Annotated in this window: 49 protein-coding genes (2 of these 49 cut by a window edge); 29 read left to right on the forward strand and 20 right to left on the reverse strand. The window is 61.9% G+C overall.

The window, feature by feature from the left end:
• Positions 1 to 228 carry the start of an MFS transporter gene (locus tag FX984_RS18800; protein ID WP_027608244.1) on the reverse strand. It extends 1,062 nt beyond the left edge of the window, so 228 of the gene's 1,290 nt are visible here — the first part of the coding sequence; it begins with the start codon at positions 226 to 228; the stop codon falls past the left edge of the window.
• A 408-nt stretch (positions 229 to 636) separates the two neighbouring features.
• Between FX984_RS18800 and FX984_RS18805 the strand changes: the two genes are divergently transcribed.
• Both FX984_RS18805 and FX984_RS18810 read left to right on the forward strand, forming a co-directional pair.
• The gene (locus FX984_RS18805) at positions 637 to 1,041 is read left to right on the forward strand and encodes an acyl-CoA thioesterase (RefSeq protein ID WP_003176975.1); all 405 of its coding nucleotides are present in this window, start codon (positions 637 to 639) and stop codon (positions 1,039 to 1,041) included.
• Between the two features lie 57 nt (positions 1,042 to 1,098).
• Positions 1,099 to 1,998 (forward strand): D-hexose-6-phosphate mutarotase, encoded by a 900-nt coding sequence (locus FX984_RS18810; protein WP_146476945.1) that lies wholly within the window; start codon positions 1,099 to 1,101, stop codon positions 1,996 to 1,998.
• Between the two features lie 120 nt (positions 1,999 to 2,118).
• On the opposite strand, the gene FX984_RS18815 is transcribed toward FX984_RS18810, so the two are convergent.
• The 4 genes from FX984_RS18815 to purE all read right to left on the reverse strand — a co-directional run bounded on the left by FX984_RS18815 (position 2,119) and on the right by purE (position 4,671).
• Positions 2,119 to 2,655: a DUF3299 domain-containing protein gene (locus FX984_RS18815; protein WP_027608241.1), complete on the reverse strand. Its 537-nt coding sequence runs from the start codon at positions 2,653 to 2,655 to the stop codon at positions 2,119 to 2,121.
• Between the two features lie 77 nt (positions 2,656 to 2,732).
• Positions 2,733 to 2,978 carry a GlsB/YeaQ/YmgE family stress response membrane protein gene (locus FX984_RS18820; protein WP_016978642.1) on the reverse strand — a complete coding sequence of 82 codons (246 nt, stop codon included), beginning with the start codon at positions 2,976 to 2,978 and terminating at the stop codon, positions 2,733 to 2,735.
• Positions 2,979 to 3,082: 104 nt separating this feature from the next.
• On the reverse strand, positions 3,083 to 4,168 hold the full coding sequence (locus FX984_RS18825; RefSeq protein WP_027608240.1) for a 5-(carboxyamino)imidazole ribonucleotide synthase: 1,086 nt from the start codon (positions 4,166 to 4,168) through the stop codon (positions 3,083 to 3,085).
• Between the two features lie 11 nt (positions 4,169 to 4,179).
• Positions 4,180 to 4,671 carry a 5-(carboxyamino)imidazole ribonucleotide mutase gene (gene purE, locus FX984_RS18830; RefSeq protein WP_003176980.1) on the reverse strand — a complete coding sequence of 164 codons (492 nt, stop codon included), beginning with the start codon at positions 4,669 to 4,671 and terminating at the stop codon, positions 4,180 to 4,182.
• A gap of 167 nt (positions 4,672 to 4,838) precedes the next feature.
• On the opposite strand from purE, the gene FX984_RS18835 reads away from it, so the two are divergent.
• Positions 4,839 to 5,966 (forward strand): hypothetical protein, encoded by a 1,128-nt coding sequence (locus FX984_RS18835; RefSeq protein ID WP_139202105.1) that lies wholly within the window; start codon positions 4,839 to 4,841, stop codon positions 5,964 to 5,966.
• 51 nt (positions 5,967 to 6,017) lie between these two features.
• On the opposite strand, the gene FX984_RS18840 is transcribed toward FX984_RS18835, so the two are convergent.
• Positions 6,018 to 6,938, reverse strand: coding sequence for a LysR substrate-binding domain-containing protein (locus FX984_RS18840; RefSeq protein WP_092355923.1), 921 nt, complete (start codon positions 6,936 to 6,938; stop codon positions 6,018 to 6,020).
• 182 nt (positions 6,939 to 7,120) lie between these two features.
• On the opposite strand from FX984_RS18840, the gene aspA reads away from it, so the two are divergent.
• The 8 genes from aspA (at position 7,121) to FX984_RS18880 (ending at position 24,149) form a co-directional block, all read left to right on the forward strand.
• Positions 7,121 to 8,545 (forward strand): aspartate ammonia-lyase, encoded by a 1,425-nt coding sequence (aspA, locus tag FX984_RS18845; RefSeq protein WP_146476943.1) that lies wholly within the window; start codon positions 7,121 to 7,123, stop codon positions 8,543 to 8,545.
• Between the two features lie 391 nt (positions 8,546 to 8,936).
• Positions 8,937 to 10,382 (forward strand): alanine/glycine:cation symporter family protein, encoded by a 1,446-nt coding sequence (locus FX984_RS18850; RefSeq protein WP_027608238.1) that lies wholly within the window; start codon positions 8,937 to 8,939, stop codon positions 10,380 to 10,382.
• A gap of 77 nt (positions 10,383 to 10,459) precedes the next feature.
• Complete coding sequence (locus FX984_RS18855) at positions 10,460 to 11,437, forward strand: asparaginase (RefSeq protein ID WP_146476940.1); 978 nt, start codon at positions 10,460 to 10,462, stop codon at positions 11,435 to 11,437.
• A gap of 116 nt (positions 11,438 to 11,553) precedes the next feature.
• Entirely contained in the window at positions 11,554 to 16,116 is a 4,563-nt protein-coding gene (locus tag FX984_RS18860; protein WP_146476938.1) for a coiled-coil domain-containing protein, read from the forward strand.
• Positions 16,117 to 16,164: 48 nt separating this feature from the next.
• Positions 16,165 to 17,157: an AraC family transcriptional regulator gene (locus FX984_RS18865; protein WP_092355932.1), complete on the forward strand. Its 993-nt coding sequence runs from the start codon at positions 16,165 to 16,167 to the stop codon at positions 17,155 to 17,157.
• Positions 17,158 to 17,299: 142 nt separating this feature from the next.
• Entirely contained in the window at positions 17,300 to 18,331 is a 1,032-nt protein-coding gene (locus FX984_RS18870) for a histone deacetylase family protein (RefSeq protein ID WP_146476936.1), read from the forward strand.
• The gene (locus FX984_RS18875; RefSeq protein WP_146476934.1) at positions 18,331 to 19,422 is read left to right on the forward strand and encodes a polyamine ABC transporter substrate-binding protein; all 1,092 of its coding nucleotides are present in this window, start codon (positions 18,331 to 18,333) and stop codon (positions 19,420 to 19,422) included. Before FX984_RS18870 ends, FX984_RS18875 begins: the two co-directional genes overlap by 1 nt.
• Before the next feature lie 113 nt (positions 19,423 to 19,535).
• Positions 19,536 to 24,149 (forward strand): dermonecrotic toxin domain-containing protein, encoded by a 4,614-nt coding sequence (locus FX984_RS18880; RefSeq protein WP_146476931.1) that lies wholly within the window; start codon positions 19,536 to 19,538, stop codon positions 24,147 to 24,149.
• Positions 24,150 to 24,152: 3 nt separating this feature from the next.
• Here the strand turns inward: FX984_RS18880 and pdxR are convergent, their stop codons facing one another.
• Positions 24,153 to 25,694 (reverse strand): MocR-like pyridoxine biosynthesis transcription factor PdxR, encoded by a 1,542-nt coding sequence (pdxR, locus tag FX984_RS18885; protein ID WP_146476929.1) that lies wholly within the window; start codon positions 25,692 to 25,694, stop codon positions 24,153 to 24,155.
• Between the two features lie 90 nt (positions 25,695 to 25,784).
• On the opposite strand from pdxR, the gene FX984_RS18890 reads away from it, so the two are divergent.
• Genes FX984_RS18890 through FX984_RS18900 form a run of 3 tightly spaced genes read left to right on the forward strand, consistent with a single transcriptional unit; the run spans position 25,785 to position 27,557 of the window.
• Positions 25,785 to 26,423, forward strand: coding sequence for an FMN-binding negative transcriptional regulator (locus FX984_RS18890; RefSeq protein WP_092355938.1), 639 nt, complete (start codon positions 25,785 to 25,787; stop codon positions 26,421 to 26,423).
• A complete protein-coding gene (locus tag FX984_RS18895) occupies positions 26,420 to 26,866 on the forward strand; it encodes a GNAT family N-acetyltransferase (RefSeq protein WP_027608229.1) in 447 nt (148 codons plus the stop codon). Before FX984_RS18890 ends, FX984_RS18895 begins: the two co-directional genes overlap by 4 nt.
• Before the next feature lie 10 nt (positions 26,867 to 26,876).
• On the forward strand, positions 26,877 to 27,557 hold the full coding sequence (locus FX984_RS18900) for a GNAT family N-acetyltransferase (protein WP_146476927.1): 681 nt from the start codon (positions 26,877 to 26,879) through the stop codon (positions 27,555 to 27,557).
• Between the two features lie 3 nt (positions 27,558 to 27,560).
• On the opposite strand, the gene FX984_RS18905 is transcribed toward FX984_RS18900, so the two are convergent.
• A complete protein-coding gene (locus FX984_RS18905) occupies positions 27,561 to 28,460 on the reverse strand; it encodes a homocysteine S-methyltransferase family protein (protein WP_027608227.1) in 900 nt (299 codons plus the stop codon).
• A 112-nt stretch (positions 28,461 to 28,572) separates the two neighbouring features.
• Between FX984_RS18905 and FX984_RS18910 the strand changes: the two genes are divergently transcribed.
• The 4 genes from FX984_RS18910 to FX984_RS18925 all read left to right on the forward strand — a co-directional run bounded on the left by FX984_RS18910 (position 28,573) and on the right by FX984_RS18925 (position 32,949).
• Entirely contained in the window at positions 28,573 to 29,394 is an 822-nt protein-coding gene (locus FX984_RS18910; RefSeq protein WP_027608226.1) for an ABC transporter substrate-binding protein, read from the forward strand.
• 29 nt (positions 29,395 to 29,423) lie between these two features.
• Positions 29,424 to 30,194 carry an amino acid ABC transporter permease gene (locus FX984_RS18915; RefSeq protein ID WP_027608225.1) on the forward strand — a complete coding sequence of 257 codons (771 nt, stop codon included), beginning with the start codon at positions 29,424 to 29,426 and terminating at the stop codon, positions 30,192 to 30,194.
• 166 nt (positions 30,195 to 30,360) lie between these two features.
• Positions 30,361 to 31,671, forward strand: coding sequence for an autotransporter outer membrane beta-barrel domain-containing protein (locus tag FX984_RS18920; RefSeq protein WP_146476924.1), 1,311 nt, complete (start codon positions 30,361 to 30,363; stop codon positions 31,669 to 31,671).
• Between the two features lie 108 nt (positions 31,672 to 31,779).
• Positions 31,780 to 32,949, forward strand: a complete 1,170-nt coding sequence (locus FX984_RS18925; protein WP_146476921.1) for a hypothetical protein — start codon at positions 31,780 to 31,782, stop codon at positions 32,947 to 32,949.
• 66 nt (positions 32,950 to 33,015) lie between these two features.
• Here FX984_RS18925 and oadA read toward each other — a convergent pair whose 3' ends face one another.
• The gene (gene oadA / locus FX984_RS18930; protein WP_098480692.1) at positions 33,016 to 34,824 is read right to left on the reverse strand and encodes a sodium-extruding oxaloacetate decarboxylase subunit alpha; all 1,809 of its coding nucleotides are present in this window, start codon (positions 34,822 to 34,824) and stop codon (positions 33,016 to 33,018) included.
• An 11-nt stretch (positions 34,825 to 34,835) separates the two neighbouring features.
• Positions 34,836 to 36,251 carry an acetyl-CoA carboxylase biotin carboxylase subunit gene (locus FX984_RS18935; RefSeq protein WP_027608221.1) on the reverse strand — a complete coding sequence of 472 codons (1,416 nt, stop codon included), beginning with the start codon at positions 36,249 to 36,251 and terminating at the stop codon, positions 34,836 to 34,838.
• A 195-nt stretch (positions 36,252 to 36,446) separates the two neighbouring features.
• On the opposite strand from FX984_RS18935, the gene FX984_RS18940 reads away from it, so the two are divergent.
• Positions 36,447 to 37,421 (forward strand): LysR family transcriptional regulator, encoded by a 975-nt coding sequence (locus tag FX984_RS18940; RefSeq protein ID WP_027608220.1) that lies wholly within the window; start codon positions 36,447 to 36,449, stop codon positions 37,419 to 37,421.
• Here FX984_RS18940 and FX984_RS32780 read toward each other — a convergent pair.
• The 3 genes from FX984_RS32780 to FX984_RS18955 form a co-directional block, all read right to left on the reverse strand.
• Positions 37,351 to 37,548 (reverse strand): PA3496 family putative envelope integrity protein, encoded by a 198-nt coding sequence (locus tag FX984_RS32780; RefSeq protein ID WP_074848013.1) that lies wholly within the window; start codon positions 37,546 to 37,548, stop codon positions 37,351 to 37,353. The genes FX984_RS18940 and FX984_RS32780 overlap by 71 nt on opposite strands.
• Positions 37,549 to 37,772: 224 nt before the next feature.
• On the reverse strand, positions 37,773 to 38,639 hold the full coding sequence (hexR, locus tag FX984_RS18950; RefSeq protein ID WP_010168370.1) for a transcriptional regulator HexR: 867 nt from the start codon (positions 38,637 to 38,639) through the stop codon (positions 37,773 to 37,775).
• A gap of 161 nt (positions 38,640 to 38,800) precedes the next feature.
• Positions 38,801 to 41,674 carry an EAL domain-containing protein gene (locus FX984_RS18955; protein ID WP_146476919.1) on the reverse strand — a complete coding sequence of 958 codons (2,874 nt, stop codon included), beginning with the start codon at positions 41,672 to 41,674 and terminating at the stop codon, positions 38,801 to 38,803.
• Between the two features lie 279 nt (positions 41,675 to 41,953).
• On the opposite strand from FX984_RS18955, the gene uvrD reads away from it, so the two are divergent.
• The 3 genes from uvrD (at position 41,954) to FX984_RS18970 (ending at position 45,764) form a co-directional block, all read left to right on the forward strand.
• On the forward strand, positions 41,954 to 44,137 hold the full coding sequence (gene uvrD, locus FX984_RS18960) for a DNA helicase II (protein WP_027608218.1): 2,184 nt from the start codon (positions 41,954 to 41,956) through the stop codon (positions 44,135 to 44,137).
• 189 nt (positions 44,138 to 44,326) lie between these two features.
• A complete protein-coding gene (locus FX984_RS18965) occupies positions 44,327 to 45,223 on the forward strand; it encodes a Tim44 domain-containing protein (protein WP_146476916.1) in 897 nt (298 codons plus the stop codon).
• A gap of 133 nt (positions 45,224 to 45,356) precedes the next feature.
• Positions 45,357 to 45,764: an SMI1/KNR4 family protein gene (locus FX984_RS18970; RefSeq protein ID WP_017739032.1), complete on the forward strand. Its 408-nt coding sequence runs from the start codon at positions 45,357 to 45,359 to the stop codon at positions 45,762 to 45,764.
• A 75-nt stretch (positions 45,765 to 45,839) separates the two neighbouring features.
• On the opposite strand, the gene FX984_RS18975 is transcribed toward FX984_RS18970, so the two are convergent.
• Positions 45,840 to 47,603: a cation:proton antiporter gene (locus FX984_RS18975; RefSeq protein ID WP_027608216.1), complete on the reverse strand. Its 1,764-nt coding sequence runs from the start codon at positions 47,601 to 47,603 to the stop codon at positions 45,840 to 45,842.
• Between the two features lie 291 nt (positions 47,604 to 47,894).
• On the opposite strand from FX984_RS18975, the gene FX984_RS18980 reads away from it, so the two are divergent.
• Positions 47,895 to 48,380, forward strand: a complete 486-nt coding sequence (locus FX984_RS18980) for an acyl-CoA thioesterase (protein WP_003177014.1) — start codon at positions 47,895 to 47,897, stop codon at positions 48,378 to 48,380.
• 54 nt (positions 48,381 to 48,434) lie between these two features.
• On the opposite strand, the gene pdxY is transcribed toward FX984_RS18980, so the two are convergent.
• On the reverse strand, positions 48,435 to 49,307 hold the full coding sequence (pdxY, locus tag FX984_RS18985) for a pyridoxal kinase PdxY (protein WP_065926771.1): 873 nt from the start codon (positions 49,305 to 49,307) through the stop codon (positions 48,435 to 48,437).
• A gap of 117 nt (positions 49,308 to 49,424) precedes the next feature.
• On the opposite strand from pdxY, the gene FX984_RS18990 reads away from it, so the two are divergent.
• Entirely contained in the window at positions 49,425 to 49,820 is a 396-nt protein-coding gene (locus FX984_RS18990) for a DUF3301 domain-containing protein (protein ID WP_027608214.1), read from the forward strand.
• On the opposite strand, the gene FX984_RS18995 is transcribed toward FX984_RS18990, so the two are convergent.
• From FX984_RS18995 to dksA, 4 genes are read right to left on the reverse strand one after another with little or no spacing between them, the layout of a single operon-like run.
• Complete coding sequence (locus tag FX984_RS18995; protein WP_146476914.1) at positions 49,814 to 50,776, reverse strand: CobW family GTP-binding protein; 963 nt, start codon at positions 50,774 to 50,776, stop codon at positions 49,814 to 49,816. The genes FX984_RS18990 and FX984_RS18995 overlap by 7 nt on opposite strands.
• A gap of 44 nt (positions 50,777 to 50,820) precedes the next feature.
• Complete coding sequence (locus FX984_RS19000) at positions 50,821 to 51,465, reverse strand: DUF1826 domain-containing protein (RefSeq protein ID WP_092355953.1); 645 nt, start codon at positions 51,463 to 51,465, stop codon at positions 50,821 to 50,823.
• Positions 51,465 to 52,670: a zinc metallochaperone GTPase ZigA gene (gene zigA / locus FX984_RS19005; RefSeq protein WP_027608211.1), complete on the reverse strand. Its 1,206-nt coding sequence runs from the start codon at positions 52,668 to 52,670 to the stop codon at positions 51,465 to 51,467. Before zigA ends, FX984_RS19000 begins: the two co-directional genes overlap by 1 nt.
• A 27-nt stretch (positions 52,671 to 52,697) precedes the next feature.
• Complete coding sequence (gene dksA / locus FX984_RS19010) at positions 52,698 to 53,102, reverse strand: RNA polymerase-binding protein DksA (protein ID WP_065937939.1); 405 nt, start codon at positions 53,100 to 53,102, stop codon at positions 52,698 to 52,700.
• Positions 53,103 to 53,228: 126 nt separating this feature from the next.
• On the opposite strand from dksA, the gene FX984_RS19015 reads away from it, so the two are divergent.
• Entirely contained in the window at positions 53,229 to 53,597 is a 369-nt protein-coding gene (locus FX984_RS19015) for a hypothetical protein (RefSeq protein WP_027608209.1), read from the forward strand.
• On the opposite strand, the gene FX984_RS19020 is transcribed toward FX984_RS19015, so the two are convergent.
• Positions 53,594 to 54,805: an N-acetylmuramoyl-L-alanine amidase gene (locus tag FX984_RS19020; protein WP_092355956.1), complete on the reverse strand. Its 1,212-nt coding sequence runs from the start codon at positions 54,803 to 54,805 to the stop codon at positions 53,594 to 53,596. The genes FX984_RS19015 and FX984_RS19020 overlap by 4 nt on opposite strands.
• 128 nt (positions 54,806 to 54,933) lie before the next feature.
• On the opposite strand from FX984_RS19020, the gene folE2 reads away from it, so the two are divergent.
• The 4 genes in view from folE2 to FX984_RS19040 are tightly spaced (at most 11 nt apart) and all read left to right on the forward strand, a layout consistent with a single transcriptional unit that may run on beyond the window.
• A complete protein-coding gene (folE2, locus tag FX984_RS19025; RefSeq protein WP_027608207.1) occupies positions 54,934 to 55,824 on the forward strand; it encodes a GTP cyclohydrolase FolE2 in 891 nt (296 codons plus the stop codon).
• Positions 55,821 to 56,489 (forward strand): metal ABC transporter ATP-binding protein, encoded by a 669-nt coding sequence (locus FX984_RS19030; RefSeq protein ID WP_027608206.1) that lies wholly within the window; start codon positions 55,821 to 55,823, stop codon positions 56,487 to 56,489. Before folE2 ends, FX984_RS19030 begins: the two co-directional genes overlap by 4 nt.
• Complete coding sequence (locus tag FX984_RS19035) at positions 56,489 to 57,355, forward strand: metal ABC transporter permease (protein ID WP_027608205.1); 867 nt, start codon at positions 56,489 to 56,491, stop codon at positions 57,353 to 57,355. The genes FX984_RS19030 and FX984_RS19035 overlap by 1 nt, the downstream gene beginning before the upstream one ends.
• Positions 57,356 to 57,366: 11 nt before the next feature.
• Positions 57,367 to 57,671: the beginning of a metal ABC transporter substrate-binding protein gene (locus tag FX984_RS19040; protein WP_027608204.1), read on the forward strand. Its footprint extends 574 nt past the window's final position; 305 of the gene's 879 nt are visible here — the first part of the coding sequence; its start codon is at positions 57,367 to 57,369; its stop codon lies off the right edge, out of view.

Genomic DNA, 57,671 nt, shown 5'->3' on the forward strand with positions numbered 1-57,671 from the left:
GCGTGCCAGGTAACCGGCGGCGAAGATGCCGAAGGTCTGCATCATGCGCAGCCATTCGGGCATATCGACAGGGAAGAACAGTTTTCCGACCACGGTGGCGAAAAACACGAAAATGATGAAGTCATAAAACTCCAGCGCCCCGCCCAAGGCAGACAGCGACAGGGTTTTGTAGTCGTTGCGGGTCAGCGGGCGCGACGGTTGCGCACTGCTTGCAGGCACGGAGGACATGGCAAGGCTTCTCTTATAGTAGTCAGCTTGATAAGGACGACACGCCCGGGACCGGCGGCGGTCTGGCAAGATAGCAAATCGCTTGTAAAAGCACAGCGCCAGGAGAACAGTTGCGCGCAAAAGCCGCGATACAGCGGCTATTTACCGACCAAATGAGCGCCGGGAGGTCGTCGTGGCGCCAGGGTCTCGATATACTCGGCCCTTGCAAGCGCAAGAACCCCAGGCTTGAGGGGCTGCTGCGCCAAAACGTCGTTGGGTGCCATCCAGCCGATTTGGCAGAGTTTCCCTTTAGTACGCCTTACGAGAAACGTATCGAACGGAGTATGTTTGTGCTGAAACGTTTTTCTAACAGTCGGCTATCCACCTTGCTCCACCTATAAAAGCGTCACGGGTCAGAGGCCCCCCGGCATGATCGAACTCGAACAAGAAGATCCTATCCCGCAAGGCGATCTCGCCCTGCAAATCACCGCGCTCCCGCGTGAAACCAACGGTTTTGGCGATATCTTCGGCGGCTGGCTGGTCGCGCAGATGGACCTCGCCGGTACCGCCATGGCCAGCAAGGTCGCAGGCGGGCGTGTGGCCACCGTGGCCATTGACCGCATGGCGTTCCTGGTGCCGGTGGCAGTGGGCGCGCAACTGTCCTTCTATACCCAGGCCCTGGAAATCGGCCGCAGCTCGATCCAGATGATGGTCGAAGTGTGGAGCGACGACCCGCTGTCCAGCGAATGGCGCAAGGTCACCGAGGCGGTGTTTGTATTTGTCGCTATCGATGGCAGCGGCCGCACACGCTCGGTGCCATCGCGCGCGCGTTAAACCTCGCGGGGTTTTGACGGTCAATTGCCCCATTGCCTGCCATTGAGAGTGCCTGCTATGCCTACGCCCCACGTTGAGACCGTGAAAGTCGACGAACTGGACTGCTGGCGCATCCGCCATAACGGCGCCGAGCTGATGATTGCCCAGCAGGGCGCGCATATCTTCAGTTACGGCCGCGAAGGCGAGCAGCCGCTGATCTGGCCGAACCCTGAGGCGGTGTTCAAGAAGGGCAAGGGCATTCGTACTGGCGTACCAGTGTGCTGGCCCTGGTTTGGGGTGTTCGACCGCAACCCGCCCAGCGTAAAGGCGATGCGCCAAAGTGATCAGCCTGCGGGCGCTCACGGTTTCGTGCGTACCACGACCTGGGTATTGGCCGGGACCTCCCTTGAAGGTGAAGCGCTGCGAGTGGACCTTGAACTACCGGTTCCTGCAGGCGGCTTCCCCGGCTGGCCCCATCAGGTCGACCTGAGCCTGAGCCTGCTGCTGGACGATCAACTGCACATCCGCCTGACCAGCCACAACCGTGGCGACGGCACTGTCACGCTCAGCCAGGCGCTGCACACCTACTTCGCCGTGAGCGACGTACGCAACGTGCAGGTCGAAGGCCTGGACGGCTCGGCGTACATCGATACCGCCGATGGCTGGAGCGAGAAAACCCAGTCCGGCCTGCTGCACTTCACTGCCGAGACCGACCGCATCTACCTCGATACGCCCCCGTCGCTGAGCATCCTCGATCAGGACTGGCAGCGTCGCATCCAGCTCACCAGCCAAGGCTCGAAATCCACCGTGATCTGGAACCCCTGGACCGAACGCGCCAAGGCCTTCGACGACATGGCCGATGATGGCTGGCAGGGCATGCTGTGCATCGAGACGGCGAATGTGCTGGATGATGTGGTGACGCTGGCGCCGGGTGAAAGCCACACGCTGGGTGTGAGCATCACCGGTGTTACCCGGTAGATGGAGTTCCAAATGTGGGAGGGGGCTTGCCCCCGATAGCGGTGAATCAGTCACCAAAGACAGTGACTGGCACCCTGCTATCGGGGGCAAGCCCCCTCCCACATTGGGTTCAGCGGAAGCTTATAGATCGGATTCCTTTACGACCCGCACCTTGCCCGCATCCAGCGCATAGGCGGCGTCGGCCAAATCGTTGTTCACCGTCTCCACCTTCAACGTGCCGGTCACCCACAGCGGCGTGTAGATATCATCCAGCTTCAAACCCTTGGGATAACGCACCAGCACCAACTGGTTAGGCGGCGGTGGCGGCACGTGGATGCAGGCGCCCGGGTATGGCACCAGGAAGAACAGCGTGCTGCGCCCCTTGGCGTCGGTTTCCAACGGCACCGGGTAGCCGCCGATCCGGATGTTCCTGCCGTTCATGGCGGCCACGGTCTTGGTCGAATACATCACCGCCGGCAAGCCTTTGCTCTGCTTCAGGCCACCTTTGTCGGTGAACGTGCCTTGGGCTTCGGGGGAGTTGTGATCGATCTCGGGCATGGCCTCGAGGGCCTTCTGGTCCGACAGCGGCATCAGGTCGAGCCAGTCGGTTTCCGGCAATTCACCGGCATGGGCCAGGCCAGAGCCCAGCAGAAGAAGAGTCAACAGGAGACGGCGCATGGAGAGGCTCGGCAAGTACAAGTGGCGAGCATTCTAGCCCTCTGCGCCTGCGCAGCGCAGAGGACTTTGTCGGCTGATTACTTCTTTTTGATCAGGCCGTAGATCACCAGCAGGATGATTGCGCCGACCAGTGCGCCGATAAAGCCTGCGCCTTGACCCGCCTGGTAGATGCCCAGCGCCTGGCCACCGTAGGTCGCGGCCAGGGAACCGGCGATACCCAGCAGGATGGTCATGATCCAGCCCATGCTGTCGTCGCCGGGCTTGAGGAAACGCGCCAACAGGCCGACGATCAAGCCGATAAAGATGGTTCCGATGATACCCATGGCATTTCCCTCTGAATGAAGTGAGCTATGCCAAAGCCTAGACAGGCTTTGGCATCCTGCAATCAGAGGACGGCGATAACCAATGGTTCCCGCCGATCCCCGGGTTATTGCTCGGCGATCAGCGCTTCGACCTTGAGGATCTGCGCTTGCAGCGTTGCGCGGTCCTTGCAGCGCAGGTTGGCGTGGCCGACCTTGCGCCCGGCCTTGAAGGCCTTGCCGTAGTGATGCAGATGGCAGTCTTCGATGGCGATCACGCGCTCCACCGGCGGTACCACGCCGATAAAGTTGAGCATCGCGCTCTCACCGACCTTGGCCGTGGAGCCCAATGGCAAGCCCGCGACAGCGCGCAGGTGGTTTTCGAACTGGCTGCACTCGGCGCCTTCGGTGGTCCAGTGCCCGGAGTTATGCACACGCGGGGCGATTTCGTTGGCCTTGAGGCCGCCGTCGACTTCAAAGAACTCGAACGCCATCACACCGACGTAATCCAGCTGCTTGAGCACGCGGCTGGAATAGTCTTCGGCCAGGGCCTGCAACGGGTGATCGGTGCTGGCCACGGACAGCTTGAGGATGCCGCTGTCGTGGGTGTTGTGCACCAACGGGTAGAAGCGGGTCTCACCATCCCGGGCACGCACGGCGATCAACGAGACTTCGCCGGTGAACGGCACGAAGCCTTCCAGCAGGCAGGCCACGCTGCCCAGTTCGGCGAAGGTGCCGACCACATCGGCGGCGGTGCGCAGGACTTTCTGGCCCTTGCCGTCGTAACCCAGGGTGCGGGTTTTCAGCACGGCCGGCAGGCCGATGCTGGCGACGGCGGCGTCCAGGTCCGCCTGGGACTGGATATCGGCGAAGGCTGGGGTCGGAATGCCCAGGTCCTTGAACATGCTCTTCTCGAACCAGCGGTCACGGGCAATACGCAAGGCTTCGGCGCTCGGGTACACCGGTACGAACTGCGACAGGAAGGCCACGGTTTCGGCCGGTACGCTTTCAAACTCGAACGTCACCAAATCGACTTCGTCGGCCAGTTGGCGCAGGTGGTCCGGGTCGCTGTAGTCAGCGCGCAGGTGTTCACCCAAGGCTGCCGCACAGGCGTCCGGCGCCGGGTCCAGGAAAGCGAAGTTCATCCCCAGCGGGGTACCCGCCAGGGCCAGCATGCGGCCCAGTTGGCCGCCACCGATTACACCGATTTTCATCGTCAACACCCTCAGGCGATACGTGGGTCTGGATTGTCCAGCACGCTGTCTGTCTGCTCGGCACGGAATTTCTTCAGCACCGCGTGGAACTGCGGGTGCTTGGCGCCCAGGATACTGGCGGACAGCAAGGCGGCGTTGATCGCACCGGCCTTGCCGATCGCCAGGGTGGCCACCGGGATACCGGCCGGCATCTGCACGATGGACAACAGCGAATCCACGCCCGAGAGCATTGCCGACTGCACCGGTACGCCAAGCACCGGCAGGTGGGTCTTGGCCGCACACATGCCCGGCAGGTGTGCGGCACCGCCGGCACCGGCGATGATCACCTCGATGCCACGGGATTCTGCTTCATCGGCATACTGGAACAGCAAATCCGGGGTGCGGTGGGCAGAGACCACTTTCACTTCATACGGAATGCCGAGTTTTTCCAGCATATCGGCGGTGTGGCTAAGGGTGGACCAATCGGACTTGGAGCCCATGATCACGCCAACCAATGCACTCATCGTCGTGCCTCTTCTCTCTGGGCGCCCGCAGGCGCGTCAAAAAACAACAAGCCACGCGGGAAATCCGGCGTGGCTTGTTGTACGAAATGTGGCCGGTTGGACCGGCCGAAGGCCGCGCAGTATACCGTAATAATCCAGATAAACAGCCCCTGGAATGACCATCTGTCATGACAGCTGCCAATCCCGGCTTTGCTGACCTGAAAGTCAATCAAGCCGCGCTCCGCCCTACAGCTTTAAATGCATTTTCCCCGAGAATAAAAGCCTTGCCGCCTACAACGTCAGGGATTGAAAAAAACAGGCCTCTCAGAAAAAAAAACAAACAATCCTGCACTTTCAAAGTTCTGTTTCGCACGCCTATTTTAACCGCCTCAACAAGGAGGAATAACTTGAGCACTATTAACCCCCCAACCCTCCCAGCAATGCAAACCATCACGCCTGAAAACAACCAAGCCCTATCCAAGCACCCCGAACAAAAACCCGCCTCATATTTTGCCCCCGACCGAGTATCCACCGACCGGCTAAACCCGCACCGCCTGAACATGACCATTAATGATCAGAAGTTTTCCCTTGAAATGCGACCCGAAGTACCAGGGCCGGGTTTGCAGCACCAAACGGCTGACTCTGCAAGAAGCAAACGCTCAGTGGACGATCACCATCACACTTCAACCGGCAAGCGTCCCATCAACTTACACATCGTGATTCATGAAGATCTAAAAGGTGTAGATCGTAACCAGCTGTTCAATGAACATTTCTCCTGGCTGAAAACTGAACTTGAAGAAATTTCCGGCAGAGACATACATTTTTCTTTCCTCTCCCCACACGAAATGCGCCACATGAACTACAAACATGAAGACTTTGGAAAAGCAGGCCAAGCCTGGGCTCAAGAAGTTGAAGACCTGCGAGACAAACTCGGATTCGATCCAGATATAAACAAATTCTTGCTTTTAACCAAAGATGATTTAGCAAAAGGTGTTGCCGGAACCGGCGTTAGCGATTACGCAATCGCGAAAGCGCACTCTGTCGTTCCAGCTCACGAAGTAGGCCACATGTTCGGCGCGACCCATGAAGACGCCGAAAAATACTTTAATAAGGAGGGCAAAACGATTTCATCGCTATACGGCGAGAGCGTCGCGCTCGAGGTAATACGGAAAATCCCACAATTCCGCCGTATATGGGGTTACCAGCCATCAATTATGAATGGAGGTGACGGCATACAGCAGCCTCAGGGGCAGGCTTACCGCTTCAGCGACAAAAACAGAGAAAATATCCGTAATTACCTCAAGAACATCCCTTGATGCGGCTATACCGCCCATCTTACAAAGAAAGCCAATCCTGTTGACTTTCCTCTAGCCTGCCGCCCCGCCGGCAGTCGCCGCGCCACCTTCCAACTTGCGCCACAACAACCGCACATTCGCCTTGCGCACCAGCGCGCAGCGATACAGACGAATTTCCAGCGGCACGTGCCATTGCGGCCCGCCGCAGACCACCAACTCACCGCGGGCCAGTTCGGCACGCACGCTCAGTTGCGGCACCCAGGCGATGCCCAGGCCTTCCAGGGCCATGCTTTTGAGGCTGTCGGCCATGGCGGTTTCGTACACCGTGGTAAAGCGCAGCGCGCGCTGGCGCAGCAACAGGTGCACGGAACGGCCGAGGAACGCCCCGGCGCTGTAGGCCAGCAGCGGCACACTGCCCTCGCCTTCGAGGTCGAACAGCGGCTTGCCGTCGGCGTCGGCCGCGCATACCGGGAGCATTTCGGTGTTGCCCAGGTGCAGTGAGGGGAAGATCTCGGCGTCCATCTGCATGGCCGCATCCGGGTCGTAGAAGGCCAGCATCAAATCGCAACCGCCTTCGCGCAGGGCGTGCACGGCGTCACCGACGTTGGTGGCAACCAGCCGCGTGGCGATGTTCAGGCCGTCGTTGCGCAGCTGCGCGATCCAGCGCGGAAAGAAACCCAGCGCCAGGGAGTGGGCAGCGGCCACCTGCATGACTTCGCCCTGCCCGCCTTCCAGGTGATGCAAATGGCGCAGCACTTCGCCGAGCTGCTCGACCACGGTACGCGCGGTGACCAGGAACAACTGCCCCGCCGCCGTCAGCTCAACCGGCGTGCGCGAGCGGTTGACCAGGGTCAGGCCCAATGCGGCCTCAAGGCTGCGGATACGTCGGCTGAACGCCGGCTGGGTGACAAAGCGCCGCTCCGCCGCCTGGGAAAAGCTGCGAGTCGCCGCCAGGGCGCTGAAGTCTTCCAGCCATTTGCTCTCAAGGTTCATCACTGCCTCCCACGGGTACGCACCATTTTGGCACACACGCCCGCCATGATAGCCGGGTCACACTCACATTATGCCGTTTATGCATAGGCCAGTGTTTAACAGCATTGGCCCAAAATTTCCTACAGGCCTAGCATTCGCAGCGTTCCGGCCTGTTCCGGGTCCATATCGAGATGATTTCCGTCATGTCCTCCGCTGCATCATTCCGCACAGAAAAAGACCTGCTTGGCGTACTCGAAGTACCTGCCCAAGCGTATTACGGCATCCAGACCCTGCGAGCGGTGAATAACTTCCGCCTCTCGGGCGTTCCGATTTCGCATTACCCGAAATTGGTGGTCGGCCTGGCAATGGTCAAGCAAGCGGCGGCTGATGCCAACCGCGAGTTGGGCCAGCTCAGCGAAGCCAAGCACGCGGCCATCAGCGAAGCCTGTGCCCGCCTGATCCGCGGCGATTTCCACGAAGAATTCGTGGTGGACATGATTCAAGGCGGCGCCGGCACTTCAACCAACATGAATGCCAACGAAGTCATCGCCAACATCGCGTTGGAGGCCATGGGCCACAACAAGGGCGAATACCAGTACCTGCACCCCAACAACGACGTGAACATGGCGCAGTCGACCAACGACGCCTACCCGACCGCGATCCGCCTGGGCCTGCTGTTGGGCCACGACGCGCTGCTGGCCAGCCTCGACAGCCTGATCCAGGCGTTCGCCGCCAAGGGCGTCGAGTTCAGCCACGTGCTGAAAATGGGCCGCACCCAATTGCAGGACGCCGTGCCGATGACCCTCGGCCAGGAATTCCGTGCGTTCGCCACTACCCTCGGTGAAGACCTGGCCCGCCTGAAAACCCTGGCGCCAGAGCTGCTCACCGAAGTGAACCTGGGCGGTACCGCCATCGGCACCGGCATCAACGCCGACCCACGCTACCAGGCCCTGGCCGTACAACGCCTGGCCGTTATCAGCGGCCAGCCAGTGGTCCCGGCTGCCGACCTGATCGAAGCCACCTCCGACATGGGCGCCTTCGTGCTGTTCTCCGGCATGCTCAAGCGTACCGCCGTGAAACTGTCGAAGATCTGCAACGACCTGCGCCTGCTGTCCAGCGGCCCACGCACCGGCATCAACGAGATCAACCTGCCGGCGCGCCAGCCAGGCAGCTCGATCATGCCCGGCAAGGTCAACCCGGTGATCCCGGAAGCGGTCAACCAAGTCGCGTTCCAAGTCATCGGCAACGACCTGGCCCTGACCATGGCGGCCGAAGGCGGCCAGCTGCAACTGAACGTGATGGAGCCGCTGATCGCCTTCAAGATCTTCGACTCGATCCGCCTGCTGCAACGCGCCATGGACATGCTGCGCGAGCACTGCATCGTCGGCATCACCGCCAACGAAGCCCGCTGCCGCGAACTGGTGGAACACTCCATCGGCCTGGTCACCGCGCTGAACCCGTACATCGGCTATGAAAACGCCACCCGCATTGCGCGTATCGCCCTCGAAAGCGGCCGCGGCGTGCTGGAACTGGTGCGCAAAGAAGGCTTGCTCGACGACGCCATGCTCGACGACATCCTGCGCCCCGAAAACATGATTGCCCCACGCCTGGTCCCGTTGAAGGCCTAAGCGTTTGTTGCACCGCTCACCAGGTTGAGGGACTAGACACCTCTCACCTTTTGAGGGCCTGAAGGCTCGTTCTTCAGGCCCTTTTTTTTGCCTCAAGGTTGTGAAATGACGCCCATAAAAAATCCAATATCGCCCTGCAAACCCTCCTTGCCTGTAACAGCTTGGCTGAAACCTTTAATCAGCCCGAGCAGACGGATCACGTTCGCCTAGGTATAGTGCCGCCCCTCTTCGCGTCTGCGGCCGTCGGTAACGAGCCCGGATACACGCGATAGCGCATGAATAACAACACCCGCAAAAGGATTGGGGTCGAACCGTCGCGCACTGCCTGGTGCTATGCGAGGGGTAGGACCGTCCTGCGTTTGCCATTAGAAAAATCAGCGAGGAACACTCCATGCTCGAAGTCATCAACGACTTCCTCTCAGGGAAAGTACTGATCGTGCTCATTGTCGGGCTCGGCGGTTATTTCACGATCCGCTCGCGTTTCGTTCAATTGCGTCACTTTTTCCACATGTTTTCGGTGTTTCGCGACAGCCTGAAAAACAGCTCCGACCAACTCAGCTCGTTCCAGGCGCTGATGCTCAGCCTGGCCGGGCGTGTCGGTGCCGGTAACATCGCGGGTGTCGGCATTGCCGTGACCCTGGGCGGCCCGGGTGCCGTGTTCTGGATGTGGGTCACCGCGCTGGTGGGCATGTCTTCGAGCTTTATCGAGTGCTCCCTCGGCCAGTTGTACAAGCGCACTGACGCGGAAGGTACCTACCGTGGCGGCCCGGCCTATTACATCCAGCACGGCCTGCACAAGCGCTGGCTGGGGATGGTCATGGCGTTCCTGCTGCTGGTGACCTTCGGCTTTGCCTTCAACGGCCTGCAAGCCCACGCGGTGACCCACTCGCTGAACAACGCGTTTGGCCTGGACACCACCTACACCGGCCTGGCCCTGGCGGTATTGCTGGGCCTGGTGTTCATCGGCGGGATCAAGCGCATCGCCTCGATCGCCGACCTGCTGGTACCGGTCAAGACCCTGGTCTACATCGCCGTGACCCTGTATGTGATCGTGCTGCAATTCGACCACGTACCGGCCATGCTCGCGACCATCGTCAAAAGCGCCTTCGGCCTCGACCAAGCCTTCGGCGGCCTGGTGGGCAGCGCAATCATCATGGGTGTGAAACGCGGCGTGTTCGCCAACGAAGCCGGCCTGGGCAGTGCGCCCAACGTAGCGGCCGTCGCTTCGGTAGAACACCCGATCGCCCAAGGCGTGGTCCAGGCGTTCAGCGTGTTCCTCGACACCTTCGTGATCTGCACCTGCACCGCGCTGCTGATCCTGCTCTCCGGTTTCTACACCCCAGGCTTCGAAGGCGACGGCATTGCCCTGACCCAGAACTCCCTGGCCGCTGTGGTGGGTGACTGGGGCCGCATGTTTATCTCGGTGGCCCTGGCGTTGTTCGTGTTTACCTCGATCATGTACAACTACTACCTGGGCGAGAGCAACCTGCGCTTCCTGGTGGGCAACAACCGCAAGGTGCTGATGGGCTATCGCGCGCTGGTGCTGGTGCTGATTTTCTGGGGTTCGATCGAGAACCTGAGCACCGTGTTCGCCTTCGCCGACATCACCATGACCATGCTGGCGTTCGTCAACCTGTTCGCCCTGGCATTCCTGTTCAAGATTGCCATGCGCATCCTGAACGACTACGACAACCAGCGCGCGGCAGGCATCAAGACCCCGGTGTTCGACTCCAGCCAGTTCCCAGACCTGGACCTGGATCGCAAGGCCTGGCCGGCCAATCCGGTAAAACCGCAAGCGACCCCAGCGGCGGAACTGAACGCTCAAGTGCAACGCTGAGCGTAGACAGATGACACGCCGCCCGGCCTTGGGCATGCTCTGGGCCCGGCGGCGTTTTTCGTTCAGGAGAATCTTCGATGTCCCCAGCCAATAACCTCATGGTGCTCTACACCGGTGGCACCATCGGCATGCAGGCCAGCGCCAATGGCCTGGCCCCCGCATCCGGTTTTGAAGCGCGCATGCGCGAACAGCTCGCCAACGTGTCAGTACCCGCCTGGCGCTTCCGGGAAATGTCCCCGCTGATCGACAGCGCCAACATGACCCCCGCCTACTGGCAGCGCCTGCGCACCGCCGTGGTCGAGGCCGTGGATGACGGTTGCGATGCCGTGCTGATCCTGCACGGCACCGACACCCTGGCCTACAGCGCGGCGGCGATGAGCTTCCAGCTGTTGGGCTTGCCGGCGCCGGTGGTGTTCACCGGCTCGATGTTGCCTGCCGGCGTACCCGACAGCGATGCCTGGGAAAACGTCAGCGGAGCCCTGCTGGCGTTGGGCGAGGGCCTGGCGCCCGGCGTGCACCTGTACTTCCACGGCGCGCTGATGGCCCCGACCCGCTGCGCGAAGATCCGCAGCTTTGGTCGCCATCCGTTCGCCGCGCTGCAGCGCAACGGCGGTGTGGCCAAGGCCGAAGCGCTGCACGCCGCGCTGGATTACCGCCAACCGAAGGCCCTGGCCAATGTCGGTGTATTGCCGCTGGTACCAGGCATCGCCGCAGCACCATTGGACGCATTGCTCGGCAGCGGCATCCAGGCACTGGTGCTGGAATGCTTCGGCAGCGGCACCGGGCCCAGCGATAACCCTGAGTTTCTTGCCAGCCTCCAGCGCGCCGAAGAAAACGGCATCGTGGTCGTGGCAATCACCCAATGCCATGAAGGCGGCGTGGAACTGGATGTGTACGAAGCCGGCAGCCGCCTGCGCGGCGTGGGCGTGTTGTCAGGCGGCGGCATGACCCGTGAAGCGGTATTCGGCAAGCTCAACGCGTTGCTCGGGGCCGGGCTGTCCATCGCCGAAGTCCGGCGACTGGTAGAGCTGGACCTGTGCGGCGAACTGAGCTGACCCCACCGCCGCACTGTAGATAGTCACCCCCTTCCCTGGCTGGCCGGCCCCTAGGATGGAACACCCGAGCGAACACCTCGGGCCGTTCCCATCAACCGGCAAGACAGGGATGCCCCATGACCACGCCCATCTCAATCGCTTCACAACAGCCACTGGAATTGCTCACCCAACTGTTAACAGGCCCGTCGTTCAGGGAAGTGGCGGCGGTGTTGTTGCGCCAGGCACTGCAGGCCCGCTACCCCACACTGGCAATCGACCCCGATATCTGCCTGATCGGCACCCCTGGTTGGGAGATCATCGACGAACAGGCCTGCGCCACTACCACCGCTTACCGCACACTGAGCGACAGCCTGACCGATCAGGCCGTGCTCGGCGAACCGACCCTGTACATCGAAGGCGAACACTTCCTGACCCAACAACCGCTCACCGAGCCGCCAACCCATTTGCCGGTGCGCATCGGTGACATCGCCCATCTGCTCAATACCCTGGCCCCCGTCATGCTCACGGCCTGGCAGGAGCAACAACTGGCGTTCTGGAACAAAAGCAACGGCAGCGGCCCCCATTGGCATCAGCTGTCCAACTCATTGCGCGGGGTGTGGAATGTCCGGCAGGCACCGGGCTGGAACGAAAGCGACTGCGCCATGGCGCGCCAGTTGTTTCACGCGCCCACCTACGATGTGCGACGGCTCGACGACCCATACACCAGCCACGCCTACCTGCTCGACATCGATCAGGTCGACGGCGCGCAGGTGACCCACCTCAACCGGCTCGCGCTGTCGGTCCTGATCGGCAAGCAGGCCGGGCGAGACGTTATCCTCACCCACTCGCTGCTCAAGGGCTATGAGAAGTTCACGTCCCTGGCACAGCTGGGCCGAAGCCTGCCCGCTCGCCTGGACACCTCGGCGCCCCGCACACAGTTGCAATGGCGCCTGTTCGAACCTGACGGCAATTTTTTCGATTACCAGGCCTGCAGCCTGATTGCCTTGCAGGTCGAGGCCATCGGCAGCCTGGATTTCTCCGACCTGCGCCACCCGGACACGGCTCCGCCACCCGGTGCCACCGAGTTGACCACCGGTCCCGGCCCCGGCCGCGAGTGGTACCAGCAGGCGCTGCCGGGCTGGCTGCAGGAGGCGTCGACGTCCGACCTGAACTTCTATGCGCGGCATCTCAAGGACCTCGCGTCCCTGAACAGCAGCACCGGCGGCAAGTTGTATCAGGACGATATCCCGCCCATCGAGCAGTACGCGCTCAATCACCTCAAGGCGGAAATCCTCAAGGACCATCCGCAAGCCGGTGCCCTGGCCTTGGATACGCTCACCCTGAAAGTCCAGCAGCCGGTGGTGTGGGGGACTTTCACGGTGCCCGGCATGACCGAGACCACCACCTTCAACCTCGCCGAACTGGCGCTGCACAACCTGATCGCCATCCCGGTCGGCAACAAGACCTTGCAGCTGCATAACGGCCAAAATCTGCCGGACTGGCTGACCGTCGAGTACATCGAGAGCCTCATTTCCCGGGTGGACATCGGCCGGAACTACCCGGCGCTGATCAAAAGCAAGCTGCTGGAAATCCCTCGCGAGGCCTCATCGCGAAAGAACCTCTACATCCAGCACCTGCGCATCCAGCTGCCGTTGCTGGCCCTGCAGGGCAAGATTCAGCAACAGGATGGCATCGATGACCGCGGCTATCGATACGTCGCCGCCCTGATGCAAGCCGAGGCCTCGGATCACACGGTAGACGGGCAGACCATCGTCATGCGGCCTCTGGCGTTCATCCCGCAACGGCGGGACGACGCCGCTGCCGATGAGGTCGAAAACATGTACGTCATCGGCCCGCAAGATCCCGCCGCCGGCCCCTGCCTGCTCTATCGACCGCTGTTCACGCCGGCCCTGGTGCAATACCCGTCCCCGGCCAACCTGATGTACGCCATTGCACAGTCCCCCGACCTGCGCCGTTCGGTGCTGGCCTGGTTGCCGGACAGCGCGCGCGATGCTTACGCCAACTATGTGTTCCCGGGAGAATTGCCTTCTCCCTGGGCCGTCGCCGATTTTCTGGTGGACGCCTCGACACTGGAAACCATGAGCGGCCCCATCGGCCTGGGCAAAGACCCACTCAAGGGTGACCTGCTCGCCGGGCTGTTTGAAGCCAACGCCCAGGCCCTGGTCAAGCTGGCCGACCGCCAGTCGACCTCCAATACCGAGAACCGCTGGGCGACCCTCAAGCAAACAGGCTGGACGCTCCTCAATGCCGCGCTGCCCTTTACCAGCCCCAGCGTGGCGACAGGCCTGTGGATCTGGCAGATCGTCGATCAGTTGCAACAGTTTGTCGGGGCCACGGAGCAGGATGACACCGCGGTCCAATGGACCACTTTCACCGACGTGCTGCTGAACCTGTCGATGGCGATTACCCTGCATATCAGCACGCGCCTGCGTCCCCGCGGCGCTCGGCCCGAGCGGGAATCCAGGCCGACCGAGCCCTCGGCAGGGCAGCGGGTCGAGATCAAACAGCTGGGCGCCATCGCCGGCAATGAAAGCCCACCGGGTCACACTCCACTGCTGCATACCAGCGGCGCGCTCAATCGGTCGGCCGCCACCCTGGGGCGGGTGCTGGACCGTTTCAAAGTCAGCCAGCCTGGCGCAGCGAGCAGCGTCGACACCCGCCCGGGGCCGACCCGCCACCTGACCCGCGTCGCCGAGCGTCTCTACGCACAGGTCGGCGAGCGCTGGTTTGAAGTGAGCGCGGACGACGAGGGCAACGTGGTCATCATCGACCCCCGGCAGCCGGATCGAACCGGACCGCCGCTGATTCACAACGCCGCCGGCCAATGGTTCGTCGACACCCGCCTGCGCCTGCGCGGCGGCGGCCCCAAGCGCATGCTCAACAAAGCCGAAGCGGAAGCGACCCTCAAGGCCGCCGAAGTACGGGCCAAGCTCGAGGCCTTCGAAAACGCCAAGAAGACCGCACAAAGAGCGCTGCAACAGGCCCGCCAGGCCATGACCGACGTCTCCGGTAACGCTGCAGAAGTCAAACGCCAGCACTACATGGACACCCTCGACCAGCAGAGCGCGGATTACGAAGCGGCACTGCAACACCTCAAGACCCTGAGTGTGTTCACCCCGGTCCCCGACTACCAGCAAAAAGCCCTGGGTTATATAAGAGCGCAACTGGAGCTTACCGAAGCCGCGATCAGGGAGGCCCAGACCACCTTCACCCCCCAGCTCAGGGTCGTGCTTGACCAGCTCGAACACCCCGACACCCGGCACCCGGCGCGGTACGTCGAAGACGCGCGACAAATGACCGAGATGAGTGAAGACATGATCACGCGCCTGGACTACACCCATGCGCGCTTCACTCAACTCAAGGCCCTGGCCAAGGAGGGCGTGCAGTTGATCCAGAGCGCCAGGAAAAAACTGCCGGCCTACACCAGCATCGACCTCAAGGCCCTGCAGATAACCCTGGCGCGCAGGTTGTGCCTGCCGGAGGACAGCGCGACCCGTGCACCCCAGGCCTGGGCCAACCTCAATGAGATTGTCGACAACGCCGATCTGTCGGTCCAGGCCCTGCGCGACACCCTCAACGAACGCAGCGAGGCGCGGCTGGACGAACGCATCGAATCCCTGAGCAGCCTGATCGAACAATTCAAGGTCCTTGACGAGCGCCTGGAGGACTTCTCCCAGGAGTTTTCCAGCCTGACCCACCTCTCCCCGCTGGAACGCCTGCGCAAACAGGTCAAGGATTTCTCCAGGCAGGCCTTGACCCATCTGTCCCAGCTGCACGCTGAGCGGGACATCCTGCGCAATCGGCCCACCCCTCCACCGACGCCCCCCAAGCCCTTGAAGAAATTCATCCATACCCGTTACAACGGCGTGATGATCGGCGAGCCCCGCCTGACGGCGGTCGGCCTTGAAACCGATCTGGTGGATATCAAGTCACCGCTGACCCGACAGGTCATTGCCACCTTCCATGAGAAAAGCCCCAACGTCTGGGTGCAACGGCTGAGCCCTGCACACACCGAGCAGGCGGTGCCCGAGCTTCAGTCCAGCCTCGGACAGGGCCGCACGCTGCTGGACGGTTTGCCCGCGTTCAAGCAACGGGCCATCGAGCAAACACGCCAAGCCGGGCGCACCGCCGTCGGCATCGAATACCTGTACCACCGTCACGCGTTGCTGCTGGAAGAAACCAGCCGGCACATCGAGCAGGCCCTGGCCGACAGCACCATCACAGCGGATCAAACCCAATCGGCAACCGCCCTTGGCAAGCAGCTCAACGACGCGGCACAGGACCTGTACCGGCGCGCGTCCGAGAGCATGACGCGCATGATCAAACAGCACCCCCCAACCACCAAAGGCGTCGAATGGCTGAGTGAGCGCGACGAGATCGTCATCAAGAAATCCGTGAGGCGTCGCCGGCTCAAAAGCAGCACACCGGACTACCTGGACGAATACATCATCACCGAGCGCGCGACCCATCAAGTGCTCTGGTACGCGCACTTTCATTATTCGACCGACTGGACGCCTGCCAAGGCCTACCTGAGCGCACGGTTGAAAACCACCCATGAATATCGACAAGGCTCGGCGGCCGACTCGGTCAAAGGCCTGAACGAGCAGCAGCAAATCGACTATTACCGCAGCGAGATCAGCCTGGAGGCGGCCAAACGGCTATTTTTTGACCACAAGTAAGCGGCACACTCCTTGCTGCCTCTGGGCAAACCCTGGCAGGACTCCCCCATGCTGCACTCGCACCTGACTACGCTCAACGCCGTCTCCCTGGTACTCGACACCTTCAGGGACGAGGGCGTGAGCCGCGACGTGCTGCTGGCCGGCAGCGGTATCTGCGGCGCCGACCTGAACCGCGCCGACACGCGCATCACCACCAACCAGGAGATGCGCGTATGTGCCAATGCCGTGGCCCTGCGCCGCGATATCGGCCTGGAGTTGGGCCGGCGCATGCACGTGTCATCCTACGGCATGCTCGGCTATGCGCTGCTGACCAGTGCCACCTTCGGTGACGCTTTGCGCCTGGCCCTGCGCTATCCGGCGCTGTTGGGAACACTTTTCGAGCTGAGCCTGGAAGACGACGGCCAGCGCATCTGGTTCACCGCCGACGGGTATCGGGAAAACCCGGCGCTGGCCACCTTCAATGTCGAGTTCTGCCTGGTGTCGTTGAAGGTCATCTGTGACGATCTGCTGGGCCATGCCCTGCCGTTGCTCGGTGCGCGTTTCGAACACCGCGCCCCCGACTATCGCGCACGTTATGCCGAGCACTTCGATTGCCCTCTTGCCTTTGCCGCCAGTGCCAATGCCTTCGCTTTCGACCGGCACTGGCTCGACCAGCCGTTGCCGCTGGCCGACCCCATCACCCACCGCGCCATGGGCGAGCGCTGCCGCAAACAGAACACCGAATTCACCGGGCGCCAGGCCTGGCTCGGCCGGGTACGCCAATTGCTGGCCGCCCAATTGAACGCCGCCCCCGGCATCGATGGCCTGGCCGGGCAGATGAACTGTTCGCCGCGCACCTTGCGCCGGCATCTGCATGACCTGGGTTGCAGCTATCAGGAACTGCTGGACGAGTTACGCTTCGAGCGGGCCAAGCAGTTGCTGGGCGAGGACCAACTGCCGATCTATCGCATCGCCGAGCAGTTGGGCTTCAGTGAAACCGCAAGTTTCAGGCACGCCTTCGTACGCTGGAGCGGCGTGGCACCGAGTCAGTTCCGCGCTTGAGTCGCATGCCCCCACATGGGGCGAATAACGGACACAGGCTTTGGCCATATTTATCCCCTTTTGGCCGCTCCTGCCGTTCTCCAAACCTGCCCACGCCGCAACACTGCAAGGCATCCCAAGCAGCCTGCGGAGAACAACAACAATGCTGACGATCTACTCGGACGATCATCATCTGCACCACGGCCGTTGTGAATTGATGGACGGGCAATTGATGCCCTGCTTCGAAATGCCCGCCCGCGCCGACCATGTGCTGCAGCGGGTCAAGGACCGCCAGCTCGGCCCGGTGCAAGCGCCGCAGGACTTTGGCCTGGCCCCCTTGCAACGCATCCACAGCCGCGAGTACCTGGATTTTTTCAAAGGTGCCTGGGCCCGTTGGGTCGAGTTCGGCCAGGACGGCGACCTGCTGCCCTATACCTGGCCCGCCCGCACCCTGCGCGCCGTCTTGCCCACCAGCCTGCACGGCCAGTTGGGTTACTACAGCTTCGACGGCGGCGCGCCGATTACCGCCGGCACCTGGCAGGCGGCCTACAGTGCGGCGCAGGTGGCGCTGACCGCGCAACAGGCGATCCAGCAAGGCGCCCACAGTGCCTTCGCGCTGTGCCGGCCACCGGGACACCACGCCGCCGGCGACTTGATGGGCGGTTATTGCTACCTCAATAACGCCGCCATCGCCGCCCAGGCATTTCTCGACCAGGGCCACAGGAAGGTTGCGATCCTCGACGTGGATTACCACCACGGTAACGGCACCCAATCGATTTTCTATGGGCGTAGCGATGTGCTGTTCACCTCGATCCACGGGCATCCGGAAGCCGAGTTTCCGTTTTTCCTCGGCTATGCCGATGAGCTGGGCGACGGGGCCGGAGAGGGTTTCAACTTCAACTATCCGTTGCCGGCCGGTTCGGGCTGGGACACCTGGAGCGCCGCACTGGAACAGGCTTGCCAGGCGATTGAGGGCTACGGCGCCGACGTCATTGTGGTGTCCCTGGGCGTCGATACGTTCAAGGACGACCCCATCTCGCAGTTCAAGCTCGACAGCCCCGACTACCTGGCCATGGGCAGGCGTATCGCCCGCCTGGGCAAGCCGACGCTGTTCGTGATGGAAGGCGGCTACGCGGTAGAAGAAATCGGCATCAATGCCGTCAACGTGCTCGAAGGTTTTGAGGGGACTGCCTGATGAATATGCTCAAGTCGCTTGTGCTCTGCGCCGCCGTATTAAGCACCGCCGCCCACGCTGAAGAGAAAACCCTGCGGGTCTACAACTGGTTCGACTACATCACCCCCAAGGCCCTGGAAGACTTCAAGGCCCAAAACCCGTCGATCAAGTTGGTCTACGACATCTTCGACACCAACGAAGCCCTGGAAGCCAAGCTGCTCACCGGCAATTCCGGCTATGACGTGGTGGTGCCATCCAATGTGTTCCTGGCCAAACAGATCGAGGCCGGTGTGTTCCAGGCCCTGGACCGCAGCCAGTTGCCGAACTGGAACCACCTCGATCCCAAGTTGATGAAGCTGATCGAGGCCAACGACCCGGGCAACAAATTCGCCGTGCCCTACATGTACGGCACCATCCTGATCGGCTTCAACCCCGACAAGGTCAAGGCCGCACTGGGCGCCAATGCACCGGTGGACAGCTGGGACCTGATCTTCAAGGAGGAGAACATCAGCAAGCTCAAGCAGTGCGGCGTGGCGCTGCTGGATTCACCCTCGGAGATCCTGCCCCTGGCCTTGCAGCACCTGGGCCTGGACCCCAACAGCAACAACCCCAAGGACTATGAAAAAGCCGAAGCCTTGCTGCTGAAGATCCGCCCGTACATCACCTACTTCCACTCCTCCAAGTACATGGCCGATATTGCCAACGGCGACATCTGCGTCGCCGTCGGCTACTCCGGCAGCTTCTCCCAGGCCGCCAATCGCGCCAAGGAGGCCAGGAACGGCGTGATCGTCGACATGCGCCTGCCCAAGGAGGGCGCGCCGATCTGGTTCGACATGCTCGCCATTCCCAAGGGCGCGAAGAACCCCCAGGACGCCTACACCTTCATCAACTACCTGCTGCAACCGCACGTCATTGCGCCGATCAGCGATTTTATCGGCTACCCCAACCCGAACAAAGACGCTACCGGGCAGGTGGACCCGGCGATCCGCAACAACCCCAACCTGTACCCCACCGAAGCCGCGATGGCCACGCTCTATACCTTGAAACCCCTGGGACGCGACGCCGAACGCGCCAGGACCCGCGCCTGGTCCAGGATCAAGTCCGGGACCTGAGCAAACGTGACCGGGAAGTGCTTCCCGGCCACGATGACTTATCTACCGACCGCCCGGCCGCAGCGCCAATTACCTTGCAGCTCTTCATGCCGACCCAGGCCAAGGAGCTGCAGATGCCCAACGATTCACCCCCTAGCAACAATCGCCCGCCCAGCAGCTATGAGCTGCTGACGCAACTGAGCGTCGGCCCGTCGATCCGCGACGTCGCCGCCAACCTGTTGCGTTCGTCCCTCATGGAGCAATACCCGACACTCGCTATCGACCCTGACCTGGCCATGGTCATCACGCCGCGCTGGCGCATCGTTGGCGATGTCATCCAATCCGCACCCGCCACCGCGCAATCGCTGACCTCGGTGCTGGCCAACCAGGCCCTGGCGCCCGAGCCGGTGATCTATATCGACGGCGAACACTTCCTCACCCTGGAGCCCGAGGCCAAGCCCGCCGTGCACCTGCCGGTGCAGATCGATGCCATTGCGCGGCTGATCAATGAGCTGGCGGCGCTGATCTTTACCGCCTTCCAGGAGCAGCAACTTGATTACTGGAACGCTTCCAACGGCCTGGCGGGCCCACGCTGGCAAACGCTCTCCCATTCCCTGCGCAAAGTCTGGAACGTCACCGCGCAGGACGGCTGGGATGAACACGATTGCGCCATGGCCAGGACGTTGTTCCACTTTCCGGACCGGGCCAAGCGTCGGAACTTCGACACATTCCAGACACACGCTTACCTGATCGATATAGATGGCCTTAAAAACAACCGCTCCACTCACGTCGGCCTGTCGGATATCGCGGTGCTGATCGGGGTACATGAGCAACGCCAGCGGGTCCTGACGTATTCGCTGATCAACGGCTACGAGAAATTCGAGTCACTGCAAAAGCTCGGCGAAGCCTTGCCCGCGGCACTGACTCAAGCTGATGGGGAGGTAACCGTGCAATGGCGATTGTACGAACCCGCCGGGGATTTTTTCGACAGCCTGGCGTGCAACCTGATCGCCCTGCAATTGCAGGCCATCGGGTCAATTGGCTCCGCCGACCTTGAAGCCCCCGCCACGGCTGCCGTCACTGGCCAGGCCGTCGCGCGCATCCTGCCGGTGATTGAAGACTTGAGCGATCACTCATTGTCGAGCATCCACCAGATCCACGAGCAACTTCCCGACTGGCTTGCCAATGCCTCGGACCTGGACGTATCGACCTACAGCCGTTACGTGATCGAGCTGGCGGAACTGCATACCCACAACCACGGGCAGTCTTTCCAGGACGGTATCCCGCCGATCCGCGACTACGCCAGGCAGCAACTGCAAAACCGGATCAAGGCCCATGCAAATGGCGCGAGCCTGAACCTGGACAAGATAGAGATCAGCATCGAAAGCCCGGTGCTCTGGGGCACCTTCGTGCTGCCCGGAACCAGTGACATCACCCGGCGCAGCCTGATCGACCTGGCCCTGGAAAACCTCACCGGGCTGCCCACCGGTACGCCCAGCGTGCACTACAACGGCGGCGAGGGGCCGCAATGGCTGACGTACAACTACCTCAAGGACGTGATCGAAACCCTCGACATCGGTGAACGCTACCCGACGCTGATCAAACACACCCTGCTCGACGACCCCGTTCAATCGAGGCTTCGGCAAACCCTCTACACCTCGCACTTGCGGGTGCAACTGCCACTGCTGGCCTTGCAGTGGAAGATCCAGGGCCTGCACGGCATCGATGATCGCGGTTATCGCTATATCGCTGCCGCGGTGCAGGCACACGCCCATGAACGGCAGGTCGAGGGGCAAGAGATCGTCATCCGGCGCCTGGCGTTCATTCCCACCCTGCGCACCAGCCAGGCGCAGGATGGGGTGGCGAATATGTTTGTGATCGGCCCCCGCGACCACACACAGGGCCCGTGCCTGTTGTACCGCCCACTGCTGGAGCCGGTGCTGATCCAGTACCCGTCACGGCAAAACCTGTTGTATGCCATCAAGCATCACCGCACCCTGCGCGACTCGGTGTTGGCCTGGCTGGCCGAAGATGTGCGCTTCAACTACGAGCAGTATGTCTTCCCTGCCGCATTACCTTCGCCGTGGACCGTGGTGCGCGGGTTGGTGGAGCCGCACGTGGTGGTGCAAATGAGCGGCCCCCTGGCCTTGAGCGATGAAGTGGTGGGCAACGACAGCCTGGCGACGCTGTTCAGGGACAACGCCAACGCGATGGTTGAATTGGCGACGCGGCAATCGGTGTCCAACGCCCGGAAACGCTGGGCAAGCTATCGAGAAGCCGGCTGGCTGATTTTCAGCGCGGCGTTGCCATTCATGGGCCGCACCGTGGGCATCGCGGCCTGGATCTGGCAAATCATGGACGACCTGCAGGCGACCGCCCAGGCGGAGCCGGAGCCTGACGGGCAGGTGTCCTGGACAGCCCAGGTGGATCTGCTGCTCAACCTGGGCATGGCCCTGGTGCTGCACGTCGCCCTGCGCCATCCGCCGCTGCGAAAGACGCCCAAGGCCACGCTGCCGAAACAGGAAGCCACCCCGACCCAGGCGCCTGAAACCAGACTGCCGCCGGAGCACCGGATCCCCGTGATGCGCCGCCCCGACTTGCCCGACGCCGAACCGCCCGCTCGCCATCAAGGCCCGCTGTACAACAGCGGCGCACTCCAACGTTCTCCGACAAGCCTGGGGGCCACACTGGACCGCCTCAAAGTGGCCAGGCCCGACGGGCTGGGGGAAGCCGTCAAGGAAACAGGGCCGCACCTGCATCTCTATGCGCTTGCCGATAAATGGTACGCGCCGGTGGGCGCACGCTGGTTCGAGGTGGCGGTGGATGAGCACGACAATGTCATGATCGTCGATCCGGGCCGCCCCACTCACATCGGCCCGCTGCTGGTGAGCAACCTGGCCGGGCAATGGTTTGTCGACACTCGCCTGCGCCTGCGCGGTGCCGGTTTCAGGAATCGCCGGCAATCGGCTCGCGGCAAAGTACCTTCGCGGATCACCGACCTCCGGCAGAAACTCAACCAATTCGATGCTGACGAACGGCGCGGGCAAGCTGAAGTCGCCCAGGCCCACGCCGCGATAGACCCGGTGCCCGGGCCCTCCTCCGATCGCCAGCGCCAGGCGTTCCTCGACAAGGTCGACAGCCGCCTGGCCGACTATGACGTGCCCATTCGCCAGTTACGTTCGCTGAATGTCATCGATTCGGTACCCAACTACCAGAGTTCGATGATCGACTACCTGAACAAACAACTGCTGCTGACCCGCTCGGCCATCGCGGAACGCTTGCCGGTCTTTCGCGACAAGTTGCTGGTGTCGGTGGAAGACATGGAAGCCCTCACCTCCCTGGACATCAAGCAGCGTAACGAGATCGCACAGACGATGGCGAAGCTGAACCTGGATATGATCAACCGCATGGAGTATGCGCAGTCGCGCTATCGCCAGTTGGAAAGCCTGGGCATAGAGGGTGCCAAGGTCATCCAGACCAGCGTGCAGGCCCTGCCCGACTTCAAGCTGCACGACCTCAAGGCCATGCAACTCACCCTCAGCCGCTACCTGTGTATTGGCGAAGGCAGCGGGGAGGCCTTCACCGACGCCCGTGCGCAACTCAATGACATCGTGGATAACGCCGATCTCACGGTGCAAACGTGGATCGAGACCCTGGTGGAAACCAGCATCAGCGACCTGCACGAGCGTATTGAAGTGCTCAACAGCCTGGTCGACCAGTTCGCGATTGTCGACCAACGCCTGCTGGACCTGCACGCCGAACACCCGGAACAGGTGCAGCGAGAACCCCTGGAAAACCTGCGCCAACGCATCGATGAATTCAACCAACAGGCGGTGCATGAGCTGGCGCTGTTGATCAGGCAACGAAAAGCCCTGGAGCCCAAGCCTGGCCCATCAAAAGCCCCCCCGACACCCAAGCGCAAAGTCATCAAGACACGCTTCAACGGGGTGGTGGTGGGCGAGCCCCGTGAAGCCGAAAGCGGCCTGGTGGACGTCAAGGCCCCGGTGACGGGCAAGCTCATCGCGACCTTTCACGAAAAAACCCCTGGGGTCTGGGTTGAACGCCAGAGCACACCCTCAAGCCCCCGAGAGCCCCAGGTGATCGACCTGGGCACCAGCATCGACACCGCCCAGAGCCTGCTGAATGAAGAGCCCGCCGCCACCCTGCGCACCCTGGACCACGCGAAGAAAGCCGGGCGTATTCCGGTGGAAATCGAAGAGATGTTCCACCAGTACGCCGCACGCCTGGAACACGCAATGGCCACGATCGAAGAGGCGCTCACCCGGCTCAACCTCACGGAAAGCGACCGCCCGCCCGCCGCCGCCCTCAACCGTCGCCTCAATGACGCCGCACAACGGCTATACGAAATGGGCACAAACACTCGCATCAGCATGACCAAACAACAACCACCCACGGCGGCACGGGTGGAGTGGCTGCACAGCCAAGGCCTGGTGAAAATCGCCAAAGTGGTCACGCGGCGGCGGCTCAAGGGCCCCGGCAAAAACTACCTGGACGAATACGAGGTGCGTGATCACCAGACCCATGCGGTGCTCTGGTATGCGCACTTTCACTATGAGTCTCCCCAGGCGGCGCTGGAGCACTACACCGCCGGCCACCTCAAGACCCGCGACCAGCAGAAACTGGGGGGCGCTGTGCACCGCACGGGCTTGAGCGACCGTGACCAGATCGCGATTTATCGCAGTGAAATCAGCCCGATCCTGGCCCGCTCGTTGTTTTTCCAGACCTGACCGTCAATCGTGCTGCCAGGCTCTGCGCAAAGCGGTCAGGGCCTCGGCAACGGCCGCCTCGGGTACGGCGGCAAACCCCAGCACCAGGCCGGCGCGCTGGTCTGCCGGAATGGTGGAGTGCGCCAGCCAGTAACTGCTTAAACCATTGACTTCGACGCCCACGGCACGGGCCTGCTCAAGCAGCTGTTGTTCGCGGGCCAGGCTGTCCACGCGCACGGTCATGTGCAGCCCTGCGGCGATAACGGGCAACTCGCCCACCCCCGGCAGACCGCGCGGCCACCCGGCGAGCAAGGCATTGCGCCGGCTCAATGCCGCGCGCCGCATCCGGCGGATATGCCGCTGGAAGTGCCCGGCCGCCATAAACTCGGCCATCACCGCCTGGGTACTGACTTCCGAGTGGCGCATATCCACCGCACGGCGCCGTGAGAAAGCATCAACCAGGCCTGGCGGCAACACCAGATAGCCCAGGCGCAAGGCCGGGAATGCGACTTTGCCGAAGGTACCGACGTACAGCACGCGGCCGCTGCGGTCCAAAGCCGCCAGCGGCGCCAGGGGGGCGCCGCTGTAGCGGTATTCGCCGTCATAGTCGTCCTCCACGATCCAGCCGCCGGTGCGCTCGGCCCAGGCCAGCAACTCCAGGCGCCGCGCCAGGCTCATCACCACGCCCAGCGGATATTGGTGGGAGGGCGTGACATAGGCCAGGCGGCAATCACCCAAGGTATTCAGGACCTGGCAATCGATGCCGTCGCTGTCCACCGGCACGCCCTGCAGGTTGGCACCGGCCAGGGCGAACGCGTGACCGGCGGCCCGATAGCCCGGGTTTTCAACCGCCACCCCGTCACCAGGCTCTACCAGCAACTGTGCACAAAGGCTGATTGCCTGTTGTGCACCGCTGGTGATCACTATTTGCTCAGCCGTACATTGCATGCCCCGTGAGCTGCGCAGGTAAGCGGCGATCAAGCCGCGCAGGCGGCTGTCACCCGCCGGGTCGCCATAGCACAGCTGCGCCAGGTCCGGCTTGCGCCAGAACGCCCCGTTGAGCTTGGCCCAGACCTCGAAAGGGAATAGATCGAAGGCTGGCACGCCCACGCGAAATGCCTTGGGCGGACCCGCCGGCGGCTGTGGCAAATGGTTATTTTGCACGCGCCCCAAGGCCGGCCTGTGGATAACTTCGCCATTGAGGTGTTGCGGCAATTCCGTCCATTTTGTGGATAAGTCTGGGGATAAGCTTGTTGATAAGCCTGTGGATACTTTTGTGGATAGTTTTTTTGCCGTGGGTAATTGGGCGACATAGGTGCCGTCACCCACACGGCCTTCGATAAACCCCTCCGCGTACAACTGATCGTAGGCGCGCACCACGCTGTTTCGGGAAATCAACAGCGCAGCGGCCAGGTCACGGCTGGCGGGCAGGCGCGTACCGCTGGCCAGGCGCCCATCCAACACGCGCTGACGCAGGGCTTCATAAAGCTGGCGCGTCAGGCCTTGGCGTCGATCCAGCTCGATACCGGCAGGGTTGAAGGACAGCGGCGGCGAAATGGGCGACATCATATTGGACCTATGAAATTGGCCGAAGATGGCTCTTACAACGAACCATTAGCCTGCCTAGGATGCAGGCATTCGCCAAGGAAAATATTCATGTACACACCCCGCGCCTTTGCCCTCGACGACTTGCCCGAAATACAGCAACTGATCCAGCACACACGCCTGGCGCAGTTGGTCACCTTTGGCGAGCAAGGCCTGCAGGCCAGCCACTTGCCGCTGCTGCTCAACCCGGATGAAGGCCCCAACGGCACGCTGTACGGGCACCTGGCCAAGGCCAATCGGCAGTGGCAAGACCTGCAAGACGGCAGCGAAGCCCTGGTGATCTTCGCCGGCGCCGAGGCCTACATCAGCCCGGGGTTTTACCCGGCCAAGGCTGAGCACGGCAAAGTGGTGCCCACCTGGAATTACATCGCGGTGCATGCCTATGGCAAGGCCGAGGTGTTTACCGATGCCGAGCGCCTGCTCGGCGTGGTCAGCGCCCTCACTGACCGCCACGAGGGCAATCGCGCCCAGCCATGGAAGGTCAGCGACGCCCCGGCTGATTACATTGACGGCATGCTCAAGGCCATTGTCGGCTTCAGCCTGCCGATCGAGCGCCTGATCGGCAAACGCAAACTCAGCCAGAACCGCAGCGCGGCGGACATCGCCGGCGTGCGCGACGGCCTGGCCGCCAGCGCCGATATACGCGACCAGACCCTCGCGCGCTTTATTCCCCAAGGAGTTTCAGAATGAGCCAGATCGAGATCCGCCAGGTCACCGCAACCGACCACGCCGCCTGGCTGCCGCTGTGGCAGGCGTACTTGACGTTCTACAACACCGAACTGCCGGACGCCGTCAGCCAAAGCACCTGGCAGCGCTTGATCGATGCCCATGAGCCGACCCACTCTGCGCTGGCCTGGCAGGACGGCAAGGCGGTGGGCATGGTCAACTTCATCTACCATCGCTCCAACTGGAGCATCGAAAACTCCTGCTACCTGCAGGATCTGCTGGTGGACCCGGCCCAGCGCGGCACCGGTGTCGGCCGTAAACTGATCGAGTTCGTCTACGCCACTGCCAAGGCCGACGGCTGCTGCAAGGTGCACTGGCTGACCCACGAGACCAACGCCACCGCGATCCAGCTCTACGAGCGCATCGCCGAACGCCCTGGCTTCATTCAATTTCGCAAAGGTCTTTAAGGAGCGCAGCATGTCCACTTCTCTCGCCGACTGGAAAGGCGCCCCGGCGCCCACCGCGCAACTGCTCGAAGGGCGCTTTATCCGCCTGGAAAAACTCGATCCGGCCCGCCACGCCGACCAACTGTGGCAAGCCCTCGAAGGCCCCGGCGCCGACCCCAAGTTGTGGGATTACCTGCCTTACGGCCCGTTTGCCGAGCGCGCCGCGTTTGATGCGTGGTTGAACAACCATGCGGCGAACAGCGACCCGTATTTCTTCAGCGTGGTCGACCGTGCGTCCGGCCAGGTGCAGGGCATCCTCAGCCTGATGTCCATCGTCCCGGCCCAGGGCCGTATCGAAATCGGGCATGTCACCTTCGGCGCGCCGATGCAGCGCTCACCCAAAAGCACCGAGGCGGTGTACCTCCTGGCCAAATACGTGTTCGAACAGGGTTACCGCCGCCTGGAGTGGAAGTGCAACAACGGCAATGCCCGCTCCAAATATGCGGCGGAGCGGTTGGGGTTCAGCTTTGAAGGGGTGTTCCGCCAGCATATGGTGGTGAAGGGGCAGAACCGCGATACGGCGTGGTATTCGATTTTGGATTCGGAATGGCCGACGGTGGGCGCGGGGTTTGAGGCGTGGTTGTCGGAGGCGAACCAGGCAGGTTCCGGGCAGTTGAAGGGCCTGGCGGAGTGTCGCCGCCAGGCGCTTTAAGGCTTACCCCAGCTTCTGGGCCAGCACCGCAATATGCTCCGGCCCGATCCCGCAGCACCCGCCCAAGTGGCTGGCACCGCGCTTTTTCCAGTCCGCGGCCCACTGCAGGTAGCCCGGTGGGTCGAGATCCTCGCGCAAGGGGTCCAGGCCATCATTGGCCGTGGCTTCCTTGGGCTGGGGCGGGAAGGCGTTGGCGTAGGCGCCGATCTGAATCGCCACACCCAGCCGCTCGAAGGTTTGGCGTGCGGCATCGATCGCCGCGCCGATCACTTCCGGCTGGCTGCAATTGAACAGCAACACTTGCACGCCCAACTGCGCGGCGGCTTCGGCCGCGTCCGCCACCGGTTCGCCGGAGCGCAGGCGCGGTACTTCGTCGGTGTCTTCGTCCTTCAAGGTAAACGACAGCCAGAACGGCTTGCCATCCTTCGGCAGGCCCGCATGAATCGCCCGCGCTTCAACGATTGAGCTCTGGGTCTCCGCCAGCCACAGGTCGACATGGGGGGCCAGGCCCTGCACCAGTGGCGTCAGCAACTCAGACACGCGCTGCGGCTCGAACAGATCGGGCCGATACGAACCAAACAGCGGCGGTAACGAGCCGGCCACACGCACGGCCTTGCCCGAAGCCTGCACCGCCCGTCTGGCCAATTCACCCGCCAGCGCCGCCAGGGCCTGGCCTTCGGCAGCAAAGCGCGCCTCGCCGATATGGAACGGCACCACCGCATAGCTGTTGCTGGTAATCACGTTGGCGCCACTGTCGATATAGGCCGCATGCACCGCCTCCACCGCCTGCGGTGCTTCGCTCAATGCCAGCGCGGACCACTCCGGCTGCCTGAAGGGCGCACCGCGGCGTTGCAGTTCACGGCCCATGCCGCCGTCCAGAATTACTGTGCTTACTGCGCCCATATGCTTTTTACTCATAAGCTTATGAAAATAACTCACTATGAGAGTCGTTCTTATAACTATTTAATACCTTCCGTTCGGTTCATAACAACCTCTTTTTTATTCAGGTGCCTCCTTGAAACTTAAACCGCTATTGGCCTTGGGCCTGACGATACTGGCTGCCTCCACCCAAGCCTTTGGCGGCGCGACCCTGGACCGGGTTGAGAAGAAAAAAGAACTGGTGGGCGTGCTGATGGAAAGCTACCCGCCGTTCTCGTTCCTCAACGAGCAAAACCAGCTCGACGGCTTCGATGTCGATGTGGCCAAGGCTGTCGCGCAAAAGCTCGGTGTGAAACTGCGCCTGGAAACGCCGTCGTGGGACGTGATCGCCGCCGGCCGCTGGAGCGGTCGCTATGACATCTGCATCTGCTCGATGACCCCGAGCAAGGCCCGCGCCGAGGTCTTCGACTTCCCGGTGGAGTATTACGCCTCCCCTGCCGTGATCGTGGTCAATGCCAAGGATGACAGCATCCACGGCGCCAAGGACCTGAGCGGCAAGAAAGTCGGCCTCACCAGCGCCTCCAGCTACGAGAGCTACCTGAACAAGAACCTGGTGATCGAAGGCGCCGAGGACACCCAGTTGCAGTACCCGTTCGAGAACGTGCAGATCGCCCCGTACGACACCGATAACGTCGCCTTCCAGGACCTTGGCCTGGGCGCCGGTGTACGCCTGGATGCAATCCTCACCAACCTGGTCACCGCCCAGCCGCGCCTGAACGAAGACAAACGCTTCAAGCTCGCCGGCACGCCGCTGTACGCCGAACCCAATTCGGTCGCCATCGAAAAAGGCGACGCCCAGTGGGACGCCAAGGTGCGTGAGGTATTTGCCCAGTTGAAACAGGACGGCACCCTGAGCAAACTGTCGCAAAAATGGATCGGTGCCGATATCAGCCAATGAGTGTTCCCCCAAAACCTGCGCGCGCCCTGCTGGGCTTTCGCACGCGGCTTTACCTGACCTGGGCGGCGCTGTTCGCCCTGTTTGCCAGTTTCTTCCTGAGCTTTGACCTGAAGTTCTCGATCATTCTCGACAAGCTGCCCAACCTGGTCGGCCTGCACCTGGCACCCAATGGCTTCCTGCAAGGCGCAGCGCTGACGCTGTTCCTGTGCCTGTGTGCGATTGCCGCCTCGTCGGTGCTGGGCTTTATCACCGCGCTCGGGCGCCTGTCCAAAAGTGCCGTGGCCTTTGGTATCGCCAGCTTCTACGCGTCGTTTTTCCGTGGCACGCCGTTGCTGATCCAGATCCTGCTGATCTATCTGGGCCTGCCGCAGCTGGGCCTGGTGCCGGGCGCCATCGTCGCGGGGATCATCGCGCTGTCGCTGAACTACGGCGCGTACCTGAGCGAGATCTTCCGCGCCGGCATCCTGGGCGTCCCTCATGGACAACGGGAAGCCGCATTGGCCCTGGGCATGCGCGACAGTGCGATCTTCTGGCACGTCACCCTGCCCCAGGCCATGCGCACCATCGTCCCGCCGGCGACCAACCAGTTCATCTCCATGCTCAAGGACTCGTCGCTGATCTCGGTGATGGGCGTGTGGGAAGTGATGTTCCTGGCGCAATCCTACGGGCGCTCCAGCTACCGTTATATCGAGATGCTCACCACCGCTGCGATCATTTACTGGGTGATGTCCCTCGGCCTGGAACTGATCCAGGCACGCATGGAGCGGCACTATGGCAAGGGGTATGCGAGGCGAGAGTGAGGTCATTGAAGTCACTATCGCCCTCAGGCTTACTGCGCCAATCGAGCTGAATTTTTATCGCATCGGACTAGAGACATCTCCCGCAAACACGCGGTGCTTGGCCTGACAGTTATCCCCCGGGTGCCCCGCTAAATTCCCCGCCTCATACATCAGGAGGTGGGTTTACATGCCACTCATTCAGAAACAACTCGTACTCGCCATCACGCTCGCGCTGGGGGCCACCTGTGCTCAGTACGCACAGGCCCGTGAAGACATGCAACCCGACAGCGAGTGGTTCGAACAGATTGCGAAACATCACCAGAAAACTCATTTCGACCCCGCCACTCCCACCCCCGAAGACTTCTATTTCATCGACCGAGCCAACAGTCGTAACGGCCTGAGCGTTGCCCGCGTGCTGGACTCGGCAGTGGATGCCGCGCTGGCATCGGAGGAGTTGAGTGACTGGGAAAAGTACCAGCGTGAAAACTACGGGCGGTACTTGAGCAGCCTGGAGCCAGGTCGCTTGGGTACGCTGCTGGAGCAATTGGCCGGCAGCCAGAACGCCAACCTGGGCACGGCCACTCAAAACAGCATGAAACGCTGGCACGCCAGCCTGCTGACAGCCATACGCCAATTGGATAACCACACCGGTGAGGACGGGCGTGTCTGGGTCCAAGGCCTGGCCAGCAGCGGTGCCCTCGATGCCCAACACGGCAGCGCCGGCTTGAAACAAAGCAGCCAGGGCCTGTTGCTGGGTGCAGATGGAGCAATCGATGACGCCTGGCGGGTCGGCGTGGTGGGCGGCAAGTCTGGCAGCGACCTGAGCGCCCGGCATTTCAACGGTGAAGTGGACAGCTGGCACCTGGGCGCCTATGCGGTGCGCCAGGACGGTCCATGGGCTTTACGCCTGGGCGCGCTGTACAGCAGCCATTCCGGGCAGAACACGCGCAGTGTGGACTTCGACTTCATCGATTACCGCGAACGCCTCACGGGCAAGTACAAGGCCCAGAGCCAGAACGCATTCGCCGAACTGGGCCATCGGTTCGTCACCGACGGCTTGCATGCCGAACCGTTCGCCGGAATCGGCTTCCAGCGGTATCACCGTGACCGCTTCTCCGAGAAAGGTGGCCATAGCGCGTTGAACGTGGGCACCCAAACCCAGCAAAACCTCAGCAGCACCTTCGGCCTGCGCTTGAGCCGCGACATCGCAGTGGCCGACCGGATCACCCTCAAGCCGCACCTGAGCGTCCATTGGAAACACTTGTATGGCGACACCAACAGCCGCGTACGCCAATCCTTTGCCAGGGAAACTCGCGAGGACTTCAACAGCGCGTTCAGCATCGGCGGTACCTCGCTGGACCGAGATAACCTGGCCTTGCGCACGGGGGTGGACATGCGTCTTTCGGAGCACCAGACCCTGAGCATCGCGTACACCGCCGAAGTGGGCGACAACAGCCGCAACCATGGACTAATGGGCCAATGGCAAAGCGCGTTTTAAGACAGAAACTGAAGAACCTTCACACTCACACAGGTCTTGAAGGCTGACATTAAGCACCACTTTTTGCTGGCTACACTCCGGTCTCCTATACAAAAGAGGCCGGAAATCATGATATCGACACTTTCGTTTTTCCCTCCCCTTGGTGCACTCTTCGCACAAAGCGCCAACGCCTTCGCCGAGGCTGCCACTCCGCCCGCCGCAGCACCCGAGCCACACACCGCGCCTCCAACCACTCCGCGCTCGTTCGGGCACGCCGCCCGCCAGGCCTCAAATGGCCAGCTCGACACCAATATTGTCAAAGTCATCACCACGCCTAACTCCCCGCGCCGCGACGGGATGAATATCGACGAGATCGCCGGCCTCACCCAAACCCCGTCCAACCTTGAGAAGTCACACATCATCAAAGCCGTCGACATCGTCAACAGCCCTGACGTGCACATCAATTCACCGGGTCATGGCCTGAGCAGCTCCGGGCTTACCTCTGTCTGGCTGGAGAATCGAGGAAGCATCACGGCCCAATCCGGCACAGGTGTGGCCCTGAAGGGAGAAAAGGCCGATGAGGTGATCAACCATGGCCTGATTGCAGGTGGCAATGGAGTCGCCCTGGACATGGGCGGCGGTGACGACCTGTTGGTTGTCAAAAATGGCAGCCGCTTCAAAGGCGAAGTCGATGGCGGCAGCGGTACCAACCAGGTGGTTCTCGATGACACCAAAGGCGGCACGTTCGAAGGTGCGACCCGAATGCAACACCTGTGGGTCGGCAAGGGCGCCTGGGAACTGACCGGTGCACTGCACGACAATCGGCACGGCAAGGTGTACGGCGATGCTGCCTTGACCAACCGCAGCGTTATCAAGGGGACCCTGGATATTGATGCGGGCGGCAGCTATTCCGGCGGCACCGTCGACTCCCTTAATGTCGCGGGTACCCTGCTGCTCGATCCTGAAAATACACCACGGACCCGGATCAGGAAGGATCTGCACCTCAAACCAGGATCGACCATGGCGTTCAAAGTGGGCGCGGACCAAGCCCACTCCACGCTGAAAGTCGGCAATACGTTAACGCTGGATAACGCCACCCTGAAACTTGATGTACAGCCGGAAAGTGAAGCACTGCTCACGCGCCAGCTACGTATCGCGGATGCGGCATCCATCAAGGGAACATTCAGCGCCGTTACCAGCAACCTGACCACCCTGGAACCTGAACTGCTCTACAAACCTGAAGGTATTTTTGTCGGCTTCAAGCGCAAGCAGAGCGCCGCACCCTCCGTTGACCATTAAAAAATCGGCAAAAAAAAGGGGGGCACCTGCCCCCCCGAGGATTAAACGGTCGTGTCGAAGGCTGGATCAGCCTTCGATTTCAATCAGGATTTCGCCAGGGTTCACCCGGTCGCCCTTGGCCACGTGAACGGCGGTCACCTTGCCGGCAATCGCAGCCTGCACTTCGGTTTCCATCTTCATCGCTTCGGTGATCAGCACGGCCTGGCCGGCCTTGACCACGTCGCCTTCCTTGACCAGCACATCGACGATATTGCCCGGCATCGCCGTGCTGACATGCCCCGGCTCACTGGCCTGCTTGCGCTTGCTGCTGCCGCCGCCGACGAATTCGTTGAGCGGTTCGAACACCACTTCTTCCGGCATGCCGTCGATGGACAGGTAGAAATGGCGCTTGCCTTCGGCTTTCACACCGACACCGGTGATGTCCACGCGGTAGCTTTCGCCGTGCACGTCGATGACGAACTCGGTCGGCACGCCTTCGCCACCGGCACGGGCCACGCCGCCGGCTTCAGGGATAGGCAGCAGCACCTCAGGCGTCAGGGTGCCGGCGTCGCGTTCCTCGAGGAACTTGCGCCCGATGTCCGGGAACATGGCGTAGGTCAGCACGTCTTCTTCGGACTTGGCCAGTGCGCCGATTTCGCCGCGCAGCTTGGTCATCTCCGGCTTGAGCAGGTCGGCCGGGCGCACGTCGATCACTTCTTCGCTGCCGATGGCCTGGCGACGCAACTTCTCGTTCACCGTGCCCGGCGCCTTGCCATAGCCGCCTTGCAGGTACAGCTTCACTTCGTTGGTGATGGTCTTGTAGCGCTCACCGGCCAGCACGTTGAAGAACGCCTGGGTGCCGACGATCTGCGAAGTCGGGGTCACCAGCGGCGGGAAGCCGAGGTCTTCACGCACCCGTGGAATTTCAGCCAGCACTTCGCTCATGCGGTTCAGAGCGCCCTGCTCTTTCAACTGGTTGGCCAGGTTGGAAATCATCCCGCCCGGCACCTGGTTGACTTGCACACGGGTGTCGACGGCGGTGAATTCGCTTTCGAACTGGTGGTACTTCTTGCGCACGGCATAGAAGTACAGGCCGATCTCTTGCAGCAGCTCCAGGTCGAGACCGGTATCGAATTCGCTGCCTTTAAGGGCGGCGACCATAGACTCGGTGCCCGGGTGGCTGGTGCCCCAGGCGAAGCTGGAGATCGCGGTGTCGATATGGTCGGCACCGTTTTCGATCGCCTTGAGTTGGCACATCGCGGCCAAGCCGGCGGTGTCGTGGGAGTGGATAAAGATCGGCAGGCTCTGCTCGGCTTTCAGCGCCTTGACCAGTTCACCGGTGGCGTACGGCGTCAGCAGGCCGGCCATGTCCTTGATCGCGATCGAGTCGCACCCCATGGATTCCAGCTGCTTGGCCTGGGCCACGAAGGCCTCGACGGTGTGCACCGGGCTGGTGGTGTAGGCGATGGTGCCCTGGGCATGTTTGCCGGCGGCTTTGACCGCTTCGATGGCCACACGCAGGTTACGCACGTCGTTCATGGCGTCGAAGATGCGGAATACGTCGATACCGTTGACGGCAGCCTTGGCCACGAAGGCCTTGACCACGTCGTCGCTGTAATGGCGGTAGCCCAGCAGGTTCTGGCCGCGCAGGAGCATTTGCAGGCGCGTGTTAGGCAACGCGGTACGCAGTTTGCGCAGGCGCTCCCACGGGTCTTCCTTGAGGAAGCGTACGCAGGCGTCGAAGGTGGCGCCGCCCCAGACTTCCAGGGACCAGTAGCCGACTTTGTCGAGCTTGTCGCAGATCGGCAGCATGTCGTCGGTGCGCATGCGGGTCGCCAGCAACGATTGGTGGGCGTCGCGCAGGATGGTGTCGGTTACGAAGATTTTTTTAGTCATTGGAATGTTCCTCACAGGCCTGCGTGGGCGGCGATGGCGGCGGCGATGGCCAGGGCCAGCTCTTCGGGTTTGCGCTTGATCGAGTAGTTGGTCAGCTCAGGGTGGCTTTCCACAAAACTGGTGTTGAACTGGCCGCTGCGGAATTCCGGGTTACGCAGGATTTCCTGGTAATAGGCGGCCGTGGTCTTCACGCCTTGCAGGCGCATGTCGTCCAGGGCACGCAGGCCGCGGTCCATGGCTTCTTCCCAGGTCAACGCCCAGACCACCAGCTTCAGGCACATGGAGTCGTAGAACGGCGGGATGGTGTAGCCGGTGTAGATCGCCGTGTCGGTACGCACGCCGGGGCCGCCGGGCGCGTAGTAACGGGTGATCTTGCCGAAGCTTGGGAGGAAGTTGTTCTTCGGGTCTTCGGCGTTGATGCGGAACTGCAACGCAAAACCACGGTGCTGGATGTCTTCCTGTTTCACCGACAACGGCAGGCCCGAGGCGATGCGGATCTGCTCGCGGACAATGTCGATCCCGGTGATTTCTTCGGTGATGGTGTGCTCCACCTGCACCCGGGTGTTCATCTCCATGAAGTACACCTCGCCCTCGGCGAGCAGGAACTCCACGGTGCCGGCGTTCTCGTAGCCCACGGCCTTGGCCGCACGCACCGAAAGGTCGCCGATGTAGGCGCGCTGTTCCGGGGTGAGCTGCGGGCTCGGGGCGATTTCGATGAGCTTCTGGTTACGGCGCTGGATCGAACAATCGCGCTCGAACAGATGCACCACGTTGCCGAAGCTGTCACCGAGGATCTGCGCCTCGATATGCTTGGGATTGACGATGCATTTTTCCAGGAACACTTCCGCCGAACCGAACGCCTTGGTGGCTTCGGAGATCACGCGGGGGAAGGCTTGCTCGAGTTCTTCGCGGCTGTTGCAACGGCGGATACCGCGACCGCCACCACCGGAGGTAGCCTTGAGCATCACCGGGTAACCAATGCGGTCGCCTTCGGTGAGGGCCTCGGTGATGTCGGCGACGTTGCCTTCGGTGCCGGGCGTGACCGGCACACCGGCCTTGATCATGCTGCGGCGGGCTTCGGTCTTGTCGCCCATGCGGCGAATCACTTCAGCCGAAGGGCCGATGAATTTGATTCCACGTTCGGCGCAGATGTCTGCCAGCTCGGCGTTTTCCGACAGGAAGCCGTAGCCGGGGTGCAGCGCATCGCAACCGGTTTCCACCGCCAGGTTCACCAGCTTGCGCGGGTTCAGGTAGCCGGCCAGCGGCTCGGCACCAATGCTGTGGGCTTCGTCGGCACGCTTGACGTGCAACGCATGGCGGTCGGCGTCCGAGTAAACCGCGACCGAGCGAATGCCCATCTCGGCGCAGGCACGCACGATTCGTACGGCAATTTCACCACGGTTGGCGATCAGGATCTTTTTTATCACTTGGAAATTCCCTTGAGCCGATTGCTGCGTTCTTCGACCCGCTGGAGCCGGGTCGGCGCGTGACTAAATGTTTCAAGCCAGTCGCAGCCACACACTAAGCCCGTGGAGGGATTAACAAAAATCAATAATTATTGGGTCGCTCATAAGTAAAGACTTATAGTTGGCCGGTCGACCTGGGGCGAGAGGATTTAAATAATGCGTAAGTCACTGATGCGTATGACATTGCGTCAATTGCAGATCTTCAATGAGGTGTGCGATTTGCGCTCTTACAGCCGCGCGGCCGAGGAAATGTCTCTCACCCAACCGGCCGTGAGCCTGCAAATTCGCCAGCTCGAAGAGCTGGTCGGCCAGCCGCTGTTCGATTATGTCGGCAAGAAGCTCTACATGACCGAGGCGGCCGAAGCCCTGCAACGGGCCAGCCGGGATATTTTCGGGCGCCTGGAAAACCTCGATATGCAGCTGTCGGACATGCAAGGCTCGTTGCAGGGCCAGTTGAAGCTCGCGATTGAATCCAGCGCCAAGTACTTCGTGCCGCACCTGTTTGCGGCGTTCAAACGCCAGCATCCCGAGGTGCAACTGCACTTGACGGTGGTCAACCGCGCCCAGGTGATCCGCCGCCTCTCCGACAACCGCGACGACCTGGTGATCATGTCCATGGTGCCCCAGGACATGGGCCTGGAATTCCTGCCATTCCTCAACAACCCGATCGTGGCCGTGGCGCCCCCCGATCATCCTTTGAGCCTGCAAGGGCCGCTGCGTTTGCAGGACCTGGAACCCTACACGCTGTTGCTGCGCGAACCAGGCTCCGGCACGCGACTGGCCTGCGAGGAGTATTTCAAGGAGAAACGCGTGCACTTCACCCAAACGGTGGAAGTGGCCTCCGCCGAGGCGCAACGTGAATGCGTGTGTGCCGGGCTGGGCGTGGCCTTGCTGACGCGCCATGCGGTCAACATGGAACTGGCCACCGGCGGGCTCAAGGAGCTGCCGGTGGAAGAACTGCCGCTGTACCGCAGCTGGTGCCTGGTGCAGGCCAAGGCCAAGCGCCTGTCACCGGTGGCCCATGCGTTCCTGGGCTTTATCCGCAGCGAACGGGTGCAGATCAGCGCGTTGGCTGAACGTTTCGCTGGGCAGCCGCGGGTGCCTGCCAGTGGAGTTCCGGGTAGTCACTGATGCTCTGCTGCAGCTGGCGCTGGTCGCAGCGGTCTTCGATTGCGCGACGGAACGCCATGCGGCGCTGGTCTTCCTGTTGACGACGGGTCTTGACGGAGCTGTTGCTGTCTTCGTAGGGCCGGGCCATTTGGAGTCTCCCAATGCGAGTACGGGGAGTACAGGATGGGTTGTAGCGATGACGGTTTAACGGCGCGGGGGTTACAGGACGATGAATCTTCCGGATAGGTAGACAATCCAAATGTGGGAGGGGGCTTGCTCCCGATTACGGTACATCAGCAGATTTCTCTTTGACTGACCCACTGCTATCGGGAGCAAGCCCCCTCCCACATTTTGAGCGTGTATGGCCCTGGATCAGTCGTCGAGGGCTTTGACGGACTTGGGCGACAACCGCAGGCTGCGCAAGCTGCGCTTCACGCTCTTGAGGTGGTTGACCAGGCTCGGGCCCCGCGCCATGGCAACGCCCATGGCCAGCACGTCGATCACCACCAGGTGCGCGATACGCGACGTCAGCGGGGTGTAGATCTCGGTGTCTTCGTGCACATCGATCGCCAGGTTGACCGTGGACAGCTCCGCCAACGGCGTCTGGCTCGGGCACAAGGTAATCAATGTCGCGCCGCTTTCACGCACCAGGTTGGCGGTGATCAGCAGGTCTTTGGAGCGGCCCGACTGGGAAATGCAGATCGCCACGTCGGTCGGCTTCAAGGTCACCGCCGACATCGCCTGCATGTGCGGGTCGCTGTAGGCCGCGGCGGTGAGCAGCAGGCGGAAGAACTTGTGCTGGGCATCGGCAGCCACGGCACCGGAAGCACCGAACCCGTAGAACTCGACGCGCTGGGCCTGGGACATGGCGGTCACGGCCTTTTGCAGCTCTACCGGGTCAAGCTTCTCGCGCACCTCCATGAGCGTGTGCAAGGTGGTGTCGAAGATTTTCAGGCTGTAATCGGCGACGGAATCGTCTTCGTGGATCGCAAACTGGCCGAAGCTCGCGCCGGCGGCCAGGCTCTGGGCCAGCTTGAGCTTCAAGTCCTGGAACCCGGAGCAACCGATGGCGCGGCAGAAGCGCACGATGGTCGGCTCGCTGATGCCCACGCTGTGGGCCAGGTCGGCCATGGAACTGTGCATCACGGCCGCAGGGTCAAGCAGCACGTGATCGGCAACCTTGAGTTCCGATTTGCGTAACAGGTGGCGCGACTGGGCGATATGTTGCAACAGGTTCAAAGGGCAGGACTCTTGTTATTGGCAGGGCCAGGGATGTAGCAAGCTTGTAGTTATACTACAAGAATTGCCGTTTTGCCCGCCCGATGCATCACTAAATCGCCCTGATGCCCTTTGAATCAGCGGGCAGCTGCCTTGTAGCCATATGGGCGTGCGGACTGTCTTCAGGGAAAATCTGCATTGTTGCGTAACAAATCTGCCAGCCCTTCGGCCTCCATCGGCCGACTGATCAGGTAGCCCTGCACCTCATCGCATCGTTCTGTACGCAGGAAATCCAGCTGCTGCTGATCTTCCACGCCTTCGGCCACCACCTTGAGCGCCAGACCGTGAGCCATCGCAATGATCGCTCGGGTAATGGCGGCGTCTTCCCGTCCCTGGCCGAGGCCGCGAATAAAGGTCTGGTCGATCTTTACGTAATCCACAGGGATACGCTTGAGGTAACTGAGGGATGAATAGCCGGTGCCAAAGTCGTCGATCGCCAGCTTCACGCCCAGGTCGCGCAGTTGCTGGAAGGTCGCAATGATGTGTTCAACACTGTCGAGCAACTGGCTCTCGGTCAGTTCCAGTTCGAGGTATTGCGGGTCCAGGCCGGTCTCTTCCAATACCTGGCGCACCAGGCTGACCAGCTTGCCCTGGCGCAACTGGTGCACCGAGAGATTCACCGACACGCGGATCGGTGGCAGCCCCTGGCGCTGCCACTCACAGGCCTGCCAGCACGCCTGGCGCAGCACGAATTCGCCCAGCGGTACGATCAGGCCCGTTTCTTCGGCCAGGCCGATAAAATCGCCTGGCGGCACCATGCCCCACTGCGGATGCTCCCAGCGGATCAGCGCTTCGGCAGCGTCAAGCTTGCCGGTGGCCAGGCACAGTTTCGGCTGGTAGAACACCGTGAGCTGACGCTCATCGATGGCTTTGCGCAGATGGTTTTCCAGCTGCAAACGCTCCAGGGTGCTGGCTTGCAGGCTGTCGGTGTAGAACTGGAAGTTATTGCCGCCCAGGTGCTTGGCGTGCTGCATGGCCATGTTCGATTGACTGACCAGCGCGGAAATTTCCCGCGCGTTATCCGGCAACAGGCTGATCCCCATCGACGCACTCACCACCAACTCATGCCCTTCTACCGTCACCGGTACCCGCAGCTTGGCCAGCAGCCGCGTGGCCACCCGTGCCAGGCTCGACAGGTTGCCGTAGGCGTCGAACAGCACGGCGAACTCATCGCCGGACAAACGCGCGATGGTATCGGCCTCGGGCAAGGCATTGATCAACCGACGGGCCATCTTTTGCAGCAACTGGTCGGCCACTTCATGGCCCAGGCTGTCATTGAGCAACTTGAAGCGGTCGAGGTTGATATGCAGCAACGCCAGGCTGCGCCCGCCTTGGCGTACACGCTGATGGGCCTCGCGCAGCCGTTCGCGGAACAGCGAGCGGTTGGCCAGGCCGGTCAACTCATCGTAGTGGGTGAGGTAGCGCATGCGCTCCTCGGATTCGCGCCGCGCTGACAGATCGGCGAAGAAGCCCACGATATGGCTGACCTTTCCCCGAACATCACGCACTACATTCAGTTGCAGCCACTGCGGGTACAACTCGCCGTTCTTGCGTGTTTCCACCAGCTCACCCTGCCAGGTGCCATGGCTGAGCAAGGCTTGGCGGATGACCGGGAAGTGGCGCCGGGCATCACGGCTGCTGGGCAGCTCCACGACGTTGCGGCCGAGCATATCGTCGATTTCAAACCCGGTGACACGGCTGAAAGCCTGGTTGACCGCGATCAGCGCGTAATCCGGGTCAAGGATCACGATGCCTTCGCTGGCCGCCTCGAATACGGTCGAGGCCAACCGCTGCTGCTCTTCCAGGGCCTTGCCGGCGCTGATGTCGCGGCGGGTGCCGAGCATTCGAATCACTCGCCCACTGGGTGCACGTTCCACGGCGCGACCGCGGTCTTCGATCCACACCCAGTGGCCATCCCCATGGCGCACGCGGTATTCCACCTGGTAATCCTCAGTGCGCCCCTTGAGGTGCTCCACCAGTGCCCGCTTGAGCAGCGGCAGGTCGTCGGGGTGCAGGCGCGGCTTGAGGTGGCCGAGCATGGCCGTGACGTACTCGGGCTCGAGGCCGAACAGCTCTTTGAGCTGGGTGTGGTGAACCTCATCGGTTTGCAGGTTCCAGTCCCACAGGCCCAGCTCACTGGCTTGCAGGGCCATGGCCAGGCGCGCCTCGCTTTTATTCAGGGCCAGGCTGGCGGCGTCCAGTTCCTGGCTGCGTTGCGCCACGCGGTCCTGCAGGCCGATTTGCGCATCCCGTAGCTCCTGCTCGACCTGACGCCGCTGCTCGACTTCGCGCACAAGATCCTGATTCAGTTGCTCGCTGCGCTGCTGTGCCTGCTGCAGATGCTCGATCAATGCCTGGTTCTGGAAGCGCCGCAACAGCCCACGCTGGATCAGGCGGTTGACCTGCCACGCTACCACGCTCAGGGAGGCCAGCAGGATCAGGCCGAGCACACCCCAGCCCTGTTGCTGCGGGGCGCCATTCCAGAACAGATAGGCAATGGCCGGCACCAGGCACGGCAAGGCAAAGGACAGGAACGCCGGCAGGCTCACGGCGTAGGCGACACTGGCTGACAGCGTCGCCGCCCCGATCAGGCCGAACACCCAGGCCTGTTGGATAAAGCTGTCCACCGGCACCAGGGCAATGGCCGCGGTGGCCAGGGTCAGGCCACTGACCGCCGAGCCGAGCATGAACATGCGCCGCCAGATCGGTTGGGCCTGGCGGCTGGGCATGGCCGAATCAAAGGCCGCCACCTGGATCACGCGCATGGCCACCAGGGCCAGCAGCCACACCAGCCAGACGCTGTCGAGCAGGTATTGCCTGGGGTTCCACAGCAGCCAGGCGCAGACCAGGCCGTTGACTAGCATTAATAAGGTGGGCAGCAACGAGCCCTGATAGAGCAGGCGTGTGCGCTCGACCGCCATCTCGGTAGCGTAATGTTTGCGGATAACCTGCGCGGGCGCCGCCGAGGGGCCGAGCAGGTCGGTGCTGAGAGTCATAGGCAGTGTTCTTATAATGGTGAGCCCGAAACGTCGACGGAGCATACACAAGCAAGCGCTTGGGCCAAACTGCTCCAGATCATAAAAGTCACCCTGTGAACAGCCGCAAACCTTGGGGCCAGACCCCTTGAGCGAGGCCCGGCGCGGGCTGTGGCCCATGACTTACCGGTCATCAGCCCTGCCAGAATGTTTGCCCGGCCGGGACCACGCGAGACGTTTTGCGTCGACCACCCGGCATTGGGATTTGCCCGAGCCCCCTTAGGCCCATAGAATGCGTCGATGCGCGATGATCTCTCTCTTTTGCTGAACTCCCTCAACGATGCCCAACGCCAGGCCGTAGCGGCCCCCGTTGGCCGTCAGTTGGTCCTGGCCGGTGCCGGCTCCGGTAAAACCCGAGTGCTGGTGCACCGTATCGCCTGGTTGATCCAGGTCGAGAACGCGTCCCCGCATTCGATCCTGTCGGTGACTTTCACCAACAAGGCCGCTGCCGAGATGCGCCACCGCATCGAGCAGTTGATGGGCATCAGCCCGGCCGGCATGTGGGTGGGCACCTTCCACGGCCTGGCGCACCGCCTGTTGCGGGCACACTGGCAGGAAGCGGGCCTGGCCCAGACCTTCCAGATCCTCGACAGCGATGACCAGCAACGCCTGGTCAAGCGCGTGATCCGCGAGCTGGGTCTCGACGAGCAGCGCTGGCCGGCGCGCCAGGCCCAGTGGTTTATCAACGGCCAGAAAGACGAAGGCCTGCGCCCGCAGCACATCCAGGCCAGCGGCGATTTGTTCCTGGCCACCATGCGCAGCATTTATGAAGCCTACGAGGCGGCCTGCGCCCGCGCTGGCGTCATCGACTTCTCCGAGCTGCTGCTGCGCGCCCTCGACCTGTGGCGCGACAATCCGGGTTTGCTGGCCCATTACCAGAAACGCTTCCGTCACATTCTGGTGGACGAGTTCCAGGACACCAACGCCGTGCAGTACGCCTGGTTGCGTCTGCTGGCCAAGGGCGGCGACAGCCTGATGGTGGTGGGCGACGACGACCAGTCGATCTACGGCTGGCGTGGCGCGAAAATCGAGAACATCTACCAGTATTCCGAGGACTTCCCGGACGCGGTCACCATCCGCCTGGAGCAGAACTACCGCTCCACCGCCGGCATCCTCAAGGCCGCCAACGCCTTGATCGCCAACAACACCGGGCGCCTGGGCAAAGAGCTGTGGACCGACGGCGGCGAAGGCGAGGCGATCAACCTGTATGCCGCGTTCAACGAGCACGATGAAGCGCGCTACGTGGTGGAAACCATCGAAAGCGCGCTGAAAACCGGGCTTGCCCGTAGCGATATTGCGATTCTGTACCGTTCCAACGCCCAATCGCGGGTGCTGGAAGAAGCCTTGCTGCGCGAGCGCATCCCGTACCGCATTTATGGCGGCCAACGCTTCTTCGAGCGTGCGGAAATCAAGAACGCCATGGCTTACCTGCGTTTGCTCGAAGGCCGTGGCAACGACGCGGCACTGGAGCGGGTGATCAATATCCCGGCCCGTGGCATCGGCGAGAAAACCGTCGAGGCGATTCGCGACCACGCGCGCCATGCCGATGTGTCGATGTGGGAGTCCATGCGCCTGCTCATCGCCAATAAAGGCCTGACCGGCCGTGCTGCCGGGGCACTGGGGGTGTTTGTCGAATTGATCGAGAACCTCGCGGCCAAGTGTTCGGAAATGCCCCTGCACCTGATGACCCAGACGGTGATCGAGCAATCCGGGCTGATTGCCTATCACGAAGCGGAAAAAGGCGAGAAAGGCCAGGCCCGGGTAGAAAACCTCGAGGAACTGGTCAGCGCCGCCCGCGCGTTCGAAAACACCGAGGAAGACGAAGAGCTGACCCCGCTCGCCGCCTTCCTCGGCCATGCATCCCTGGAAGCCGGCGACACCCAGGCCGATGAGCATGAAGACAGCATCCAGTTGATGACCTTGCACAGCGCCAAGGGCCTGGAGTTTCCGTATGTGTTCCTGGTGGGTATGGAAGAAGGCCTGTTCCCCCACAAGATGAGCCTGGAAGAGCCCGGCCGTCTTGAAGAGGAACGCCGCCTGGCCTATGTGGGCATCACCCGCGCAATGCAGAACCTGGTGATGACCTACGCCGAGACCCGACGCCTGTACGGTAGCGAGACCTACAACAAGGTGTCGCGCTTCGTACGTGAAGTGCCGAAGGGACTGATCCAGGAAGTGCGCCTGTCCAACAGCGTCAGCCGCCCGTTCGGCGGGGGCCAGCAGCAGAACTCCAGCAGCATGTTCGCCGGTTCCGAGATTCCGGAAACCCCATTCAGCCTGGGCCAGCAGGTCAGGCATGCGATCTTCGGCGAAGGCGTGATCCTCAACTTCGAAGGCGCCGGTGCCCAGGCTCGGGTACAGGTGAACTTCGCCGAAGGCAGCAAATGGCTGATGATGGGCTACGCGAAGCTCGAAGCGGTCTGAAACATTTGCCTACATGAAGGTTATTGGCCCGCCCTTGTTTTTAATGAGCGCGGGCCAATATCTGTAATACGTCCTACAGACCATTCTGTTTCGGTCTTACGCAAAAGCCCGAAACATTATGTCGCTAGCCACTGTCACTACACCTGTGCAACATGGCGCGCGTGCAATCCACAAATGGGAATTCCCTTTATGAAACGTTTTCTTAGCATCGCCATGGCGTTGTGCATCGGCCTGACGATGAGCCTCGACGCCAACGCCAAACGCTTCGGTGGCGGCAAAAGCTCGGGCGCGGCTCCGACTCACCAGACCAGCCAAATGGCTCCATCCGCCGGTGCCGGCGGTGCTGCCGCTACCGCAGGCGCAGCCGGTGCTGCCGGTGCTGCCGGTGCTGCCGGTGCTGCCGGCGCCGCTGCCAAGGCCGGCGGTGCTTCGCGCTGGTTGGGCCCGCTGGCCGGTATCGCGGCCGGTGGCCTGCTCGCTTCCATGTTCATGGGCGGCGGCTTCCAGGGCATGCAGATCTTCGACATCCTGATCATGGCGGTCATCGCCTTCCTGGTCTTCCGTTTCATCGCCGCCCGTCGCCGCAAGCAGCAGGAGCACATGGCTCCGGCCGGCGCGCCGATGCAGCGTGAAGTGTTCGAGCAGAAGCCAGCCATGGGTTCGATCTTCGGTGGTTCGGCAGCGCCTGCCGCAGCCCGCCCGGTGATCAACGCACCGGCGTGGTTCAACGAAGAGCGTTTCGTCGAAGCGGCCCGCAGCCACTTCCAGTCCCTGCAGCAGCACTGGGACGCCAACGAAATGGACAAGATCTCCGAGTTCGTGACCCCGCAACTGCTGGAGTTCCTCAAGCGCGAACGCGCCGACCTGGGCGACGGCTTCCAGTCGACCTATATCGACGACCTGCACGTGCAACTGGAAGGTGTGGATGATCGCGCCGACAAGACCATCGCAACATTGACCTTCAGTGGCGTGTCGAAGACTTCGCGTTTCGACCAGGGTGAAGCGTTCAGCGAAAGCTGGAACATGGAACGTGCCCAAGGCGACAACCAGCCATGGCTGGTCGCCGGTATCCGCCAGAACGGCTGATACCCACGCGCTTGAGCAAGCCGTAACAAAACCCCGGACCTGTCCGGGGTTTTCTATTTCACGGTTGCACTTATGGCGAGCTACTGTATAAAACGCCCCTATAAACCGCGCCATCAGCAAGAGGATCCCGGCCGTGGAAGAAATCATCGAACAATTGCGTGAAGCCAATGAACCGGTCCCGGTTCCTCTGGAGTTGCCTGACGAAGATCAACTGGTGGAAATCGAGGAACAGCTGTTCATCGACATCCCGTTTGTCTTTCGTGAATTCCTGCTGACCGTCAGCGATGTGGTGTACGGCAGCCTGGAGCCGGTGACCGTCACCGACCCGCAATCCCACACCTACCTGCCGGACGTGGCTGCCAACGCCTGGGATGCCGGTGTTGACCGCAGCATGATCCCGATCTGCCAGGACGGTGACGATTACTACTGCGTCGAAGAAGACGGCACCGTGGTGCTGTGGTCCGGCGAAGAAGAACTCGTCACCGAAGAGACCTGGGAATCGGTGTGGCACTGGGCGCGGGACGTCTGGCTGGAAAGCTGACACCTGACCCCCGTGGCGAACGGGCTTGCGGTGGTGAGCGGGCTTGTCCCGCGCCGGGCCGCGTAGCGGCCCCCACTAGTGCTCCGGCGTATCCTTATGGTTATCCAGCGTCTCCAGCAAGGCGACCTGCATCCGCGTATGCACACGGATGAACCATCGCCAGAGCACGGCCGCCACCGCCGCTGTGACCACGGCAATCAGCACCAGCAACTTGTTGGTCGGCAGAATACTGGCCGACAAGGCTGCCAATAGCACAAAGATCACCAGCAGCGACAAAATCGGGATCAGCTCCGCGATCACCCGTCGCACACGCTGGGTATGTCGCCCGGCCATTTCCGGCTTCACACTCATCTCCGCCAGCAACATCGACAGCGCCTTGAGCTTGCGGTACGCCGCAATCAGGAACGGCAGCGACAACAGCAAGGCCCCACCCCAGATCAACGCCTTCTGCCAGCTTGGATCACTGATCCAACCTTCCAGATACCCACCAATGCGCACCGCGAAAAAGCTTCCAGCGAAGAAAATCGCGATCACCAGCGCCAGGTTCACGCCCACCTGCAGGATGATCTTGCGGATCATCGACGCCAGCATGGCGCCCTCGCCTTGCGGCTGAATACTGCGCAACCATTCGCCGTACATGCCGAATACCCGGCTCAGGCGCTTGGGCATCACGGCGGCGATCTTCAATGACAAAGGGTCGGCGCCGCGAATCAGGTACGGCGTGAGCAGCGTAGTAATCGCCGAAACGGCCACCGCCACCGGATACAGGAAGTCGCTGGTTACCTGCAAGGTCATGCCCAGCGCGGCGATAATGAAGGAAAACTCGCCAATTTGTGACAGCCCCATGCCTACGCGCAGTGAGGTACGGCCGTCATTGCCGGCGATAAAGGCGCCCAGGCCGCAGGACAGCATCTTGCCCAGCACCACAGCCACGGTGATCACCGCGATCGGCCAGGCGTATTGCAGGAGGATCTGTGGGTCGATCATCAAGCCGATCGCCACAAAGAAAATCGCGCTGAACATGTCGCGAACCGGCTCGATCAGGCGCTCGATCTTAACCAATTGCCGGGACTCGGCCATGATCGCACCGATCAGAAACGCCCCCAGCACCATGCTGTACTCCAGTTTGACCACCAGCAGGCAGAAACCGAAACACAGGCCCAGCACGGTGATCAGCAGCATTTCGTTGCTTTCGAACTTGGCCACGTAGGCCAGCAGGCGCGGCACCAGCAAAATACCGATGACCAACGCGACGATCATGAACAGCGAGAGCTTGCCGACCGTGGAGAACACCTCGCCGGAACTCACCGTACCGCTGACGGCGATGCTCGAGAGCAAGGCGATGATGCCGATGCCGAGGATGTCTTCCACAATCAGCACGCCAAAAATAAGTTGGGCGAAGCGCTGGTTTTTCATCTTCAGGTCATTGAGTGCCTTCACGATGATGGTGGTGGAGGAAATCGCCAGGATCGCGCCGAGGAACAGCGAGTCCATGGTGTTCCAGTCGAACCAGCGGCCAATCTCGTAGCCGATCCAGATCATCAGGATGATTTCCAGGAAGGCTGCGATAAACGCCGTGGCCCCCACCTTGAACAGCTTGCGCAGGCTGAACTCCAGGCCCAGGCAGAACATCAGGAAGATCACCCCCAGCTCGGCGAGGGTCTTGATGGTGTCTTCGTCGTGGATCAGGCCGAACGGCGGGGTGTGCGGGCCAATGATGAAGCCGGCGACGATGTACCCCAGCACTACGGGTTGCTTGAGGCGGTGAAACAGGACGGTGACCACCCCTGCCACCAGCATGATCACGGCCAAGTCCTGGATAAAGCTGATGGCGTGCATGGCGAGGGGCTCCTTGAGGGTACTGGCGCTTTTCCCACTTCCGCACGCGCCTTTGAAAAATCGCAAAGTGCGGAAGGAAAAGTCTGCCTTGATCGTAAGAAATGCCCTGAGATGGGCTTTTGAAGGTTAACACCGCGACTTCCGCCGGAAAGCCGGTGCAATATATGGAAACAGATCGGTGAACGCGTGACGGCAAGCCGCCCACCGGCGTCCCGTAAGGGATGGCGCTGCAAAGATCCCAGCACCCGCAGAGGTGCCCCCCAACCAATGCCTACAACCCGTGAGTGTGCTATGGAACCCGGAAACGCCCAGCTGTCGATGACGGTATTGATGACCCCTGACATGGCCAACTTCTCAGGCAATGTCCACGGCGGCACCTTGCTCAAGTACCTCGACGAAGTGGCCTACGCCTGTGCGAGCCGTTATGCCGGTCGCTATGTGGTGACGCTGTCGGTGGATCAGGTGATTTTTCGCGAGCCGATCCATGTCGGCGAGCTGGTGACATTCCTTGCATCGGTCAACTACACCGGCAATACGTCGATGGAAGTGGGCATCAAGGTGGTGACCGAGAACATCCGCGAGCGCTCGGTGCGTCATACCAACAGCTGCTTCTTCACCATGGTGGCCGTGGACGACCAGCGCAAACCCGCTGCCGTGCCACCGCTGCAACCCCATAACAGTGAAGACAAGCGCCGGTTCGTGCAGGCCCAGCAGCGCCGGCAGATCCGCCAGGAACTCGAGAAGCGCTACCAGGAAATCAAGGCTGACGCGCTGTAAGTCCAACCAAAAATGGGGGAGGTTTGCCCCCCTCCCACATTGGGTTCTGTGTACTTACAGGCTGATCGGCGTCGCCTCGAAACGTACGCGAGGATGGGCGATGCGGTCCTGGGCGCGGACCAGTTCCAGCTCGTAACTGGCGCAGGCCTGGGTTTCCAGCAGTACTTCGTGCACCGCCGCGGCCGTGAACTCAAAAGCCGCCAACAGACTGTCGCCCAGCAACACCCGCGCCAGGAACAGCCCCGACGTCAGGTCGCCCACGCCCACCGGCTGGCGCGGGAACGCCAGCAGCGGCCGACGCAGGTGCCAGCTGCCCTCAGCGGTTACCAGCAGCATCTCGAAACCATCCGGCAACTTGCCCGGGTAATCCAGGTGCTTGACCAGCACCGCCTTCGGGCCACGGGCCAGCAATGCCTTGGCCATGCCCAGGCAGTCGAACAGCGATTGCGGCTTGCGCCCGGCAAAGCTGTCCAGTTCCAGTTGGTTGGGGCACAGGAAGTCGGCCATGGCCGCCGCTTCATCCAGCAGGAAATCGCTGACGTCCTGCGGCACGATGCAGCCCTTTTCCGGATGGCCCATCACCGGGTCGCACAGGTACAGGGCCTTGGGGTTGATGGCCTTGATGCGCGCCACACCGGTAAGAATCGCGCGGCCCTGATCCGCACTGCCCAGGTAGCCAGACAGGATCGCATCGCAGTTGCCCAGCTCGCCGATGGCGGCAATGCCTTCCACCAACGCAGGAATCTGCTGCGGCGCCAGCACTTCGCCCGCCCACTGACCATACTGGGTATGGTTGGAGAACTGCACCGTGTTCAGCGGCCAGACGTTCACCCCGACCCGCTGCATGGGGAACACGGCGGCGCTGTTTCCGGCGTGGCCAAAGACCACATGAGACTGGATCGCAAGCAGATGAGGTGTGCGTTTCATGCAGGAGATTTCCGTAAAGCCATTGAAATTCTGGCCGCGCAGTATGCGACTAAACGCAGCCTGTACGACAGACCGACGACACAGTTAAGCTGCTCTCACTTTGTTGGAGTTTTTCGCATGCTGACCCTGGGAAACATCTTCGTGTTGATGCTGCTGGCGACCGGCGCCGCCTGGGTATGGCACAACCACGGCCTGCGAGAGCGGGCGTTGGCGCGGGTCAAGCAGCATTGCGCCAAGCTCGATATCGAATTGCTCGACGGCGCCGTGGCGTTGAAGCGCATCGGTTTTGTGAGGGATGCCAACGGTCGGCGACGTCTGGCGCGTATCTACAATTTCGAGTTCACCGTCACGGGCGAGACCCGTCACAGCGGAACCATCACGCAATTCGGCGCCCACAGCGCGCAGATCGAACTGGCGCCCTACCCGTTCGAGGTCAAGGAAGCACTGCCCAGCGCCAATGTGATCGAGCTGAGCCAATGGCGCCAGGACCACGCCACCAAGAACCGTCAGTAACGGCAGGCGGCCAGTGCAGCCTGCAACGCGGCTACGTCCTGGGGTGCACTGAAGATCAATTCGATACGTGAGTCGCGACGCCATTCGCTGGGTTGCCAGGTCAGCGGGCTGTTATCCACCGCGTTGGCCGAGATCCATCCATCACGGCTGTGGATAACCAGTTTGGCGCGGCGCCACTCAAGGGATGTCAGCCACAGGTGCAGACGCTCGGAATCGAATTGCTGGCTCGGGTGCCAACGCCAACCGATGCTCCAACCGCCCTCCTGGGCCTGGCTCAGGCAGATCGGCACTGCTGGATCGCTCCAGACAGCCGGCAATTGAGCCAGCCCCTTGGGCAGCACGAAGTTATCCACAGCTGCTTCAGCCTGCGCATTCAAGCCTGGCAGTTTGCCGAGAGGCACGTGCGCCTGGCGCGTCCAATAAATATCGCGGTCGGGTAGCTGTCGTTCGACGGCCTCGCGTTGCGCAGCATCCAACCCCTCATCCTTGTTCAACACCAACAGCCCGGCACTGGCCAGCGCTTCCTGCTGCGCTGGCGGCAAGGGTTTGCCCGCTGCCAGCGCCTGGGCATCCAGTACCAACACACAGGGCTGAACCGCCAGCACCTGCTGCCACGGCGCTTCGCGCAACTGCTTGAGCAACTGTGCAGGATGGCCCAGGCCCGAGGGTTCGATAAACAACCGATCCGGCTTGGCCTTACGCAGCAACCGGCCCAGGCCGACCTGGAACGGTGCGCCATTCACACAACAAAGGCAGCCACCGGCGACTTCACCCAGGGCAATGCCATCGTCACCCAGGCTCAGCAATGCCGCGTCCAGGCCGATCTGGCCGAACTCGTTGATCAACACCGCCCAGCGCTCGTTGGCCGGGCGTTGGGCAAGCAGGTGCTTGATCAGGCTGGTCTTGCCGGCGCCCAAGGGCCCGGCAATCACGTGGGTGGGAATGTTCTGCAGCATGGGTGCCATCTTTCGGACCGTGTAGAGGGTTTGATCCTACGCGGTTACGCGAGCCAATCCAGCGTCAGAATCAATCGGCGCTCATCCGCTTTCAGCGCGGGGGAGCGATGGATCAGGCCGTGATCTTCGTTGCCATGCCATTTGCTGCCTTTGAGCAGGGCCACTTCACCGCACTGGATCTGTTCGATGCGCTCACTCGGTTCGGCGTCCGGTTGGCTGAGCTTGCGGCGGTCCATCACCCCTTCGCGCAACCACTGGCTGCCGATGCCGGCATAGGTGGTGATCAGCCGTACCGGCACATGGTCAACGTGAAAACGCGGGCACATGGCTTTATCCAGCAGCCGCAGGCGCACACCGATGCGCTTGGCGCCGAGCAGGCACGCAAAGGCGCTGACCAGCCACGACACATCGGCGACAAAACCTTCGTAGCCTTCAAGATTGCGGCAACTGGATGCCAGACCGCACAGGTTCGGCTCGGCGTCTTCGTTGTTGAGTTCGATCACCAAGGACTCGGCCAACGGCTCATTGAGCGCCACCAGCAAGGCGCCGAACTCGGCAATATGCAACGGCAATTGGCGCTGCCACAGCGCCAGGTTCACTCCGTCTTCGAGAATATCGGACAGCGCCAGCGGGGTTTCACCACAGGTCTGGCGAACCACCGGGCGCAAGGGGATAAGCGGTGCCAGCATCAGGCGGCCTCTTCATACCAGGGACCAAACGGATCAGCCAGCAGGCGCCAACCTTCGACACCCAGGGCCAGTTCTTCATCGGTGAGCAAGCACGCGTCCAACTCGGCACGCATCCGCGCGAAGTCGATGTTTTGTCCGATAAACACCAGTTCCTGACGGCAGTCGCCGGTACTGAGCTGCCAGTTGCCCATGATGGCGGCGACGCTTTCTTCGTCCTGGGGCCATTGGCTTTTTGGCACAAAGCGCCACCAGCGTCCGGCAAAGCCATGGCGCATCAAGCCACCGGCCTGGGACCAGCTGCCCGCATCCTGGTGCTTGCTGGCCAGCCAGAAAAAGCCCTTGGAACGCAGCAATTTGCCGTTGACCCAAGGCCGGTCGATAAAGTCGAAGAAGCGTTGCGGGTGGAAGGGCCGACGTGCGCGGTAGGCCGTGGAGGCGATGCCGTACTCTTCGGTTTCCGGTACATGTTCACCCCGCAACTCCTGCAACCAGCCCGGCGCCTGCGCGGCACGTTCGAAGTCGAAGCGGCCGGTGTTGAGGATCTTGTGCAGCGGCACCTCGCCCATGACCATCGGGATGATTTCCGCCTGGGCGTTGAGACGTTCAAGGATCGCCATCAGTTCCTCGCGCTCATGGCTGCTGATCAGGTCGATCTTGCTGATCAGGATCACATCGGCGAATTCGATCTGCTCGATCAACAGGTCGGTGATCGAGCGTTCGTCTTCCTCACCGAGGGTTTCGCCCCGTGAGGCTAGGCTTTCGGCAGCCTGGTAGTCGATCAGGAAGTTCATGCCGTCGACCACGGTGACCATGGTGTCCAGGCGCGCGATGTCGGCCAGGCTTTGCTCGTTTTCATCACGGAAGGTGAAGGTTTCAGCCACCGGCAACGGCTCGGAGATACCGGTGGATTCGATCAGCAGGTAATCGAAGCGACCTTCCTTGGCGAGTTTTCCGACTTCTTCGAGCAAGTCTTCACGCAAGGTGCAGCAGATACAGCCGTTGCTCATCTCCACCAGTTTTTCTTCGGAACGGTTGAGGGTAACGTCGCGCTGCACCTCGCTGCCGTCGATGTTGATTTCGCTCATGTCGTTGACGATCACCGCCACGCGCAGGTTTTCGCGGTTGCGCAGGACGTAGTTGAGCAGCGTGCTTTTACCGGCGCCGAGAAAGCCGGACAACACGGTAACGGGGAGACGATTGGGCATCAGGTAATCCTCATCAGGGTTGGCCGGTCAAATCGCCCGTTTATGGCGTTCGCGCAGCTCTTGACGTTCTTTGGCTTCGATACACAGGGTGGCGGTGGGACGCAGCAGCAGGCGTTGCAGGCCGATGGGCTCACCGGTTTCGCGGCACCAGCCGTATTCGCCGCGGGCGAGCAGTTCGAGGGCGTCGTCGATTTTGTCGAGCAGCTTCTTTTCCCGCTCCAGCAAGCGCAGTTGCCACTGGCGCTGTTCTTCGGCGCTGCCCACATCGGCCGGGTCGCTGTTGGGCTCCTGCTCGCGCAGCACCAGGAATTCGCCCTCGATGCGCGCTTGAAGTTCATGGCGCTGAGTCAGCAGCAGTTCGCGGAAAAAGCCCTGCTGGGCTTCATTCATGTAGTCGGCGGGCGGTTGGGCCAGCAGGTCTTGTTCGGTCATGGGGAGCGGTTCACGGGTCAGGCTGTGCATTTATGTTATAGTATAACAATACAAATAAGCCAATCCCCCTTGCTCATTACGATGAAGGGCGCAATGCTTGAACACTTCCCAGCCCCGAGCCCCCCTATGAAATACCTGGTGTGCGCCCTGTTACTGGCAGTCGCAGGGCCTGCCTGTGCCCAAGCGCCAAGCTTGCTGGCCACGTGCACGCGCAGCGCCAACCTGTTGGCCTGTGTGGACCCCCTGGGCAATGCCTACAGCGTGGCAACGGTGGGCACCACCACGTATTTGCGTGGTTTCGAGGTGATCGGGAAACGTTATTGGGCACAAACCAACAGCCGCTACGGGCAACTGACGTTCTTTACCGGCCTGGCGTCGGATGGAGAGGCATGGGTTGGCTACACGCGGCGGGTGGGCTGGACCACGATCAACCGGTTTTCCAGCTCCGGGGGTGCCACTGCCAAATTCACGTGCAGCCGAATTACCGGCTGTTAGGCCTGGGCATTCTTCTGTTCCTGAACCCAGGCCATATAGCTGTTCATCGGCGGGTTCTTCTGGAAGTAATTTTTCAGGCCTTCGAACAAGCCATCCGCAACCGCTTGTTGATGACGCGCCGTCACCAGGCGCTGGGCGTCCTGGGCATTGGAGATAAAGCCGGTCTCCACCAGGATCGACGGCACGTCCGGTGACTTGAGCACCGCGAACCCCGCCTGTTCCACACGCTTCTGATGCAGGCTGGTGATGCTTTGCAGACTCCCCAGCACCGAGCTGCCCAGTTGCAGGCTGGAGGCGATGGTGGCGTTCATCGACATATCAAGAATCACCCCGGCCAGCATCGGGTCCTTATCCTTGAGGTTGAGCAAGGTGGTGGCGCCCAGCAAATCCGCGCCGTTTTCACGCTGGGCCATAAAGCGCGCCGTGGCCGAGGTCGCGCCGCCCTCCGACAGCGCATACACCGAGGCGCCCGAGGCCGTGAGCCGTGGCGCGGCATCGGCATGCACCGAGATGAACATATCGGCCTTGTGCTGACGGGCGATGTCCACACGCTTGCGCAGCGGCACAAAGAAGTCGTCGTTACGTACCAGTTTCACGTCAAAACCCTTTTCGCGCTTCAAGCGCTTGGCCAGCAGTTGGGCGATAGACAGCACCACGTCTTTTTCGCGCTGGCCCTTGGACCCGACAGCGCCGGGGTCTTTGCCGCCGTGGCCGGGGTCGACCACCACGATAATGTCGCGCTTGGGGTGCGCCTTGTTCACCGCGGCCACCAAGGGCACCGCCTCAGCCGCGATTTGACGCGGTGCACGGGTGGCGCTGGTCAGGTCCAGCACCAGGCGATGCCCCTGCCCGTCCTGAGGCGGCAATACAAAGCTGTTGAGCTGCATCGGCGCGGCAAGGTCGAGCACGATGCGCGTATCCGCCTTGCCGAAATGCCCCGAGCGAATCGAGGTGATCCCGCTGTTCTTCAGCTCAAGTTGAGAAAAGTCACCACTGAGACCCGCGCCGCTCAGGTCGATGATCACGCGTTCCGGAGCAGTCAGGGAGAAGGTCTTGTATTGCACTGGGCCGCTAAGGTCGAACACCAGGCGCAGCTTGTCGTCCGAACGCCACAGGCGTGCATTGCGGATCTGGGTCGCGTGGGCGGCGAACGGCAAAGCAAATAAAGGGCTGGCCAGGAGCAGGTTGAGGAGCTGACGTCTGTGCATGACAAATACCGCAAATGGAGGAGCGTCCGTACTCCACATGAGTGAAAAAAGGCCGGGGCAGAAAATTCATCGTCGACTCTATTGTTATACTATAACATGTCGAATTATTTCCAACGATGGACCTGCTTATGAATGCGCTGACTCTGCCGGATATTGCCGCGCAGGCTTCACGCCAAGCCTTGCCACTCGACTGGGTGGGCATGTGCGGCATCGCCCTGCCGATCCTCATTGACGGCCAACGCCTGAGCGCCAGCGCCGATGCCGGCGTCAGCCTGGACGATGGCGCCGCCCGTGGCATTCATATGTCACGCCTGTACCTGGCACTGGAGATGCTCGAACAGCAGCCCGTTACGCCTGCACTTCTGCGCAATGTACTGCAGCGGTTTCTCGACAGTCATGAAGATTTATCTAAGAACGCCTACCTGCGTCTGCACACGAATTTACTGCTGAAACGCCCAGCACTGGTCAGCCCATTGGCCGGCTGGAAGGGCTACCCGGTGAGCATCGAAGCGCGCCTGGAAAACCAGATGTTCCACGTGGAACTAAAAATTGACGTTACCTATTCTTCAACCTGCCCCTGTTCCGCCGCCCTCGCCAGGCAATTGATTCAGCAGCAATTTCTCCAAGACTTCGGTAACACGCCGTTGCAGCATGAAGACGTGCTGTCCTGGCTCGGCAGCGCCAACGGTATCGTCGCCACGCCCCACAGCCAGCGCAGCAGCGCGCAGTTGCACGTGCACCTGCAAGGCGAGCATCTGGCGCTGACCGAGCTGATCAACGCTGCCGAAGCCGCCCTCGGCACCGCCGTACAAACCGCCGTAAAACGCGCGGACGAACAAGCCTTCGCCCTGGCCAACGGGCAGAACCTGATGTTCTGCGAAGACGCCGCCCGCCGCCTTAACCTCGCCTTGAAACGCTCGGATGCGGTCAAAGCCTTCCACCTCAAAGTGATCCACGCCGAAAGCCTGCACGCGCACGATGCCGTGGCTGAAAGCCGCTGGACGAGAAACCCTGCATGATCACCTGCACCGCTTTACGCTGGGGCGCCCCTGGCCAACCGCTCACTCCCGCCGTGGATTTCACCCTGGAAAAAGGCAGCCTCACCGGCGTGATCGGCCCCAACGGCTGCGGCAAAAGCAGCCTGCTCAAAGTCATCGCCGGCTTGCAAAAACCGTTGGCGGGCAAAGTGACCGTGGATGTTCCACGCCGAGGTGGCCTGTCGTTCCTGCCGCAGCAACAGCACCTTGACCGCCAGTTCCCCATCAGCCTGCAAGAACTGGTCGCCGCCGGCTTCTGGGGCACGCGCCTCACCCCGCAGCAAAGAAGCGAGCGCCTGCAAAAAGTGTTGGAAGACTGGTGCCTCAGTGGCCTGGAACAGCGCCCGCTGATGGCGTTGTCAGGCGGCCAACTACAACGCGCATTGCTCGCTCGCATGAGCCTTGCCGAGTCGCCAGTGTTACTGCTTGACGAGCCCCATGCCGCTCTGGACGAAGAAGGCCAGGCGCTGTGCTGGAGCCATATCCACGCCTGGCACGCCGAAGGCCGGACATTGGTGGTGGTGTGCCATGACCTGGCTTCCGTACGCCAACACACCCAACAAGTGGTGCAGATCAAAAGCAGCGGCTGCGTGTTCGGTTCCAGCAAAGAGTTGATCCGCCCGCAGCCGCACATGCAGGTGGCCTGATGCACTTCGCCGCCCACCTGTGGATGCCTTTCCTCGACTTCGTCTTCATGCGTCGCGCCCTGATCGGCGGGCTGGTGCTCGCCTGCAGCACCGCTCCGCTCGGCGTATTTCTGATCCTGCGCCGCATGAGCCTGATCGGTGACGCCGTCGCCCACGGCATATTGCCCGGCGCCGCACTGGGCTTCTGGTTCGCGGGCTTGAGCCTCCCCGCGCTGACCATCGGCGGCCTGGGCGCTGGCCTGGGCATGGCCGGCCTGTCGGCGTGGATCACCCGCCGCACCGGCCTGCGCGAAGATGCCAGCCTGGCGGCTATCTACCCCATCTCCCTCGCCGCCGGCGTGTTGATCCTGGGTCTGGCCGGCAAGCGCCTGGACCTGCTGCACCTGCTGTTCGGCTCGGCCCTGGCCGTCGACGAAACCACCCTGACCGGCATGCTCTGGGTTTCCGGGTTCAGCCTGATCGCCATGGCGCTGATCTACAAACCGCTGCTGCTGGACACCCTCGACCCGCTGTTCCTGCAAACCGTCAGCCGCCTTGGCCCCCTGGCCCACGGCTTGTTCCTGACCCTGGTGGTCCTGAACCTGGTGATTGGCTTCCAGGCCATCGGCGCCTTGATGGTGGTGGGTTTGATGATGCTGCCGGCCATCGCTTCACGCTTCTGGAGCCGGCGCCTGCCGGTGTTGATCGCGGTATCGGCGGTGCTGGGATGCCTGTCGGTGTGGTTGGGTTTATTGCTGTCGTTCTACTTCTCGCTGCCCAGCGGCCCGGCGATTGTGCTGGTGGCTGGCGGTGGGTACCTGCTGTCCGTGGTCTTCGGTCCGGTGCACGGCTTGCTGCGCCGCCCGCCTTTGCTTACATCCCAATGAGGTGTTTCCCGATGCGCGCTCTACTCGTGCTGTTCAGTCTGCTGCTGCCGTTGTCGATGGCCCAGGCCGCCGACAAACTCCAGGTGGTTACCAGCTTCAGTATTCTCGATGACATCACCCACCAGATCGGTGGCGACCACATCCAGATCAGCAACATGGTCGGCCCCGACGCCGATGCCCATACCTACGAACCCACCCCTGACGACGCCAAGGCGCTGCTCAAGGCCAAGCTGATCATCAAGAACGGCCTGGGCTTCGAGCCGTGGCTGGACCGCCTGGTGACCAGCACCGAAACCAAGGCCACGGTGGTCACCGC

The sequence above is a fragment of the Pseudomonas marginalis genome, from assembly GCF_008692035.1.
Lineage (GTDB): Bacteria > Pseudomonadota > Gammaproteobacteria > Pseudomonadales > Pseudomonadaceae > Aquipseudomonas > Aquipseudomonas marginalis.

What these genes read in the sequence shown, in the direction of transcription:
- FX984_RS18890 (WP_092355938.1), top strand. Translation starts at nt 25,785, where the DNA reads ATGTACACACCCCGCGCCTTTGCCCTCGACGACTTGCCCGAAATACAG.
- FX984_RS18895 (WP_027608229.1), top strand. Translation starts at nt 26,420, where the DNA reads ATGAGCCAGATCGAGATCCGCCAGGTCACCGCAACCGACCACGCCGCC.
- FX984_RS18980 (WP_003177014.1), top strand. Translation starts at nt 47,895, where the DNA reads ATGGAACCCGGAAACGCCCAGCTGTCGATGACGGTATTGATGACCCCT.
- FX984_RS18990 (WP_027608214.1), top strand. Translation starts at nt 49,425, where the DNA reads ATGCTGACCCTGGGAAACATCTTCGTGTTGATGCTGCTGGCGACCGGC.
- dksA (WP_065937939.1), bottom strand. Translation starts at nt 53,102, where the DNA reads ATGACCGAACAAGACCTGCTGGCCCAACCGCCCGCCGACTACATGAAT.
- FX984_RS18920 (WP_146476924.1), top strand. Translation starts at nt 30,361, where the DNA reads ATGCCACTCATTCAGAAACAACTCGTACTCGCCATCACGCTCGCGCTG.
- FX984_RS18865 (WP_092355932.1), top strand. Translation starts at nt 16,165, where the DNA reads ATGCTGCACTCGCACCTGACTACGCTCAACGCCGTCTCCCTGGTACTC.
- FX984_RS18810 (WP_146476945.1), top strand. Translation starts at nt 1,099, where the DNA reads ATGCCTACGCCCCACGTTGAGACCGTGAAAGTCGACGAACTGGACTGC.
- oadA (WP_098480692.1), bottom strand. Translation starts at nt 34,824, where the DNA reads ATGACTAAAAAAATCTTCGTAACCGACACCATCCTGCGCGACGCCCAC.
- FX984_RS18805 (WP_003176975.1), top strand. Translation starts at nt 637, where the DNA reads ATGATCGAACTCGAACAAGAAGATCCTATCCCGCAAGGCGATCTCGCC.
- FX984_RS18880 (WP_146476931.1), top strand. Translation starts at nt 19,536, where the DNA reads ATGCCCAACGATTCACCCCCTAGCAACAATCGCCCGCCCAGCAGCTAT.
- aspA (WP_146476943.1), top strand. Translation starts at nt 7,121, where the DNA reads ATGTCCTCCGCTGCATCATTCCGCACAGAAAAAGACCTGCTTGGCGTA.
- FX984_RS19035 (WP_027608205.1), top strand. Translation starts at nt 56,489, where the DNA reads ATGCACTTCGCCGCCCACCTGTGGATGCCTTTCCTCGACTTCGTCTTC.
- folE2 (WP_027608207.1), top strand. Translation starts at nt 54,934, where the DNA reads ATGAATGCGCTGACTCTGCCGGATATTGCCGCGCAGGCTTCACGCCAA.
- FX984_RS32780 (WP_074848013.1), bottom strand. Translation starts at nt 37,548, where the DNA reads ATGGCCCGGCCCTACGAAGACAGCAACAGCTCCGTCAAGACCCGTCGT.
- FX984_RS18850 (WP_027608238.1), top strand. Translation starts at nt 8,937, where the DNA reads ATGCTCGAAGTCATCAACGACTTCCTCTCAGGGAAAGTACTGATCGTG.
- FX984_RS18965 (WP_146476916.1), top strand. Translation starts at nt 44,327, where the DNA reads ATGAAACGTTTTCTTAGCATCGCCATGGCGTTGTGCATCGGCCTGACG.
- FX984_RS18815 (WP_027608241.1), bottom strand. Translation starts at nt 2,655, where the DNA reads ATGCGCCGTCTCCTGTTGACTCTTCTTCTGCTGGGCTCTGGCCTGGCC.
- FX984_RS18975 (WP_027608216.1), bottom strand. Translation starts at nt 47,603, where the DNA reads ATGCACGCCATCAGCTTTATCCAGGACTTGGCCGTGATCATGCTGGTG.
- FX984_RS18840 (WP_092355923.1), bottom strand. Translation starts at nt 6,938, where the DNA reads ATGAACCTTGAGAGCAAATGGCTGGAAGACTTCAGCGCCCTGGCGGCG.
- FX984_RS18870 (WP_146476936.1), top strand. Translation starts at nt 17,300, where the DNA reads ATGCTGACGATCTACTCGGACGATCATCATCTGCACCACGGCCGTTGT.
- FX984_RS19000 (WP_092355953.1), bottom strand. Translation starts at nt 51,465, where the DNA reads ATGCTGGCACCGCTTATCCCCTTGCGCCCGGTGGTTCGCCAGACCTGT.
- FX984_RS18820 (WP_016978642.1), bottom strand. Translation starts at nt 2,978, where the DNA reads ATGGGTATCATCGGAACCATCTTTATCGGCTTGATCGTCGGCCTGTTG.
- FX984_RS18940 (WP_027608220.1), top strand. Translation starts at nt 36,447, where the DNA reads ATGCGTAAGTCACTGATGCGTATGACATTGCGTCAATTGCAGATCTTC.
- FX984_RS18955 (WP_146476919.1), bottom strand. Translation starts at nt 41,674, where the DNA reads ATGACTCTCAGCACCGACCTGCTCGGCCCCTCGGCGGCGCCCGCGCAG.
- purE (WP_003176980.1), bottom strand. Translation starts at nt 4,671, where the DNA reads ATGAGTGCATTGGTTGGCGTGATCATGGGCTCCAAGTCCGATTGGTCC.
- pdxR (WP_146476929.1), bottom strand. Translation starts at nt 25,694, where the DNA reads ATGTCGCCCATTTCGCCGCCGCTGTCCTTCAACCCTGCCGGTATCGAG.
- FX984_RS18925 (WP_146476921.1), top strand. Translation starts at nt 31,780, where the DNA reads ATGATATCGACACTTTCGTTTTTCCCTCCCCTTGGTGCACTCTTCGCA.
- FX984_RS18860 (WP_146476938.1), top strand. Translation starts at nt 11,554, where the DNA reads ATGACCACGCCCATCTCAATCGCTTCACAACAGCCACTGGAATTGCTC.
- FX984_RS18875 (WP_146476934.1), top strand. Translation starts at nt 18,331, where the DNA reads ATGAATATGCTCAAGTCGCTTGTGCTCTGCGCCGCCGTATTAAGCACC.
- FX984_RS18900 (WP_146476927.1), top strand. Translation starts at nt 26,877, where the DNA reads ATGTCCACTTCTCTCGCCGACTGGAAAGGCGCCCCGGCGCCCACCGCG.
- FX984_RS18825 (WP_027608240.1), bottom strand. Translation starts at nt 4,168, where the DNA reads ATGAAAATCGGTGTAATCGGTGGCGGCCAACTGGGCCGCATGCTGGCC.
- FX984_RS19020 (WP_092355956.1), bottom strand. Translation starts at nt 54,805, where the DNA reads ATGCACAGACGTCAGCTCCTCAACCTGCTCCTGGCCAGCCCTTTATTT.
- FX984_RS18855 (WP_146476940.1), top strand. Translation starts at nt 10,460, where the DNA reads ATGTCCCCAGCCAATAACCTCATGGTGCTCTACACCGGTGGCACCATC.
- FX984_RS19015 (WP_027608209.1), top strand. Translation starts at nt 53,229, where the DNA reads ATGAAATACCTGGTGTGCGCCCTGTTACTGGCAGTCGCAGGGCCTGCC.
- uvrD (WP_027608218.1), top strand. Translation starts at nt 41,954, where the DNA reads ATGCGCGATGATCTCTCTCTTTTGCTGAACTCCCTCAACGATGCCCAA.
- FX984_RS18835 (WP_139202105.1), top strand. Translation starts at nt 4,839, where the DNA reads ATGACAGCTGCCAATCCCGGCTTTGCTGACCTGAAAGTCAATCAAGCC.
- FX984_RS18995 (WP_146476914.1), bottom strand. Translation starts at nt 50,776, where the DNA reads ATGCTGCAGAACATTCCCACCCACGTGATTGCCGGGCCCTTGGGCGCC.
- FX984_RS19030 (WP_027608206.1), top strand. Translation starts at nt 55,821, where the DNA reads ATGATCACCTGCACCGCTTTACGCTGGGGCGCCCCTGGCCAACCGCTC.
- zigA (WP_027608211.1), bottom strand. Translation starts at nt 52,670, where the DNA reads ATGCCCAATCGTCTCCCCGTTACCGTGTTGTCCGGCTTTCTCGGCGCC.
- FX984_RS18905 (WP_027608227.1), bottom strand. Translation starts at nt 28,460, where the DNA reads ATGGGCGCAGTAAGCACAGTAATTCTGGACGGCGGCATGGGCCGTGAA.
- pdxY (WP_065926771.1), bottom strand. Translation starts at nt 49,307, where the DNA reads ATGAAACGCACACCTCATCTGCTTGCGATCCAGTCTCATGTGGTCTTT.